At 71.9% G+C, this 56648-nt stretch carries 51 protein-coding genes (1 of these 51 only partly in view); 25 read left to right on the forward strand and 26 right to left on the reverse strand.

What is annotated here, in order from left to right:
- The 4 genes from ACFRFC_RS20485 to ACFRFC_RS20500 form a co-directional block, all read right to left on the reverse strand.
- Nucleotides 1-108 (reverse strand): DUF397 domain-containing protein (locus ACFRFC_RS20485; protein ID WP_383112648.1); only part of this gene is annotated, 108 nt, incomplete at its 3' end.
- Between the two features lie 48 nt (nucleotides 109-156).
- Entirely contained in the window at nucleotides 157-363 is a 207-nt protein-coding gene (locus ACFRFC_RS20490) for a DUF397 domain-containing protein (protein WP_382679203.1), read from the reverse strand.
- 48 nt (nucleotides 364-411) lie between these two features.
- The gene (locus tag ACFRFC_RS20495) at nucleotides 412-624 is read right to left on the reverse strand and encodes a DUF397 domain-containing protein (protein WP_382679200.1); all 213 of its coding nucleotides are present in this window, start codon (nucleotides 622-624) and stop codon (nucleotides 412-414) included.
- Nucleotides 621-1451, reverse strand: a complete 831-nt coding sequence (locus ACFRFC_RS20500) for a Scr1 family TA system antitoxin-like transcriptional regulator (protein ID WP_382679196.1) — start codon at nucleotides 1449-1451, stop codon at nucleotides 621-623. Before ACFRFC_RS20500 ends, ACFRFC_RS20495 begins: the two co-directional genes overlap by 4 nt.
- A gap of 103 nt (nucleotides 1452-1554) precedes the next feature.
- On the opposite strand from ACFRFC_RS20500, the gene ACFRFC_RS20505 reads away from it, so the two are divergent.
- A complete protein-coding gene (locus ACFRFC_RS20505; RefSeq protein ID WP_382679193.1) occupies nucleotides 1555-1812 on the forward strand; it encodes a hypothetical protein in 258 nt (85 codons plus the stop codon).
- 451 nt (nucleotides 1813-2263) lie between these two features.
- Here the strand turns inward: ACFRFC_RS20505 and ACFRFC_RS20510 are convergent, their stop codons facing one another.
- The gene (locus ACFRFC_RS20510; RefSeq protein WP_382679190.1) at nucleotides 2264-3562 is read right to left on the reverse strand and encodes an MFS transporter; all 1299 of its coding nucleotides are present in this window, start codon (nucleotides 3560-3562) and stop codon (nucleotides 2264-2266) included.
- A gap of 95 nt (nucleotides 3563-3657) precedes the next feature.
- The gene (locus ACFRFC_RS20515; protein ID WP_382679187.1) at nucleotides 3658-4311 is read right to left on the reverse strand and encodes a LysE/ArgO family amino acid transporter; all 654 of its coding nucleotides are present in this window, start codon (nucleotides 4309-4311) and stop codon (nucleotides 3658-3660) included.
- Nucleotides 4312-4394: 83 nt separating this feature from the next.
- Here ACFRFC_RS20515 and ACFRFC_RS20520 point away from each other — a divergent pair, with 83 nt between their 5' ends.
- Nucleotides 4395-5336 (forward strand): LysR family transcriptional regulator ArgP, encoded by a 942-nt coding sequence (locus ACFRFC_RS20520; protein WP_382679184.1) that lies wholly within the window; start codon nucleotides 4395-4397, stop codon nucleotides 5334-5336.
- A 113-nt stretch (nucleotides 5337-5449) separates the two neighbouring features.
- Complete coding sequence (locus tag ACFRFC_RS20525) at nucleotides 5450-5800, forward strand: DUF488 domain-containing protein (RefSeq protein WP_382679181.1); 351 nt, start codon at nucleotides 5450-5452, stop codon at nucleotides 5798-5800.
- Nucleotides 5801-5841: 41 nt separating this feature from the next.
- Here the strand turns inward: ACFRFC_RS20525 and ACFRFC_RS20530 are convergent, their stop codons facing one another.
- Together ACFRFC_RS20530 and ACFRFC_RS20535 are read right to left on the reverse strand one after the other, a co-directional pair.
- Nucleotides 5842-7515 carry an FAD-binding dehydrogenase gene (locus ACFRFC_RS20530; protein WP_382679178.1) on the reverse strand — a complete coding sequence of 558 codons (1674 nt, stop codon included), beginning with the start codon at nucleotides 7513-7515 and terminating at the stop codon, nucleotides 5842-5844.
- Between the two features lie 46 nt (nucleotides 7516-7561).
- Nucleotides 7562-8215, reverse strand: a complete 654-nt coding sequence (locus ACFRFC_RS20535) for a TetR/AcrR family transcriptional regulator (RefSeq protein ID WP_382679175.1) — start codon at nucleotides 8213-8215, stop codon at nucleotides 7562-7564.
- 187 nt (nucleotides 8216-8402) lie between these two features.
- Here ACFRFC_RS20535 and ACFRFC_RS20540 point away from each other — a divergent pair, with 187 nt between their 5' ends.
- From ACFRFC_RS20540 to ACFRFC_RS20555, 4 genes are all read left to right on the forward strand, one after another.
- Complete coding sequence (locus ACFRFC_RS20540) at nucleotides 8403-9032, forward strand: alpha-ketoglutarate-dependent dioxygenase AlkB (RefSeq protein ID WP_382679172.1); 630 nt, start codon at nucleotides 8403-8405, stop codon at nucleotides 9030-9032.
- Nucleotides 9033-9142: 110 nt separating this feature from the next.
- Complete coding sequence (locus ACFRFC_RS20545; protein ID WP_382679169.1) at nucleotides 9143-10375, forward strand: acyltransferase; 1233 nt, start codon at nucleotides 9143-9145, stop codon at nucleotides 10373-10375.
- A 120-nt stretch (nucleotides 10376-10495) separates the two neighbouring features.
- Nucleotides 10496-11242, forward strand: coding sequence for an MBL fold metallo-hydrolase (locus tag ACFRFC_RS20550; protein ID WP_382679165.1), 747 nt, complete (start codon nucleotides 10496-10498; stop codon nucleotides 11240-11242).
- Between the two features lie 9 nt (nucleotides 11243-11251).
- Nucleotides 11252-12499: a DUF4032 domain-containing protein gene (locus ACFRFC_RS20555; protein ID WP_382679162.1), complete on the forward strand. Its 1248-nt coding sequence runs from the start codon at nucleotides 11252-11254 to the stop codon at nucleotides 12497-12499.
- Nucleotides 12500-12869: 370 nt separating this feature from the next.
- Here ACFRFC_RS20555 and ACFRFC_RS20560 read toward each other — a convergent pair whose 3' ends face one another.
- On the reverse strand, nucleotides 12870-13739 hold the full coding sequence (locus ACFRFC_RS20560) for a universal stress protein (RefSeq protein ID WP_382679159.1): 870 nt from the start codon (nucleotides 13737-13739) through the stop codon (nucleotides 12870-12872).
- 233 nt (nucleotides 13740-13972) lie between these two features.
- Between ACFRFC_RS20560 and ACFRFC_RS20565 the strand changes: the two genes are divergently transcribed.
- The 4 genes from ACFRFC_RS20565 to ACFRFC_RS20580 all read left to right on the forward strand — a co-directional run bounded on the left by ACFRFC_RS20565 (nucleotide 13973) and on the right by ACFRFC_RS20580 (nucleotide 20864).
- A complete protein-coding gene (locus ACFRFC_RS20565) occupies nucleotides 13973-15649 on the forward strand; it encodes an FAD-dependent oxidoreductase (protein WP_382679156.1) in 1677 nt (558 codons plus the stop codon).
- A 91-nt stretch (nucleotides 15650-15740) separates the two neighbouring features.
- On the forward strand, nucleotides 15741-17201 hold the full coding sequence (locus ACFRFC_RS20570) for an ATP-binding protein (protein ID WP_382679153.1): 1461 nt from the start codon (nucleotides 15741-15743) through the stop codon (nucleotides 17199-17201).
- Nucleotides 17198-17548, forward strand: coding sequence for a UBP-type zinc finger domain-containing protein (locus ACFRFC_RS20575; protein WP_382679150.1), 351 nt, complete (start codon nucleotides 17198-17200; stop codon nucleotides 17546-17548). The genes ACFRFC_RS20570 and ACFRFC_RS20575 overlap by 4 nt, the downstream gene beginning before the upstream one ends.
- Nucleotides 17549-17828: 280 nt before the next feature.
- Entirely contained in the window at nucleotides 17829-20864 is a 3036-nt protein-coding gene (locus ACFRFC_RS20580; protein ID WP_382679147.1) for an AAA family ATPase, read from the forward strand.
- Between the two features lie 541 nt (nucleotides 20865-21405).
- On the opposite strand, the gene ACFRFC_RS20585 is transcribed toward ACFRFC_RS20580, so the two are convergent.
- The 7 genes from ACFRFC_RS20585 to ACFRFC_RS20615 all read right to left on the reverse strand — a co-directional run bounded on the left by ACFRFC_RS20585 (nucleotide 21406) and on the right by ACFRFC_RS20615 (nucleotide 31619).
- Nucleotides 21406-22650 carry an SGNH/GDSL hydrolase family protein gene (locus ACFRFC_RS20585; RefSeq protein ID WP_382679145.1) on the reverse strand — a complete coding sequence of 415 codons (1245 nt, stop codon included), beginning with the start codon at nucleotides 22648-22650 and terminating at the stop codon, nucleotides 21406-21408.
- Nucleotides 22647-25094, reverse strand: a complete 2448-nt coding sequence (locus ACFRFC_RS20590; protein WP_382679142.1) for a glycoside hydrolase N-terminal domain-containing protein — start codon at nucleotides 25092-25094, stop codon at nucleotides 22647-22649. The genes ACFRFC_RS20585 and ACFRFC_RS20590 overlap by 4 nt, the downstream gene beginning before the upstream one ends.
- A 152-nt stretch (nucleotides 25095-25246) precedes the next feature.
- Complete coding sequence (locus tag ACFRFC_RS20595; protein ID WP_382679139.1) at nucleotides 25247-27064, reverse strand: alpha-galactosidase D; 1818 nt, start codon at nucleotides 27062-27064, stop codon at nucleotides 25247-25249.
- A gap of 45 nt (nucleotides 27065-27109) precedes the next feature.
- A complete protein-coding gene (locus ACFRFC_RS20600) occupies nucleotides 27110-28036 on the reverse strand; it encodes a carbohydrate ABC transporter permease (RefSeq protein WP_382679136.1) in 927 nt (308 codons plus the stop codon).
- Nucleotides 28033-28944: a carbohydrate ABC transporter permease gene (locus tag ACFRFC_RS20605; protein ID WP_382679133.1), complete on the reverse strand. Its 912-nt coding sequence runs from the start codon at nucleotides 28942-28944 to the stop codon at nucleotides 28033-28035. The genes ACFRFC_RS20600 and ACFRFC_RS20605 overlap by 4 nt, the downstream gene beginning before the upstream one ends.
- Nucleotides 28945-29004: 60 nt before the next feature.
- Nucleotides 29005-30318 carry an ABC transporter substrate-binding protein gene (locus ACFRFC_RS20610; RefSeq protein WP_382679130.1) on the reverse strand — a complete coding sequence of 438 codons (1314 nt, stop codon included), beginning with the start codon at nucleotides 30316-30318 and terminating at the stop codon, nucleotides 29005-29007.
- The gene (locus tag ACFRFC_RS20615) at nucleotides 30315-31619 is read right to left on the reverse strand and encodes an ROK family protein (protein WP_382679127.1); all 1305 of its coding nucleotides are present in this window, start codon (nucleotides 31617-31619) and stop codon (nucleotides 30315-30317) included. Before ACFRFC_RS20615 ends, ACFRFC_RS20610 begins: the two co-directional genes overlap by 4 nt.
- Before the next feature lie 178 nt (nucleotides 31620-31797).
- On the opposite strand from ACFRFC_RS20615, the gene ACFRFC_RS20620 reads away from it, so the two are divergent.
- From ACFRFC_RS20620 to ACFRFC_RS20645, 6 genes are all read left to right on the forward strand, one after another.
- Nucleotides 31798-33921: an alpha-galactosidase gene (locus tag ACFRFC_RS20620; RefSeq protein WP_382679124.1), complete on the forward strand. Its 2124-nt coding sequence runs from the start codon at nucleotides 31798-31800 to the stop codon at nucleotides 33919-33921.
- Nucleotides 33922-34278: 357 nt separating this feature from the next.
- The gene (locus tag ACFRFC_RS20625) at nucleotides 34279-35595 is read left to right on the forward strand and encodes a CAP domain-containing protein (protein ID WP_382679121.1); all 1317 of its coding nucleotides are present in this window, start codon (nucleotides 34279-34281) and stop codon (nucleotides 35593-35595) included.
- A gap of 93 nt (nucleotides 35596-35688) precedes the next feature.
- Nucleotides 35689-36369 carry an AIM24 family protein gene (locus ACFRFC_RS20630; protein ID WP_382679118.1) on the forward strand — a complete coding sequence of 227 codons (681 nt, stop codon included), beginning with the start codon at nucleotides 35689-35691 and terminating at the stop codon, nucleotides 36367-36369.
- Between the two features lie 50 nt (nucleotides 36370-36419).
- Nucleotides 36420-37379, forward strand: a complete 960-nt coding sequence (locus ACFRFC_RS20635; RefSeq protein ID WP_382680155.1) for a threonine/serine dehydratase — start codon at nucleotides 36420-36422, stop codon at nucleotides 37377-37379.
- 166 nt (nucleotides 37380-37545) lie between these two features.
- A complete protein-coding gene (locus ACFRFC_RS20640) occupies nucleotides 37546-39108 on the forward strand; it encodes a serine/threonine-protein kinase (protein ID WP_382679115.1) in 1563 nt (520 codons plus the stop codon).
- A 129-nt stretch (nucleotides 39109-39237) separates the two neighbouring features.
- Nucleotides 39238-40302: a hypothetical protein gene (locus tag ACFRFC_RS20645; protein WP_382679112.1), complete on the forward strand. Its 1065-nt coding sequence runs from the start codon at nucleotides 39238-39240 to the stop codon at nucleotides 40300-40302.
- Nucleotides 40303-40393: 91 nt separating this feature from the next.
- On the opposite strand, the gene ACFRFC_RS20650 is transcribed toward ACFRFC_RS20645, so the two are convergent.
- From ACFRFC_RS20650 to ACFRFC_RS20660, 3 genes are all read right to left on the reverse strand, one after another.
- Nucleotides 40394-41614, reverse strand: coding sequence for an FAD-dependent monooxygenase (locus ACFRFC_RS20650; protein WP_382679109.1), 1221 nt, complete (start codon nucleotides 41612-41614; stop codon nucleotides 40394-40396).
- Nucleotides 41615-41756: 142 nt separating this feature from the next.
- Nucleotides 41757-42455: a ribonuclease H gene (locus tag ACFRFC_RS20655; protein WP_382679106.1), complete on the reverse strand. Its 699-nt coding sequence runs from the start codon at nucleotides 42453-42455 to the stop codon at nucleotides 41757-41759.
- A gap of 28 nt (nucleotides 42456-42483) precedes the next feature.
- Nucleotides 42484-43284, reverse strand: coding sequence for a VOC family protein (locus ACFRFC_RS20660; RefSeq protein ID WP_382679103.1), 801 nt, complete (start codon nucleotides 43282-43284; stop codon nucleotides 42484-42486).
- 157 nt (nucleotides 43285-43441) lie between these two features.
- Between ACFRFC_RS20660 and ACFRFC_RS20665 the strand changes: the two genes are divergently transcribed.
- Nucleotides 43442-44455, forward strand: coding sequence for a zinc-binding alcohol dehydrogenase family protein (locus ACFRFC_RS20665; protein ID WP_382680154.1), 1014 nt, complete (start codon nucleotides 43442-43444; stop codon nucleotides 44453-44455).
- On the opposite strand, the gene ACFRFC_RS20670 is transcribed toward ACFRFC_RS20665, so the two are convergent.
- On the reverse strand, nucleotides 44452-45651 hold the full coding sequence (locus tag ACFRFC_RS20670; protein WP_382679100.1) for an esterase-like activity of phytase family protein: 1200 nt from the start codon (nucleotides 45649-45651) through the stop codon (nucleotides 44452-44454). The genes ACFRFC_RS20665 and ACFRFC_RS20670 overlap by 4 nt on opposite strands.
- A gap of 186 nt (nucleotides 45652-45837) precedes the next feature.
- Here ACFRFC_RS20670 and ACFRFC_RS20675 point away from each other — a divergent pair, with 186 nt between their 5' ends.
- Nucleotides 45838-46758, forward strand: a complete 921-nt coding sequence (locus ACFRFC_RS20675; protein ID WP_382679098.1) for an SGNH/GDSL hydrolase family protein — start codon at nucleotides 45838-45840, stop codon at nucleotides 46756-46758.
- Between the two features lie 311 nt (nucleotides 46759-47069).
- Here ACFRFC_RS20675 and ACFRFC_RS20680 read toward each other — a convergent pair whose 3' ends face one another.
- Nucleotides 47070-47552, reverse strand: coding sequence for a VOC family protein (locus tag ACFRFC_RS20680; protein WP_382679095.1), 483 nt, complete (start codon nucleotides 47550-47552; stop codon nucleotides 47070-47072).
- A gap of 251 nt (nucleotides 47553-47803) precedes the next feature.
- Between ACFRFC_RS20680 and ACFRFC_RS20685 the strand changes: the two genes are divergently transcribed.
- Both ACFRFC_RS20685 and ACFRFC_RS20690 read left to right on the forward strand, forming a co-directional pair.
- A complete protein-coding gene (locus ACFRFC_RS20685; RefSeq protein WP_382680153.1) occupies nucleotides 47804-48457 on the forward strand; it encodes an ATP-dependent Clp protease proteolytic subunit in 654 nt (217 codons plus the stop codon).
- Between the two features lie 46 nt (nucleotides 48458-48503).
- Complete coding sequence (locus ACFRFC_RS20690) at nucleotides 48504-49106, forward strand: ClpP family protease (RefSeq protein WP_382680152.1); 603 nt, start codon at nucleotides 48504-48506, stop codon at nucleotides 49104-49106.
- A gap of 21 nt (nucleotides 49107-49127) precedes the next feature.
- Here ACFRFC_RS20690 and ACFRFC_RS20695 read toward each other — a convergent pair whose 3' ends face one another.
- Nucleotides 49128-49592 (reverse strand): helix-turn-helix domain-containing protein, encoded by a 465-nt coding sequence (locus ACFRFC_RS20695; RefSeq protein WP_382679092.1) that lies wholly within the window; start codon nucleotides 49590-49592, stop codon nucleotides 49128-49130.
- Between the two features lie 182 nt (nucleotides 49593-49774).
- On the opposite strand from ACFRFC_RS20695, the gene ACFRFC_RS20700 reads away from it, so the two are divergent.
- Entirely contained in the window at nucleotides 49775-50662 is an 888-nt protein-coding gene (locus tag ACFRFC_RS20700; RefSeq protein ID WP_382679089.1) for an RNA polymerase sigma factor SigF, read from the forward strand.
- A 63-nt stretch (nucleotides 50663-50725) separates the two neighbouring features.
- Here the strand turns inward: ACFRFC_RS20700 and ACFRFC_RS20705 are convergent, their stop codons facing one another.
- Nucleotides 50726-51190: an ATP-binding protein gene (locus ACFRFC_RS20705; protein WP_382679086.1), complete on the reverse strand. Its 465-nt coding sequence runs from the start codon at nucleotides 51188-51190 to the stop codon at nucleotides 50726-50728.
- Nucleotides 51191-51558: 368 nt separating this feature from the next.
- On the opposite strand from ACFRFC_RS20705, the gene ACFRFC_RS20710 reads away from it, so the two are divergent.
- On the forward strand, nucleotides 51559-52761 hold the full coding sequence (locus tag ACFRFC_RS20710; protein WP_382680151.1) for a streptophobe family protein: 1203 nt from the start codon (nucleotides 51559-51561) through the stop codon (nucleotides 52759-52761).
- Between the two features lie 53 nt (nucleotides 52762-52814).
- Here ACFRFC_RS20710 and ACFRFC_RS20715 read toward each other — a convergent pair whose 3' ends face one another.
- Both ACFRFC_RS20715 and ACFRFC_RS20720 read right to left on the reverse strand, forming a co-directional pair.
- The gene (locus tag ACFRFC_RS20715) at nucleotides 52815-53225 is read right to left on the reverse strand and encodes a hypothetical protein (RefSeq protein ID WP_382679083.1); all 411 of its coding nucleotides are present in this window, start codon (nucleotides 53223-53225) and stop codon (nucleotides 52815-52817) included.
- 248 nt (nucleotides 53226-53473) lie between these two features.
- Nucleotides 53474-54466, reverse strand: a complete 993-nt coding sequence (locus ACFRFC_RS20720; RefSeq protein ID WP_382679081.1) for an aldo/keto reductase — start codon at nucleotides 54464-54466, stop codon at nucleotides 53474-53476.
- A 174-nt stretch (nucleotides 54467-54640) separates the two neighbouring features.
- On the opposite strand from ACFRFC_RS20720, the gene ACFRFC_RS20725 reads away from it, so the two are divergent.
- Complete coding sequence (locus ACFRFC_RS20725) at nucleotides 54641-55528, forward strand: LysR family transcriptional regulator (RefSeq protein WP_382679078.1); 888 nt, start codon at nucleotides 54641-54643, stop codon at nucleotides 55526-55528.
- A gap of 25 nt (nucleotides 55529-55553) precedes the next feature.
- Nucleotides 55554-56069: a DinB family protein gene (locus tag ACFRFC_RS20730; RefSeq protein ID WP_382679075.1), complete on the forward strand. Its 516-nt coding sequence runs from the start codon at nucleotides 55554-55556 to the stop codon at nucleotides 56067-56069.
- On the opposite strand, the gene ACFRFC_RS20735 is transcribed toward ACFRFC_RS20730, so the two are convergent.
- Nucleotides 56033-56648: the 3' portion of an adenosine deaminase gene (locus ACFRFC_RS20735; protein ID WP_382679072.1), read on the reverse strand. 473 nt of this gene lie beyond the right edge of the window; only the last 616 of its 1089 coding nucleotides appear in the window; the start codon falls outside the window, past its right edge; the stop codon is at nucleotides 56033-56035. The two genes, ACFRFC_RS20730 and ACFRFC_RS20735, sit on opposite strands and share 37 nt — an antisense overlap.

A 56648-nucleotide genomic window follows, 5' to 3' on the forward strand; every position in this document is an offset into this window, starting at 1 on the left:
ACGGACGGGGACCACGCCTCGCGCCACGACAAAGTTGGTGGCGACCTCGACGCAGAGACCGCCATTGTCGCTGTAGGAGGACTTGAACCACTGCGGGAACTTGGTCACGGCGTGCCCTTTCACAACTCGTAGACACAGGCCGCTCGGGCCCACTCATCAGATCGCGCCGAACTCTGCGGCCTTGATGCTCGCCACGAACAAGGAGAACGCATCTGCGGGGAAGTCCAGGATCGGACCAGCCTGGATCTTGGAGTCACGGACAGCGACCCCGCTGTGCGTGACGACCGGGTTGGTGGCGACCTCGATACAGTCGCCGCCGTTGTTGCTGTAGGAGGACTTGAACCACTGCGGGGACTCGATCACGGGGCGCCCTTTCGTAGCTGGTGAAGGCAAGCCGCTCACGCCGAGTCGTCAGAGCGTCCTGAAATCCCCGGCCTTGACACCCGCCACAAAGGAGGCGAACGGGCCGACGGGGACGTCCAGTATCGGACCCGTCGGGTTCTTGGAATCACGGACGGGGACCACGCCTCGCGCCACGACAAAGTTGGTGGCGACCTCGACGCAGACGCCGCCATTGTCGCTGTAGGAGGACTTGAACCAACGGGGAGAGTCGAACGTCGTCACAGGGTGCCCTTTCGAAGCTGTTCGATCATGGCCACGGATGCCGCCTGGGAGAGAGCTTCGGCCTGTAGTTGATGGTAGGCCGTCAGGACAGGCAGCACTGAAGTGATTTCATGATCGAGGTACCCCCGGGTCTGAGACTCCACGTAGCACAACACGGACCGTTCCCTCATCGTCAGCAGGTAGACCGGCAGATTGATGGAGCGTCGCTCCCCTAGGTCATAGGGAGCCACCTGAATCACGGTGTTCGGGAGTGCGGCCAGCTCAACCAGTCGGTCAAGCTGTTCGTTCATGACCTTCGAGCCGCCGACCGGGCGACGGATGCAACTCTCATCCATCACCACGAACAGCATGGGCGGACGGGGCCGAACCAGCGCTTCCTGCCGCTCCACCAGGGATGAAACCCGCTCGGCGGCCTGCTCGGGCGTGATGGCGCCTCGTCGTATGGCACTGTCGGCAAGCACCTGCGTGTACTTCGGTGTTTGCAGGAGGCCAGGGATGATCCCGATGTCGTACAGCCGGATCTCGACTGCGCGGCATTCGTACCCCAGGTACTCGGGGAATCCCTCCAGCAGGGAGCCGTGCTTGATCTCGCGCCATTTCCGCTCGAACAGGTCGCCGGTGCCCAATGCAACGTCAGCACTGCGCGAGAAGCGCAGAGTTGGCACCTTCCGACCAGTTTCAACCGCTGAAATATGCGTACTGGAATATTCCATCCGGCCGGCCAGGTCTTCTTGCTTCCAGCCCTTGCCTTCCCTGGATTTACGCAGATCCGCCCCGTAGGCCGCCTGCGGACTGCTCTCAGGGTTGAGTTCCTTCCGATTGACCAACCTCGCACCAACTTTCCTGCCCCGCATGACACGTTGAACGGTTCCCGACTGTAGGCCACGCTGACTGCTCCTAGTAGTGGAATCGCTACGGAGAGGTACGGCGATGGCCGAAAATGAGACCCCAGCAGACCGCCCGGAGACCGCGCACATCCCAGAACCCGGCACGGTTGTGGTGGACACCAGCCGCGACCGCATTGGCGAGTTCCGAGGCGTCGTCGGCCCCTACTGGTCGCTGCGGCCGATCCTCGGTGGAACCGAGTGGGACGCCGACCCCGCGCGCGTCCGCCCCGCGAGCCCCGCCGAACGGCTCAGCGCCGAGAACGCCCGGGTGAACGCGCGGAGTCGGAGGGCGTTGCTGTGAGCGCCCCGGGCCGATGACCGTCCCGGCGGAGCCCTCGTGCTACTGGGCCGAGGTGCGGGCCGAGGGGCCGGTCCACGGCCGGGGCGAGACAGTGCCGTACGTGCTCGGCACGTTCCGGACGCCCTACCTGGGGCTCGCCCTGCGCTGGCTCCGCCGCGAGGCACTGTGGATCGCGGATCGGCTCGACCCCGACCCCGCGCGCTCGGCGTGGGTGCGGCCCGCGATGCGTACCGCCGCTGTGCCGGTGCCCGACTGTCCCTCGGAACTGCGGGTGTGGGCCACCGATCCGGACGAACAGCACGAGGCACGGGAGGTCGTCAGAGGCGGGCACCCGCTCCACGCCACCTTTCCGGACACGGACTGCACCTATGTCCTGTCCGTCCGGCTGGTCGGGGCCGTCACCCAGCGGCACCCCCTCTTCGTCCTCGCCGACGCCCCCGGACGACCGGCCTCAGATCCGGTACCGCCGAAGCGCCGGAACCGCCGCCGCCAACGCCAGCATCGCCGCCACCACCAGCAAACCGCCGCCCGTCACGGCCGCCCGGGGGCCGAAGGCCGAGCCCGCGGTGCCGTGCAGGACGTCGGCCAGGCGGGGGCCGCCCGCTACGACCACTGTGAAGACGCCCTGCATCCGGCCGCGCATCTCGTCGGTCGCCGCCGAGAGGAGGATCGCGCCCCGGAACACCATGGACACCATGTCCGCGACCCCGGCGACGACAAGGAACGCGACGGCGATCCAGAGGGTCGTGGTCAAGCCGAAACCGGCGATCGCCAGGCCCCACACCACGACCGCGCCGATCACCATCCAGCCGTGCTGCCGCACCCGCGAGAACGTGCCGGAGAGCAGCCCGCCGGCCACCGCCCCGACCGGGATCGCCGCGAACAGCAGGCCAAGGGCGAGACCCTCGCCGTAGGAGCCGTAGGTCTCGGCGGCGAGTTGCGGGAACAGGGCGCGGGGCATGCCGAGGACCATGGCGATGATGTCGGCGAGGAAGGACAGCAACAGCACCTTGTGCAGGGCGATGTAGCGGAAGCCCTCGGCGATCTCCCGGATGCCCGCCCGGCGTTTGGCGACGGCCGTGAGGGGCGGCAGGGCGGGGAGCCGCGCCACCGCCCACACCGCCACGCACAGGGCCATCGCGTCGATCAGATACAGCTCCGCCAGCCCGATCACCGGGATGAGCGCGCCGGCCAGGAGCGGTCCGGCGACCAAGCCGGTCTGCATGACCGTCGTGCCCAGGGCGTTGGCGGCGGCCAGTTCGTCTTCGGGGACCAGCCGGGCGATGGAGGCGTTGCGGGCGGGCGCGTTCAGCCCGAAGAACGCCTGCTGGAGCGCGAGCAGCACCATCAGCACGGCGACGGAGTCGAGCCCGATGAGGGCCTGGATCCAGAAGAGTACGGAGGTCACCGCGATCCCCGCGTTGGTGACCAGCAGGAGCGTGCGGCGGTCCACGGTGTCGGCGATGGCGCCGCCCCACAGCGCGAACACCACCATGGGCAGCAGCCCGGCGAAGCTGGCGTAACCGACCCAGGCCGAGGAACCGGTGAGGTCGTAGACCTGCTTGGGCACGGCCACGGCGGTCAGCTGGCTGCCCACGGCCGTGACGATGGTGGACGCCCACAGCCTGCGGTAGGCGGGGCGGCGCAGCGGGCGGGTGTCCATCGCCCAGCGACGCCGGGTGCGTTCCGGCCGCTTGCGGGACGCCGGGTCGGCCTCCGGTTCCTCGGTGCTGCTCTCGCTGGTGTCCACGGGCTTCCTGGTTGCTAGTTACATCTTTCGAACCAGGTCACTATCGCAGGGCGGGCCCGGCACGGGCGGGGTGTCTCGACCGGCGGTGGTCCTCCTCACGCTCCGGCGATCAGCAGGACGCCGAGGGTGATCATCGTGGCGGCCACGAAGCCGTCCAGGATCCGCCAGGCGGCCGGTTTCGCCAGCCAGCGGCCCAGCAGCCGGGCGCCGAAGCCGAGCGCCGCGAACCAGCACAGGCTCGCGACGACTGCGCCGATACCGAAGGTCCAGCGCAGCTCGCCCCGGTCGGCGGCGACCGAGCCGAGCAGGAACACCGTGTCGAGATAGACATGCGGGTTGAGCCAGGTCAGGGCGAGGCAGGTGAGGACGGCCCGGCGGCGGGAACCAGCGTGTGCGCCGTCGCCGCTCAGGGCGTTCCCGGCGGGGCGGATCACCCGGCGGGCGGCGAGGGCGCCGTAACCGAGCAGGAAGGCGCCGCCGATCCAGGCGACCACCGTCAGCGCCTGCGGCCAGGCCACCACGATCACCCCGACCCCGGCGACGCCGAGCGTGATCAGCAGGGCGTCGGACAGGGCGCAGATGGCGACCACCGCGAGGACCGCGTCCCGGCGTACGCCCTGGCGCAGGACGAAGGCGTTCTGGGCGCCGATCGCGACGATCAGGGAGAGACCGGTGCCGAATCCGGCGGTCGCGGCGGACAGGGCTGGGGGGAGTGCGGCAGACAGTGTCGTGGACAGTGCGGTGGACATGTCTGGGACGCTAAGAGCTGCGATCACCCCGTGTACAGCTAAAGATTCTTACGTATCCTTAGCGCTCGTGAAGGTGAGTGCTCTTGACTGACGACGAATTCAGCGGGACCGGTCTGCCCGATCTCCCCCTCGACCAGGTCCGCACACTGCTCGCGGTGGTGGACGAGGGCACGTTCGACGCGGCTGCGGCAGCGCTGAATGTGACACCGTCGGCGGTCAGTCAGCGGGTGAAGGCGCTGGAGCAGCGCACGGGCCGGGTGCTGCTGATGCGGACGAAGCCGGTGCGGCCCACCGAGTCCGGTGAGGTACTGGTCCGGCTCGCCCGGCAGCTGGCCCGGCTGGAGCGGGACGCGTTCGCCGAGCTGGGCCTGACCCGGGACGGGGAACCGGCCCGCGTGTCGGTCGCCGTGAACGCGGACTCGCTGGCCACCTGGTTCCTCGGCGCCCTGACCCGGCTGCCGCGCGGCGCGGCCCTCGGCTTCGAGCTGTACCGCGAGGGCGAGGACCACACCGCGACCCTGCTGCGGGAGGGCCTGGTGATGGCGGCGGTCACGTCGTCGCCGGACCCGGTGCCGGGCTGTTCGGTACGGCCGCTGGGGCGGATGCGGTACGTGCCCGTGGCCACCCCGGGCTTCGTCGAGCGGGAGTTGCGCGGGCGTCCGCTGCGGGACGCGCTGAGCGTGGCCCCGGTCATCGCCTTCGACCGCCGCGACGACGTCCAGGACGCTTTCGTACGCCGCCTCCATGAGGAGCACGGCGACGGCAGCGGCGGCGCGAGCGGGCTGCGCCACTACGTACCGACGTCGGAGGGGTTCGCCGCGTGTGTCGCCGCCGGGCTCGGCTGGGGACTGGTGCCGGAGGCCCAGGCGGACCCCCTGCTGGCCACCGGCCGGCTGGTCACGCTCCTTCCCGGGCGGACGGTGGACGTCCCGCTGTACTGGCAGCAGTGGAAGCTGGACTCCCCCGCGCTGGCGACGCTCGCCGAGGCGGTCGTCACCACCGCGACCGAAACCCTGCGCGTCTGATCCGGCGTCATGACGTGATCCGAGCAGTCCCCTATATCGCCATAAACCACCCGATACAGTCTTTCCGATGTACGCTCCGGGCACGCCTCCCCCATCCCCTGGAAGGGTCCCCCGTGAGCGTCCGCGTCCGCCGTGTCTACGAAGCCCCCGAACCCGGCGACGGCCTGCGCGTGCTGGTCGACCGGCTGTGGCCGCGCGGGGTGTCCAAGGACGCGGCGCACCTCGACAACTGGCCCAAGGGGCTCACGCCCTCGGACGAACTGCGCCGCTGGTTCCACGCCGGACAGGGCTCGTACGAGGAGTTCGCCCGGCGGTACGAGGCCGAACTGGCCGCGCCCGATGCGGCCGGACTGCTGGACGAGCTGCGCGCGTCGGTGGCGGCGGGCCCGGTGACGCTGCTGACGGCGGCGAAGGAGCCGGAGCACAGCCATGCGGCCGTGCTGCTCCGGCTCCTGACGGATTGAGCCGGAGCAGCACGCCGCCTCAGCCAGCTGTCAACCCGCTGTCAGCCCGTCTGGCCCGCCGCCGATCGGCCCGCCGCGCGGCCCGAGAACAGGCAGCCGCCCAGGAACGTGCCCTCCAGGGCGTTGTATCCGTGCACTCCGCCGCCGCCGAACCCGGCCACCTCACCGGCCGCGTACAGCCCTTCGACGGGCTTCCCGTCGGTACCGAGGGCGCGGGAGTCCAGGTCGGTCTGGATGCCGCCGAGGGTCTTGCGGGTGAGGACGTGCAGCTTGACGCCGACCAGCGGGCCCGCCTCGGGGTCCAGCAGGCGGTGCGGGGTGGCGACCCGGCCGAGGCGGTCGCCGATGTAGCGGCGGGCGTTGCGAATGCCCTGGACCTGGGCGTCCTTGCTGTAGGGGTTGGCCAGCTGGAGGTCACGGGACTCGATCTGGCGGCGCAGCACGGCCGCGTCGAGGAGTGGCTTGTCGGTGAGGGCGTTCATCCGTTCCACGAGCTGTTCCAGGGTGGGCGCGGTGACGAAGTCGGCGCCGCTGCGCAGGAACGCCCGCACCGGGCCGGGCGCCCCCTTGCCGAGCAGCCGGTCGCGCAGTACCGCCTTGCGGTCCTTGGCGGTGATGTCGGGGTTCTGCTCGGAGCCCGACAGCGCGAACTCCTTCTCGATGATCTTCCGGGTGAGGACGAACCAGGAGTGGTCGTACGCCGCGATGTCCTCGGTGGTGCGCAGATGACGCAGGGTGCCGAGGGTGTCGTAGCCGGGCAGGCAGGGGTCGGGCAGACGGCGGCCGAGGGCGTCGAACCACATCGAGGACGGGCCGGGCAGGATGCGGATGCCGTGGCCTGGCCAGACCGGGTCCCAGTTCTGGACGCCCTCGGTGTAGTGCCACATGCGGTCGCGGTTGACCAGGCGGACCCCGGCCTCGGCGCTGATGTCGAGCATCCGGCCGTCGACGTAGGCGGGGACGCCGGTGATCATCCGGGCGGGCGGGGTGCCGAGCCGCTCGGGCCAATGGCGGCGGACGATGTCGTGGTCGGCGCCGATGCCGCCGGAGGTGACGATCACGGCCTGGGCGGTGAGGGCGAACTCGCCGGTCGCCTCGCGGCTGGAGGAGACGCCGCGCGGGGAGTCGTCCTCGGCGAGGAGCGTGCCGCGCACCCCGCGCGCGGCGCCGTCCTCGATGACCAGGGCGTCGACGCGGTGGCGGTGGTGGAAGGTGAGCAGCCCGTCGCGGGCGGCCTGGCGGGCGTACTCCACGAACGGTTCGACCACGCCCGTGCCGGTGCCCCAGGCGATGTGGAAGCGGGGTACGGAGTTGCCGTGGCCGTCGGCGCGCAGATCGCCGCGTTCGGCCCAGCCGACGGTGGGCAGCAGCTTGATGCCGTGCCCGTCCAGCCAGGACCGCTTCTCCCCGGCCGCGAACTCCACGTACGCGCGGGCCCAGCGCACGGCCCAGGAGTCGTCGTCCTCCACCCGGTCGAACCGGGCGCTGCCCTGCCAGTCGTTCCAGGCCAGGTCGAAGGAGTCCTTGATCTTCAGCCGGCGCTGTTCGGGCGAGTCGACCAGGAACAGGCCGCCGAAGGACCAGAACGCCTGGCCGCCCAGGTTGGCCGCGTTCTCCTGGTCGACCAGGGCGACCCGGCGGCCCCGGCTGGTGAGTTCATGCGCGGCGACCAGGCCCGCGAGTCCGGCTCCGACGACGATGACGTCCGCATCCATGACGGCGTTTCCCTTCCCGTGTCTCGTGTCTCGTGTCTCGTACGGGTCATTCGGATCGTGCGGGTGCGTCGCCGCCTTTCGCCAGCAGTGCCGTGAGGAGTTGCTTCAGCCAGGCCCGCGCGCCGTCCACGTCGTGGTCCAGCAGGAGCTGCACGGTGACCCCGTCGTAGGCGGCGACGACCGCGCGGGCGGCGCCCTCGGTGTCGCCGAGGACTGCGGGCAGGGTGGTGTGGCCCCGGGCGCGGCGCAGCCGTTCGGCGATGGCGGCGCGCAGCCGGGCCCGGTGTTCGAGCAGGGTCGCGGCGACGGCCGGGTCCCGGGCGGCGTGCACCAGGAAGTCCGTCTTGACCAGGAGCCAGTCCCGGTCGAGCAGCAGTACGTCGGTGACCCGGTCGACGGCGGCCGGTACGTCGAGTCCGGGCCCGTCCTGGGCGAGCGCCCCGGCGACCTGCTCGGCGATCAGCTCGGCCCGGTCCCGGTAGAGGGCGAAGAACAGTTCGTCGAGGCTGGCGAAGTTGGAGTAGAAGGCGCCCCGGCTGTATCCGGCGGCCTCGCACACCTCCTCGATGGAGACCCGCCCGAACCCCTTCGCGGCGAACACGGCGAACGCGGCGTCGAGCAGGTTCGCCCGGGTCCGCACCCGGCGCCTGGTCACCCGCTGCCGGGGTGCCGCGTCGTCCGCCAACTCGTCAGCCACCATGTCCGCCGGCCACTCCCTCTGCGCCTCCACCTGCCTCCACGCCCGTGGGGCCCACTTGGATACGTGAATGTATCCGATACAGGAATGTATCCAAAGGGTCCGGACGGCACCCGCGGTTCCGAACGGGGCCTGGACGGCCCCGAACATCCAATGGAACATACATTCGATTAAGGAGTACGCTGAGGTCATGACCGCGCACCTCCAGGGCTCCCTCTTCGACCAGACCGACCGGGTGCGGCTGGGCACACTCGACGGGATCCGCCGGACCGTGCTCGGCTCCGGCGCCTGGATCGACGTACTGCCGGGCTGGCTGACCGGCGCCGACACGCTGTTCGGCCAGTTGGAGTCGGCCGTCCCGTGGCGGGCCGAGCGGCGGACGATGTACGACCAGGTGGTGGACGTACCACGGCTGCTCGCGTTCTACCGGCGGGGCGAGACGCTGCCGCATCCGGTGCTGGAGGAGGCGCGGGAGGCGCTGTCCGCGCACTACGCCGACGAGCTGGGCGAGCCGTTCACCACCGCCGGGCTGTGCTTCTACCGCGACGGCCGGGACAGTGTGGCCTGGCACGGCGACCGGATCGGGCGCGGGGCCCGGGAGGACACCATGGTGGCGATCCTTTCCGTGGGCGCCCCGCGCGATCTGCTGCTGCGCCCGGTGCACGGCGGCGGCGACTCGGTGCGGCGGCCCCTGGGCCACGGCGATCTGATCGTGATGGGCGGTTCGTGCCAGCGGACCTGGGAGCACTGCGTACCGAAGACCGCGCGGGCGACGGGAGCGCGCATCAGTGTGCAGTTCCGCCCGCACGGCGTGCGGTGAGGCGCGGCGGGGGACAGGGGGAGAGGCGCAGCGGTGGTGGCTGCCGGAAGGATGTCGGAGGGTGTCGGAGGGGTGTCCTCCTCCCCCGGCCTCCCCGACACTGGCCGCACATGCGCGTCTACCGGGCGGAGGAGTCCATGGCGGCGGCGCAGGGCGAGGGGTCCGAGGGCGAACGGGCTGCGCCCCGGCGCACGGAACTCGACACCCTGCGCGTCCTGGTCGTCATCGGCCTGGTCTTCTTCCACTCCGCCCTGGTCTTCGCCCCGGACAACGACTTCTACGTCAAGAATGCGAACACCGCCGAGGTCGTCACCGTGCTCTCCGGACTCGGCGTGGTGTGGGCGATGCCCATCCTGTTCCTGGTGGCCGGGCTCGGCACCCGGCACTCGCTGCGGCGGCGCGGACCGGGCGGCTTCGCCCGCGAGCGCCTGCTGAGGCTCGGTGTGCCGCTGGTGGCCACCACGCTCGTCCTGACCCCGCTCCCCCAGTGGCTGCGGCTGCGCGCGGCCGACCCCGGCTACCACGAGTCGTATCTCGCCTTCTGGCCGCGTTTTCTGACCGTACGGCTCGATCCGGCGGACTTCCCGTTCGTGCTGGACGGTGAGCATTTCGAGACGGGGCATCTCTGGTTCGTCGTGCTGCTGCTGACGTTCAGCCTGCTGCTCGCGCCCGTCGCCGGGCGGCTGGCCGGTGGGGCCGAGCCGCTGGCCGCCGCCGTGGACCGGCGCCCGGCGCTGCTGCTCCTGCCCGCGCTGCCGCTGGCCGCGCTCGACGCGCTGTACATGGAGGGGGGCTTCGGGGGCTGGAACCGGTGGGCCTATCTGGTGTTCTTCCTGTACGGGTACGCGCTCGCCGACGACCTGCGGATCCGTGCGGCGACCCGGCGGCTGGCCCGGCCGGTCGGCGTACTGGGGCTGCTGCTGTTCGCGGCGACGGCCCCGGGGTTCATGACACTGGACGACCCGCTCACCGACCGGGCGGCGTTCGCCGTGCTGACGCGGGCGCTGTTCGGGGCGGCGGGGTGGTGCTGGGTGGTGGCGATCCTGGGGCTGCTGGACCGGCCGGAGCGGGCGGAGGTGCCGTCGTCGCCGGGCCGGGCTCGGGCGCGGGCGTATCTGGCCGCGGCCGCGCTGCCGGTGTATGTGCTGCACCAGCCGATCGTGGTCGCCGTCGCCTATGGTGTGGTCGGCTGGCCCGCGCCGATGGTGGTGAAGTACACGGCGATCGTGGCCGGGTCGCTGGTGGTGATCTTCGCGGTGTACGAGGTGGGGATCCGGCGGGCGCGGGTGACCCGGTTCCTGCTGGGGATGCGCAGCGGGCCTCCACCAACGCCCGCCGGGTGATCTGCTTTCCTGGTCCGGGCCGGAATTCCTCGTTCCGGCCGGATCTCCCTGTCCTGGTCCCGGTCTTCCGGCCGGGTTTCCCGGTCCCGGCCGGGCGGGGACGCGAGCCTCGGGACGGTCATGCGGGCGGATGTACGGCAGGTCGCGGACGGCACCTATCTGGTGCACGGCGCGCAGACGAACTGGGTGATCCTCACCGAGGGGGACGCGCTCACGCTCGTCGACACCGGCTATCCCGGCGACCGGGAGACATTGCTCGACTCCCTCGCGCAGGTGGGCGGCGCGCCGGAGGCGGTCACGGCCGTACTGATCACACACGCGCACAACGACCATCTCGGTTCGGCCGAGTATCTGCGCGCCCGGTACGGCACGCCGATCCTGTGCCACGCGGCGGAAGTGCCGCACGCGCGGCGGGAGTTCCTGCACCAGGTGGATGTGCGGGACGTGCTGCGCAATGTGTGGCGGCCCGGGGTGCTGCCGTGGTCGCTGCACGCGCTGCGCTGCGGCGGCAAGGCGCACATCCCGGTCGCCGAGCCACAGGCGCTCGCGCTCGGCGGGCCGCTGGATCTGCCGGGCCGGCCCGTGCCCGTGCCGACGCCGGGGCACACGCTGGGGCACTGCGCGTTCCATCTCCCCGCCCGTGGCGCGGTGATCTCCGGTGACGCCCTGGTGACCGGCCATCCGACGTCCCGGGTGCACGGCCCGCAACTGCTGCCCGACATGTTCCACCACGAGCGGGCGGCGGCCCTCGCCTCCCTTGACCATTTCACGGCACTGGACGGCGATCTGGTGCTGCCCGGACATGGTGAGGCACATCGGGGTCCAGTCGCCGAAACGGCCGGGCACGCGCGCGAGAGGGCGCTTTAAGGTCGGGCCATGGCTTTGCAGATCAGTGCCACCAACCCGGAGCACCCCGCGCTCCTGCTCGCGCTCCCCTGGCAGGTGCCGCTGGAGGAGTGGCCCGAGGAACACCTCGTGCCGCTCCCGCGCGGTATCTCCCGGCACGTCGTGCGCTACGCGCGTGCCGGGGACGAGGTGATCGCCGTCAAGGAACTCGCCGAGCGGCCCGCGCTGCGCGAATACGGGCTGCTGCGCGACCTGGACCGGCTCGGCATCCCGGCGGTGGACGCCCTCGCCGTGGTCACCGGGCGCACCGACGGCGCCGGGGAGCCGCTGGAGCCGGTGCTGGTGACCCGGCATCTCGGGGGCTCGCTGCCGTACCGGTCGATGTTCGAGACGACCATGCGCCCGGCGACCATGCACCGGCTGATGGACGCCCTGGCGGTGCTTCTGGTGCGGCTGCATCTGGCCGGTTTCGCGTGGGGTGACTGCTCGCTGTCGAACACCCTGTTCCGGCGGGACGCGGGCGCGTACGCCGCGTATCTCGTGGACGCGGAGACCGGTGAGCTGCATCCGGGCCTGAGCAGCGGGCAGCGGGAGTACGACCTCGATCTCGCGCGCGTCAACATCAGCGGCGAGCTGCTCGATCTGGAGGCGTCGGGGGCGCTGCACCCGTCCGTCGACCCGATCGAGTTCGGCATGGAGATCTGCGCCCGCTACCGGGGCCTGTGGCAGGAGCTGACCCGGGTCTCGGTCTACCCCGCGGGCAAGCACCATCACATGGAGCGCCGGATCCGCCGCCTCAACGACCTCGGCTTCGATGTCGCCGAGATGCAGATCGAGCACTCCCCGGGCGGCGACACGGTCACCTTCGTGCCGAAGGTCGTCGACGCGGGCCACCACCAGCGCCAGCTGCTCCGGCTGACCGGCCTGGACACCGAGGAGAACCAGGCCCGGCGGCTGCTGAACGACCTGGAGAGCTGGATGGCCACCCAGGATGACCATGGTTCCGGCGAACCGGGCGACCCGCTCGCCGCCCGCCCCGAGGTGCTGGCCCACCGCTGGGTCCGCGAGGTCTTCCGCCCTACCGTCCGCGCGGTGCCGCTGGATCTGCGGGGCACGATGGACGCGGCGGAGATCTACCACCAGCTGCTGGAGCATCGCTGGTACATGTCCGAACGCGCCCAGCACGACATCGGCATCGAGACGGCCGTCAAGGACTACATAGATCACATTCTGCCGAGGGCCCGGGAGCTGCCGGGGTTGCCTTGCGACGTGGAGTGAGGCGGGGGGGAGTCGGGGCGCCGCCCCGGGACGGGGCCTCTGGGGGCGGGGGTTCGGCTGACTTCAGCGCACTGAGGCGCCGGGTCGTAGGTGCCGCTCGGCGGTATGGGCGGCGGTGGCGGCAGGCGGCAGGCGGCAGGCGGCAGGCGGCGGAAGGTATCCGTCGGGCGGGGGCGAGCGGCGGACGGCGAGCGGCGGACGGCGGACGGCGGACGGCGGACGGCGGACGGCGGACGGCGGACGGCGAGCGGCGGACGGTAGCCGTCGGGCAACGGTGGGCGGCAGGCAGCGGAAGGCGGCCGTCGGGCAGCGGCGAGTGGCGGGCGCCCGGCACCGGATCACACCGCCGCGCCGGGCGGCAGGCCGCGGCTCACACCGTCGGTACCACCGCCACCGGGCACTCCGCGTGGTGCAGCACGCCGTGGGCGACCGAGCCGATGCGGGCGCCGACGGCGGTACGGCGGGCGCGGCGGCCGACGACCAGGAGCTGGGTGCCGCGGGCCAGCGACAGCAGGACCTGACCCGCGCTGCCCATCTCCACGTGCTCGATGACGTGCACGCCGGGGAAGCGCTCGCGCCAGGGCCGCAGTGCCTCGGCGAGGGCCTGCCGCTCGTACGGCTCGGGGCCGCCCGCTTCGTCCAGGAGCTTCAGGGAGGCGGGGTTGTAGGAATAGACGGGCGGCAGGGTCCAGGCGCGTACCGCGCGGACGCTCGCGCCGCGGGCCGCGGCCGTGGTGAAGGCGAACTCCAGGACGGCGGCGCTGTCCTCGGGGGTGCCCTCCTGGCCGACCACGATCTCGTGCCCGGCGACTTCCGCCGTCGGCCGGTCACCGGCCCGGACGAGGACCACGGGCCGGGTGGCCTCGGCGATCACCTGCTGGCCGACGGACCCGATCAGGAAGCCCACCACCTGACCGTGGCCCCGCGAGCCCAGCACCAGCAGCTCGGCGTCCCGCGCGGCGGCGACCAGCGTGTCCGCAGGAACGCCCTCGGTGACTTCGACGGACACCTTCAGTCCGGTATGCCGCCCGGTGACGCCGCGCACCGCCTCCTCCACGGCCTCGCGCGCCCAGCGTGCCTGCTCGTCGCGGTCCCCGGCGATCACCGCGTGCTCCTCGTGCCGCCAGGCGTGCACGACCCGCAGCGCGAGATCGCGCCGGACGGCCTCCCGCGCGGCCCAGGCGAGCGCCGCCAGGCTCTCGTCCGATCCGTCCACCCCTGCCGTGACCGGGCGCGTCATCCGGCTGCCTCCTTCTGTCGAGATCACGAACGTGGCCCCCAGTCTTCCCCACGACGGCCGTCGCACCCGACACGGGGAGCGCGGGCGCCGGAAGCAGACCCCGCGTACGCCCTGAATCGACAGCCGGGCGTACCCGCGCGAAGCGGGGCGATCGAACATACGATGGGCGGGAACCGGCGCGGTCGGACAGGTTCGCCGCGCGGGGATCGTGATCCGCTCGGGGTGGGAGAGGTATGGCACAGGCCGCCGATACGGCGCGGACCGTCATCATGACCGTCGACGACGATCCGGGGGTCTCGCGCGCCGTCGCCCGCGACCTCCGGCGGCGCTACGGCGAGTCGTACCGGATCGTCCGCGCGGAGTCCGGCGAGTCGGCGCTGGGCGCGCTGCGGGAGCTGAAGCTCCGCGGCGACCTGGTGGCCGTGATCCTCGCCGACTACCGGATGCCGCAGATGAACGGCATCGAGTTCCTGGAACAGGCCCTGGACGTGTACCCGGGCGCACGGCGCGTGCTGCTGACGGCGTACGCGGACACCAGCGCCGCCATCGACGCGATCAACGTCGTCGACCTGGACCACTATCTCCTCAAGCCCTGGGACCCGCCGGAGGAGAAGCTCTACCCGGTCCTGGACGATCTGCTCACGGCGTGGCGCTCCAGCGACTACAGGCCCGTGCCCAGCACCAAGGTCGTCGGGCACCGCTTCTCGGCCCGTTCCTCGGACGCGCGCGAGTTCCTGGCCCGCAACCAGGTGCCGTACCGCTGGTACTCGGCGGACGAGCCGGAGGGGCAGCGGCTGCTGGCCGCCGCAGGCGCGGACGGGCGGCGGCTGCCGCTGGTCATCACGCCCGACGGGGAGACGATGATCGAGCCGGACGCGCCGGAGCTGGCCGCGAAGGTGGGCCTCGCCACCACCCCGGCGGCCGACTTCTACGACCTGGTGGTGATCGGCGGCGGCCCGGCCGGGCTGGGCGCGGCCGTCTACGGGGCGTCGGAGGGGCTGCGCACGGTGCTGGTGGAGCGGGAGGCGACCGGTGGCCAGGCCGGGCAGTCGTCCCGCATCGAGAACTACCTGGGCTTCCCCGACGGCGTGTCGGGGGCGCAGCTCACCGACCGGGCGCGGCGGCAGGCGGCGAAGTTCGGCGCCGAGATCCTCACCGCGCGGGAGGTGACCGGCCTGGAGGTCAACGGGGCGGCGCGTACCGTGCGGTTCGCCGACGGTACGCAGATCGCCGCGCACAGCGTGATCCTGGCGACCGGCGTGTCGTACCGCCAGCTGCGGGCGCCCGGCCTGCCCGATCTGACCGGCTGCGGGGTGTTCTACGGGTCGGCGCTGACCGAGGCCGCGGCCTGCCAGGGGCATGATGTGTACATCGTGGGCGGCGCCAATTCGGCGGGGCAGGCGGCGATGTATCTCGCGCGCGGGGCGAAGTCCGTGACGCTGCTGGTGCGCGGCCCGGATCTGACCGCGTCGATGTCGCACTATCTGATCCAGCAGGTCAACGAGGCGCCGAACATCTCCGTGCGCTGCAACACGGTGGTGGACTCGGCGCACGGCGGCGCGGAGCTGGAGCAGCTCACGCTGCGCGATGTGGCGACCGGGGGCAGTGAACTCGTCGACGCGAAGTGGCTGTTCGTGTTCATCGGCGCGGCGCCGCTGACGGACTGGCTGGCCGGGTCGGTACTGCGCGACGAGCGCGGCTTCATCCTCGCCGGGCCCGATCTGACCCCCGACGGGCGGCCCCCGGCGGACTGGGAGCTGGACCGGCCGCCGTACCACCTGGAGACCAACATCCCGGGTGTGTTCGTGGCGGGCGACGCGCGGGCGGAGTCCGCGAAGCGGGTCGCGTCGGCGGTCGGTGAGGGCGCCATGGCCGTGATGCTCGTCCACCGGTATCTGGAGCAGTCATGAGCGGCGACCACCAGGCAGTCATGAGCAGCCACCATCAGGACGGCCCAGGCGATCAGCACGATCAGCACGATCAGGACGGTCAGGAGCGGTCATGAGCGGAGTTCCGCAGCCGTGCAGTCCGCAGGAGATCAGCACGCTCTTCCTGTTCGAGAAGCTCAGCCCCGAGCAGCTCGGGCGGCTGTGCGGCGAGGGGCGGGTGGAGCGGTTCGAGCCGGGCCATGTGTACGCCGAGGGCGACCCGGCGACCTGCTTCTACGTGATGCTCGAGGGCACGGTCGTGCTGTCGCGCAAGGTCGGCGCCGACGACGTGGAGGTCATCCGCACCTCGCAGCGCGGGGTGTACGCGGGTGCCATGCAGGCGTACATCGGCGAGGACCGGGTGGCGCAGGTCTACAACAACGCGATGCGGGTGACCGAGCCGACCCGGTTCTTCGTGCTGCCCGCGGAGACGTTCGCGAGTGTCATGCACGAGTGGTTCCCGATGGCCGTCCATCTGCTGGAGGGGCTGTTCTTCGGGTCGAAGAACAGCCAGCGGGTGATCGGGCAGCGGGAGCGGCTGCTGGCGCTGGGCTCCCTGTCCGCGGGCCTCACCCATGAGCTGAACAACCCCGCCGCGGCGGCCGTGCGGGCCACCTCCACGCTGCGGGAGCGGGTCGCGAAGATGCGGCACAAGCTCGCCGTGATCTCCGCCGGGCCGTACACGCGCGAGGCGCTGACCGGGCTCATCGAGATCCAGGAGCGCACGGCCGAGCGGGTCGCGAAGGCGCCGACGCTGAGCCCGCTGGAGGCGGCCGACCGCGAGGACGAGCTGTCCGACTGGCTCGACGCCCACGGCATCGAGGACGGCTGGCGGCTCGCCCCCACCTTCGTCCAGGCCGGGCTCGACACGGACTGGCTGGACCAGGTGCAGGCGGCCGTGGAACCGGAGATCCTCTCCGGCGCGATCGGCTGGCTCAACTACACGGTCGAGACCGAGCTGCTGATGTGCGAGATCGAGGACTCCACCAACCGCATCTCCCATCTGGTCGACGCGGCCAAGCAGTACTCCCAGCTGGACCGGGCCCCGTACCGGATGGCCGATGTGCACGAACTCCTCGACAGCACCCTGGTGATGCTCAGCGGCAAGATCGGGCAGCGGATCAAGGTCGTCAAGGAGTACGACCGGACGCTCCCGGAGATTCCCGCGTATCCGGCGGAGCTGAACCAGGTGTGGACCAACCTGATCGACAACGCCGTCGGCGCGATCGGCAGCGCGGGCGGGGACGGCACGCTGACCGTGCGGACGGCGAAGGACGGGGACCGGCTGCTGGTGGAGTTCCAGGACACCGGGCCGGGGGTGGCGCCGGAGATCAAGGACCGGATCTTCGATCCGTTCTTCACCACCAAGCCGGTCGGTGAGGGCACCGGGCTCGGGCTCGACATCTCCTGGCGGATCGTGGTCAACAAGCACCACGGGAGTCTGCTGGTCGAGTCGGTGCCGGGGGACACCCGGTTCCGGGTGCTGCTGCCGCTGACCGGCGAGGACGACGAGACACCGGAGGAATCCGTATGACTGTGACCGGAGTCGACCCGAGTGTGGCGCCCAGCGGGGACGGGTGCGTGGACTGTGACGCGGTCGGCGGGTGGTGGTTCCATCTGCGGCGGTGTGCGCAGTGCGGGCATGTGGGGTGCTGTGACTCGTCGCCCGCGCAGCACGCGACCGCGCATTTCGAGGCGACGGGGCATCCGCTGGTGCGGAGCTTCGAGCCGGGTGAGGGGTGGTTCTGGAACTACGCGACGTCCGAGCTGTTCGACTCGGGGCCGGAGTTGGCTCCGCCGGTGAGTCATCCGGTGGGGCAGCCGACGCCTGGGCCGGCGGGGCGGGTGCCGGATGACTGGGCTCGGGGGTTGCATCAGTGACGGCGGTTTGAGCGCCCATGGCTCGGGGGGGTGCGGTTGAGGGGCGGGTGCGGGTTGTCTGTGGCTGGTCGCGCAGTTCCCCGCGCCCCTGAGGGCGATGGGGTCGGGGGCGTTGTCGGTGGGCGTTCGTTGGGGTGGGGCGTGCCGTCCCGTGGCCCTGAGGGCGGCGGAGTCGGCGGCGTCATCGGGGGGCGTTCGTTGGGGTGGGGTGCGTGGTCGCGTGGGCCTGGCGGTGATGGAGTCGGGGGTGTTGTCAGGGGGCGGTGGCAGGATGGGGGGCATGTCGTACGCCTCTTCTGTCGCCACGCCCCTTGTGGGGAGGGATGACGAGCTGTCCCGGCTGTCCGGGGTGCTCGGGCGGGCCCGGGGTGGGCAGGCGTGGGCCGTGCTGGTTGGCGGGGATGCCGGGGTGGGCAAGACCCGGCTGCTGGAGGAGGTTGCCGGGCGGGCCGCGCGGGACGGGATGACCGTGCTCATGGGGCACTGCGTGGATCTGGGGGACGTGGGGCTGCCGTATCTGCCGTTCACGGAGATGCTGGGCGCGCTGGCCGGTGACGAGCGGTTCGCCGCGGTGCTGGCCGGTCATCCCGTCGCCGGGCGGCTGCTCGGCGGCGGGGCCGACGACCAGGCGGACGCGCGGGAGCGGTCGGGCGGGGGGCGGCTGCGGCTGTTCGAGGGGATGGCCGCGCTGCTGGCGGAGCTGGCCGAGCGGGCGCCGCTGCTGCTCGTCCTGGAGGATCTGCACTGGGCCGATCAGTCGTCGCGGGACCTGCTGAGGTTCCTGCTGAGCCGGGGCGTTCTCCAGCGGGCGGCGGGCGGCGCCCCCACCCACCGGCTCGCGGTGCTGGCGTCGTACCGCGCGGACGATCTGCACCGCCGTCACCCGCTGCGCCCGCTCCTCGCCGAGCTGGTGCGGCTGCCGTCGGTGGAGCGGCTGGAGCTGCGGCCCATGCCCGACGCCGAGGTGGCCACGCTGGTGCGCGGGCTGCGGGGGCTGCGCGGGGGGCCGCTGCCGGACACCACACTGCGCCGGATCGTGGAGCGCGCCGAGGGCAACGCCTTCTACGCGGAGGAGTTGCTCGCGGCCACCGGCTCCGGGGACGGCGGCGTGCCCAGCGGGCTGGCGGACGTCCTGCTCATCCGGTTCGAGGAGCTGTCCGACATCGCGCAGCAGGTGCTGCGCACGGCGTCGGTGGCCGGGCGGCGGGTGGCGCACGACACGCTGCGCGCGGCGGTCGGGCTGCCGGACGACGTGCTGGAGGAGGCGTTGCGGGAGGCGGTCGGGCGGCAGTTGCTGCTGCCGGGCGACGACGACACGTACGCCTTCCGGCACGCCCTCGCGCGGGAGGCGGTCTACGCCGATCTGCTGCCGGGCGAGCGGTCCCGGCTGCACGGCGCGTTCGCCCGGGTGCTCGCGGCCCGGGGACGTACGGCGGAGAGCGCCGCCGAGCGGGCCCATCACTCCCGGGAGAGCCATGACCTGGCCGAGGCGTTCGCCGCGTCGCTGGAGGCGGCCGATCACGCCCGGCGGGTGGGCGCGCCCGCCGAGGAGCTGCGGCATCTGGAGGCCGTGCTGGAGCTGTGGTCGGCGGTGGACGCGGACGCCCGGCCGTCGGGTGAGAGCGTCGACCGGATCGCGCTGACGCTGCGCGCGTCGGCAGCCGCCGCGCACGCCGGGGACGGGCACCGGGCGGTGTCCCTGGCGCGCGGCGCGGTCGCCGGGGTCGGGCAGGACGCGGACTCGGAACTGGCCGCGCGGGTGCGCTACACCCTGGCCGGGAATCTGATGCGCGTCGACCACATGGCGTCCGCGTTCGCCTACAGCAGTGAGGCGCTGGAGCTGATCCCGGCCGACCCACCGTCACCGACGTGGGTGTGGGCGGCGGCCACGCATGTGTCGACGGCCCGCATGGTGGGTGACAGCCGGGCGGCGCTGGAGATCGGGCGCAGGGCGCTGCCGGTCGCCGAGCGGCTGGGCCTCGCCGACGCCCGCGCTGATCTGCTGATCTCCCTGGTGGCGTTCGAGGGCGGGCGGCGTACCCCGGAGGGCATGGAGCGGCTCAAGGAGGCCCGTGAGCTGGCCCGCGCGGCGGGCAACACGCCGGTGGAGATGCGGGCGCTGTTCAATCTCGCGGTCGGGAGTTTCGAGAGCGGCGAGCTGGAAGGGTGTCTTCCGTGGGTGGCCGAGGGCCTGGACCGGGCCCGCCGGGCGGGCATGCTGTCCTCGCCGTACCCGCTGGAGATGCGCTATCTCCAGCTGCTGGTGCTGTACACGCTGGGGCGGTGGGACGCGTGTCTGGCCGCGGCGCGCGTCGACAGCGAGCTGCTGGCGTCGGCGGGTGCCTACACGATGGCGCCCGCGCTGTATGTGCGGCTCGCGCGCGGTGAGACCGACGCGGTGGAGGAGGCGGCGGTCGCCCTGCTGCGGGGGCCGTTCGACTGGATGGCGCATCTGGTGGCGGCGAGCGCGCTGATCGGGGCGGCGGCCCAGCGCGGTGACGCCGAGGAGGCGGTGGCGCGGGCGCGGTCCATGGTCGAGGCGCTGACGGACGAGGCGGGCACCCCGCCCGACGCGTCGGTCCGGCTCGCCGCGCTGGCCCTGTCGGCGGTCTCCGACCGGGCCGTAGTGCTGCGGCGCGGCGGGGACACGGCCGGGGTCGCGCACTGGACGCGGATCGCGACGGAGCTGGTCGAGCTGGCCAGGTTCACGGCCGAGCACGGCGAGGTGGGCGTCCCGCAGGGCCCGGAGGGTATGGCCTGGCTGGCCCGCGCGGAGGCCGACCTGGCACGGACGGCCACCGGCCCGGACCCGGCGCTGTGGGAGAAGGCGGTCGCGGCCTTCGGCTTCGGCGATGTCTACGAGCGGGCCCGCTGCCGGCTGCGGCTGGCGGAGGCGCTGCTGGTCGCCGAGCGGCGCGAGGAGGCGGCGGAGCAGGCACGGGCGGCGCGGGAGACCGCGGTGACGCTCGACGCGACGGTGCTGCTTGGCGAGGCGGACACGCTGATCCGCCGGGGACGGCTCCTGCACGGCGGGTCGGCCGGGCCGGCCGCGACCGCCGGTACATCCGGTGCGTCCGGTGCGTCCGATGCCTCTGGTACGTCGCCGCTGACGGCCCGTGAGCGGGAGGTGCTGCGGCTGCTCGCCCTCGGCCGCAGCAACCGGCAGATCGGCGAGGAGCTGTTCATCACCGGCAAGACGGCGAGCGTGCATGTCTCCAACATCCTCGCCAAACTGGGCGCGGCAAGCCGCACGGAGGCGGTGGCGGTCGCGTATCAGCGGGGGCTGATCACACCGAACCGCACCATCTCCGGCTAGGGCGGCGGTGCGTCGGCGCCGGGTCCCGCTCCGGTCAGAAGCGGTCCGGGCCAGGCCGACAGCGCCCGGGGGCGGCTCCGGTCAGGACCAGTCCGGGCGAGGCGGGAAGGGCCGGGGCCACCCCGGTCAGGAGCAGCCCTGGCCAAGCCGACAGCGCCCGGGGGCCGCCCCGGTCAGGAGCCGTCCAGGCGAGGCGGCAAGGGTTGGGGCCGCCCGGTCAGGAGCAGGCTTGGCCAAGCCGACAGCGCCCGAGGGCCGCCCCGCTCAGGAGCCGTCCAGGCGAGGCGGCAAGGACCGGGACCACCCCGGTCAGAAGCAGCCCAGGCAAGGCGGCAAGGGCCAGGGCCACCCCACTTAGAAACAGCCCCAGCCAAACCGACAGCACCCGGGGGCGGCCCCGCTCAGGAGCCGTCCAGGCAAGGCGGCAAGGACCGGGGTCCACCCCCGTCAAAAACAGCCCCGGCCAAACCGACAGCACCCAGGGTCCACCCCCGTCAGAAGCAGCCCAGGCCAACCCGACAGCGCCGGGCAGCCGCCCCCCTCAGGAGCAGTCCAAGCTCCGCAGATCAACCGCGTCGGCCATCGCCTGCATCCCCTTGTCGTTGGGGTGCAGATGGTCGCCGTTGTCCAGGAACGGCAGCATCCGTTCCTGGTCGTAGGGGCTGCGCAGCGCCCGGTCGAAGTCGGCGACGGCGTCGAACTCGCCGCTGTCGCGGATGAAGGCGTTCACCTCCTGCCGTACGGCCTCTCCGGCCGCGTCCCACTCGTACCAGCCCTTGTACGGGCCGACCGTGGCGCCGACGATGCACAGACCCTCCGCGCGCACCCGGTCGATGATCTCCCGGTACCCGGCGATCAGATCGTCCGCGGTGACTCCGCTGTGGGCCTTGATGTCGTTGATGCCCTCGAAGAGGAACACCGTCCGGACGCCCGGCTGGGACAGGACATCGCGGTCCAGCCGGTTCAGGGCGCTGACCCCGGCGCCGTCGGCGAGCACCTTGTTGCCGGAGATGCCCTCGTTGGCGACGCCCTCGACGGTCGTCACGGTGGAGGTGCTCAGGCGGCGGGCGAGATAGTCGGGCCAGCGGCGATTGAGGTCGGTCGAGGACTGCCAGCCGTCGGTGATGGAGTCGCCGAGGGTGACCACCGCGCCGATCGAGGAACTGGTGCGGACGGTCACGGCGTCGAGGTAGAACCAGGAGCCGGTCTGGCTGCCCCAGTTCGCGGCGGACTCCTCGGCGGTGTGGTCGCCCTCGGTGTAGTAGTTGGTCTGCATGGCCATGCCGTGCCCGGTCATCCGGCCGGCCGCGTCGGGGCTGTGGATGCTGACGACCAGATTGGTCTGGGCGGGCAGCTTGCCGGGCAGCGGGTCGCTGTACACGGATCCGCCGGCGGGGATGGTGACCGACCGGGAGCCGTTGAAGGTGAGCGGCTTGTTGCTGCCCCGGACCAGTTCCGCGCCCGTCTTCTGGCGGCCCGCGTAGGCATTGTCGAAGGTCACCGGCCGGTCGCCGAAGGCGTTGGACAGCCGGATCCGCAGATTGTCACCGCCGACGCTGGTGCGGACCACGAGCCGGAAGGCACGGTCCGCGACGCCGGTGCCGACATCCTGGGCGCTGGCACCCCAGGTGACCACGTCGTGGCGGCTCGCCGACGCGGCCGTGGCGGCGGTCGTGCCGGCGGTGACGGCCCCGGTGGGCGCGGCGGCCATCGCCTGCCCGGTCGGCACGATCAGCGCGAGCAGCAGCATGAGCGCCCCGCCCAGGGACACGATCCGTGGTCTCATCGGGCGAGGTCCTTCAGCGTGACGGACTGCCCGGACGCGAGGCTGACGTTACGGGTCGTGCCCGCGAACTCGACGGTCGTCGTGCGTCCGCCGACGCTGCGGATCTTCACCGTGGTCGGCTTGCCGTCCTGCCAGGCCAGGTCGACCACGAAGCCACCGCGTGCGGCGACGCCGTTGAGATGCCCGGCGGCGGACCAGGCGGCGGGCAGGGCGGGGAGCACCTCGATATGCCCGGGCCGCGAGTACAACAGCATCTCGGTCATCGCGGCCGGGGTGCCGAAGTTGGCGTCGATCTGGAAGATGCCGCGGCCCGATTCCACCTCGTAGATGTCGAAGAGGTTGAAGGCGGTGCCGTTGCTGCCGTCGCTGGACGGGCGGAGGTTGTTGATGACGAGCTGGTACGCGAGGTCGGCGTTCTTGAGGCGGGCCCAGCACAGGCTGCGCCAGGCGTTGGCCCAGCCGAAGCTGTTCATGCCGCGCGCGGTGAGCTGGGCGGTGGCGCCGTCGACGATCTCCTTGGGGGTGGAGCCGTCGGGGCGGATGCGGTCGCCGGGGAACAGGCCGCCGAGGCCGGACAGATGGCGGTGGGTGGTCTCACCGAGGTTGTCGGGGGACATCCACTCCTGGAGCCAGCCCGTGGTGGGGCTGACCTCCGGCAGATACAGCCGCCCCCGCAGGCCGGCGATGGTGGCGGCGTACGACGTGTCCTTCTTGAGGAGGGCGCAGGCGGCGGCGAAGTTGCCGAAGAGCGCCCACACCAGTTCCTGGGCGTAGGTGATGCCCTTGGCGTCCAGCGGGCCGTGCTCGGGCGACCAGTCGCTGTCGGCGATCAGCACCTCCTTGGTGGTGCCGGGGAGGGTGTGGGTGAGCAGCCGGGATTCCCAGAACTCGCAGGCGCCCTTGAGCAGGGGGTAGATCTTGGCGAGGTAGGTGCGGGACTGGGTGTACTCGTAGTGCTCGAAGAGGCTGTTGACGAGCCAGGCGTTGCCCGCCGGGTGCCACCACCAGCCGCCTCCGCCATAGGGGTTGGTGGAGATGGCGACGGTCCAGCCGGCGATCTTGCCGGTGGAGTTGCGGTAGCGGTTGCGGGGGTCGTTGAAGAGTCGTTTCGTCAGCTCGGTCCAGGAGGGGAGCTGGGCCAGACAGTAGTCGGTGTAGGCGTCGAAGCAGGGGGAGAGTCCGGTGCGGTCGGCCATCCAGTAGTTCATCTGGATGTTGATGTCGGTGTGGTAGTCGCCCATCCAGTCCGGGTCGTTGCCGTCCAGCCACAGGCCCTGGAGGTTGAGCGGGAGGCTGTCGCGGGAGCCGGTGATCATCAGATAGCGGCCGAAGTGGAAGTAGGCCGCCTCCAGTTCCGGGTCGGGCACGATATCGGTGTGGCGGGCACGCAGCCGCTCCCAGGTGTCCAGCTCGCGCTGTTCGGCGGTGGAGGTGCCGAGCGAGAGGTCAAGCCGGTCGAACAGCGAGCGGTGGTCGGCGACATGGGTGCGGCGCAGGGTGTCGTACGACTCCGAGATGGCGTCGGCGGCCTTGGTGCGGGCGAGGCGCTGGGGGTCGAGGGCGGGGTCGCGGAACCCGGCGGCGGCGTTCGGGGCGTAATTGGTACCCGCGCTGACGACGACGGTCAGGTCCTTGCAGTCGGCGAAGTCGACGCGGGTGCCGGTGACGGTGACCTTGCCGCCGGTGCCGCGGGCCTTGAGCGCGGCGCCGTAGCGCAGGCCGTTGGCGAGGCTGCCGCCGAAGTGCTCGGCGGCGGTGGGGGTCTCGCCGTGGGTGCCGGTGAGGGTGATGCTGCCGGTGTAGCGTCCGCCGCCGCTCTGGGTGAAGCGCAGGACGATCACGTCGTCGGGGTGGCTGGCGAACAGCTCGCGCCGGTAGGTGACTCCGGAGCGGATGTAGGAGGCGCCGGCCAGGCCCTGGGCGAGGTCCAGGGTGCGGCGGTAGGTGTGGACGCCGCCGAGGTCGTGGTCGGGGAGGTCGACGGTGAGCCGGGCGAGCAGGGTGAAGGAGCCGAAGTCGGCGCGGCCGTAGGGGAACTGGCCGTCCTGGTCGAGGGTGTCGTTGAGACCGCCGGTCCACATGGTGGCGTCGGTGATCAGCAGCAGTTCCTTGCCGGGGTCGTTGCCGGCGAGGGCGCCGATGCGGCCGTTGCCGACGGGCAGTCCCTGTTCGATGAGGGAGCCCTCGTCGCCGGGGGCCTGCCACCACAGCTGGGTGCGGGCGGAGCCGGTGGCGTCGGTGGCGGCGGGGGCCTCGGCGGGGCGGGCGGGCGCGGCGCGGGCGGTGAAGACGGGGAGGGTGGCGAGGGCGGCGGTGAGCCCGCCGGTGGTGGCGGCCGACAGAACGGCTCTTCTGCTCGGCGCGTTCGGGCGAGGGCCCGGCTCGCCCGGGGGGAGGCTCGGGTCGCTCGCGTTGGTGCTCGGCTCGTTCGGCGTGCTGTGCATGATGTGCGGCTCCGGATACGTCGGGGGCGGGGGCCCGGCGCGGCACGGCGCCGGGCCCCCGGAGAAGGACGGAGGGAAACCAGGACTGCGGGGGGTTGCTCGGGCACGTCGGCGCGGTCGGCGTCCGGCGTGGACCAGGACCGCCGGGAGGGCTACTTGGGTACGTCGATCCGGTCGATGTCCGGCGCGTAGCCGGTGCCGCTGTCGAAGGTGATCGTGTTGGCCCCGGCCTTGAGCTTCACCGGCACATGGACGGTGTTGACGGTCCCCCAGTCGCCCGTGGAGGGGAACTTGTGCGAGGTGGCGCCGCCGCCGTTCGCGGAGACCAGGGCCGAGCGGGCGTCGCCGCTGACGTAGGTGACCTTGACCTGGTAGGTGCCTGCCTTGGCCACGGTCACGTTGTTGACGGTGAGCTTGCCGCCGACGTAGAGGTTGCCGACCTTCTTGCCGCCGGAGCAGGCGGAGCAGTCGGCCGGGGAGGCGTTGCCGCCGAGGGTGTTGCCGGACGCCTCGGCCTCGATGGTGGTGTAGGCGAGGGCTGTGGTGGTGCGCGGGGTGATGGTGAACAGCCGGGAGCCGTGGGCGGGCAGCGCCTGGGTGATCTTGTCGGTGTAGGTGCCGAGGTTCTCCTTGTTCCACACGTCGCGCACCGACGCCTTGCCGGTGAGGCCGAGGGCGCCCCAGTCGGCGGTGACCTGGGCGGGGGCGTCGGAGAGGTTGAACAGGGCGACGGTGTAGGTGCCGTCGGGGTTCTTCGCGGCCCACACCTGCTGCGGGTCACCGGCGGTGACGGGCTCGGCGGGTGGCGCGCTGGACTGGTTGATCGCGATGACCTCGCGGTTGGTCAGCAGCGACAGGCCGTAGGAGTCGAGCTTGGTGAGGTCGTCGCCGGTGTAGAGGGGGGACTTGGCGATGGCCCACAGGGTGGCGTAGCTCTGCCGTTCGGCCTTCGTGAGGCCGTCCATCTCGCCGTTGCCGACATTCAGGGAGTCGAGGTCGTTCCAGCCGCCGGGTCCCGCGTGGTCGGTCCAGGCCGGGGTGTCGTCCCAGCGGTCGTCGACCGAGTTCTCCCAGGTGACCAGGGTGTTGCAGTAGCACTCGACATCGGTGTCGATGCGCCAGCCGTTGGAGTACTGCTTCCAGTCCTCGACGTTCGAGTAGGCCAGCGACCAGGACAGTTCGAGATGGATCGGGCGGCCCGCGGTCTCGATGGCCTGCTGCCAGGCGGCCACGTCGGCGACGTTGTCGTAGTTGTCGCCGGTCTTGAAGGAGCCGGGTCCGACCCCGTCGAGCTTGAGGAAGTCATAGCCCCAGTCGGCGAACAGCTGGGCCTGGGAGTCGATGTACTTCTGCCCGCACGGATCCGAGAAGTCGATCTTGTACGAGCTGTCCCAGCCGTTGGTGGTGCGCAGATCGTCGTAGACGATGTCGCCGGTGGTGCAGCCGGGGGCGTTCCAGATCGGTGTGTCGCCGTTGTTGTACGCATCCGTCTGGAGGCCGACGGGGAGGTAGATGCCGGCCTTCAGGCCCTTGGAGTGGATGCGGTCGGCGACGGCCTCCATGCCACTGGGGAAGCGCTCGGGGTCGGCCTGCTGGCGGCCGTATTCATCGAACTGCGGTGTCCAGTCCCAGTCCATCCACCAGCCGGCGTCGATGTTGATGTATTCGTAGCCGTAGTCCTTCAGCTTGGCGGCCATGGCGTCGGTCTGCTTGATGACGTTCGCCTCGGTCAGATAGCTGTAGTCGCCGTCGGGGTTGAGGCCCGGGTACTTGGACGACTGCATGGTCCAGCTGGTCCAGCCCATGAAGGGCGTGGCGGCGACATCGGTGACCGCCATGGGGGCGGCGGGAGCGGTCGTCGTCTCGGCCTGTGCGGCGGGGACGGCGGTGGTCAGTCCGGCGGCGAGGGCCAGGACGAGTGCGGCTCTGAGACGGCGTCCGGGTATGGCGAAGGACGAGGATGACCGCATGGGTCGTACCTCCAGGGTTCGGGGCGGCGAGGGATACGGGGCGGCTCAGCCCTTGCTGGATCCGATGGTGAGCCCGCTGATGAACTGGCGCTGGAGCGCGAAGTAGATCAGCAGCGTGGGGATCGCGGTCATCAGTGCGCCGGCCGCGACCAGATTGGGGTTGGTGAAGTACGCGCCTTGGAGATTGGCGAGCGCGGAGGTGATGGGCCGTTTGTCGCCGGTGTCGACGAGGATGAGCGGCCAGAAGAAGTCGTTGTAGATCCAGATGGATTCCAGCGTGGCCAGCGCGGCGAAGGCGGGGCGGCACAGCGGCAGGACGATCTGGAAGAACTGGCGCCACACGGGGGCTCCGTCGACCTGGGCGGCCTCGGTGATCTCCTTGGGGATCGTCTTCATGTAGTTGCTGAGGACGAAGGTGCAAAAGCCGCACTGGTAGGCGATGTGGATCACGATGATGCCCCAGAGCGAGTCGTAGAACAGCAGTGAGTCGCTCATCCACCAGGGCAGCGGAAGGTTCAGATACAGCCGGTACAGCGGGGTGATGAGCACCTGGGCGGGCAGCAGATTGCCCGCGGTGAACAGCATCAGCAGGGCGAGGTTGAAGCGGAAGTCGAAGCGGGAGACGAAGAAGGCGACCGCGGCGGAGAACAGCAGGGTGCCGAGCACGGCCGGTACGGCGATCAGGACCGAGTTCCAGAAGAAGTGCGGCATGCCGGACTGGGTCCAGGCGTCGGTGAAGTTCGCCAGGCTCAGCCCGCTCGGCCAGGAGAAGTAGCCATTGCTCGCGGTGTCCTCGTAGGGCCTGAGCGAGGTGTAGACGGCCCACAGCAGCGGGATCAGCCACAGCGCGGCGACGGAGCCGAGCAGCAGATGGCGGCCGAGGTTGCGCGGGGGCCGGGAGGGGCCCGGCTTGTGGGTCTGCCGGTCGCCGGAGCGGGGGCGGGAGGCGGGCCGGCGCACGGTCGTGGTCACTGGTCCTCCTTCCGGAAGGTCTGGACGAGGAAGGTGCCGATCGCGGCGAGGGAGACGAGCAGCAGGATCACGGCGAGCGCGGAGCCGTAGCCGATGTGGCCGGCCTCGCCGACGATGTTGTCGGTGATGAGCAGGGACAGCAGTTCCATGCCGGGTTTGCTGCCGGTGCCGCCGCCGAGGACGTACACGATGTCGAAGGCGCGCAGTGACTCCATGACCGTCACGACGAGGATGATGACGTTGACGGGTTTGAGGGCCGGGAAGACGACCTTGAAGAAGGTCTGGCGGCCGTTTGCGCCGTCGAGGGCGGCGGCCTCGCGCAGGGCGGGGTCGACGCTCTTCAGACCGGCCAGGTAGAGGATCATGATGTAGCCGGTGTGCCGCCAGCCGGAGGCGACGAGGACGGCCCACAGATTGAGGTCGGGGTCACCGAGCCAGTCGATGGTGCCGCTCGCCCCGACGGCGCCGAGCACGCTGTTGAGCAGGCCGGTGTCGGGGTTGTAGATGATCTCCCAGATGAACCCGACGACGGCGAGGGACAGCACCATCGGCAGGAAGATCGCGGTCTGGTAGAACTTCGTGAACCGGATCTTCTTGTCCAGCTGGTAGGCGAGGAACATGCCGAACGGGGTGGGCAGCAGCGCCGTGAACAGCAGCCAGATCACATTGTGCTGGACGGCCGGCCAGAACGGCGGGTAGTTGGTGAAGATCTGGGTGTAGTTCTCGATGCCCGTCCAGGTGACGTCGGCCAGGTCGATGCCGTCCCAGGTGGTGAAGGACAGGGCGACCGAGGCGAGGGCGGGCAGCCAGACGAAGACGAGCAGGGCGATCAGCGGCAGGCCGATGACGAGCGCCAGGAAGAGACGGTCGCCCCGGCTCAGCCGCCCGGGGGAGGTCGCGGAGGACACGGCGGAGCCTTTCCGGTCCCGGTGGGCCCAGGACGTTCGGACGTGCGGGCGTTCTGCGGTTCAGGACGTGAAGAAGCGCGAGCGCTGGGACTCGATCTGCTTGAGGGTGGCGGTGCCGTCGTCGGGGTGGCCGAGCCATTCGACCAGGCCGGGCAGCACGACGGTGGAGATGAAGCCGGGGTCGCTGTCCCGGTCGGCGAACTGGCTGATGTGCTGGGCGGAGCCGATGAGTTCGGCCGACTTGGTCTGGAGCGCGTGGTACGAGGCGGTCTTCGCCTGGCTGTTGGCGGCGAGGTTGCTGGGGTCGACGCCCATGTAAAGCTCCTCGGCGCGGGCGCCGCCCAGGAACTCCAGGAACTTCTTGGCGCCGTCGGCGTTCTCGGGATCGCGGCTGAGCATGAAGCCGTCGGTGGGGGCCTCCACGGCGGTCAGGCCGTGCGCGCTGTCGATCTCGGGGAAGGGGAAGAAGTCGAGGTCGTCGCGGATCGCCTCGTCGGTGATCTGCTGGCCGATGAACAGGCCGATGACGGCCATGCCGGACTTCTGGTCGATGAGCGACTGGGCGGCGTCCTGCCAGGACCGGCCGCCGCCGCCGGTCTGGTAGTAGGGGGCCAGCTCGCGCCACAGGTCGAAGATGCGCACGGCCCGCTTGTCGGTCCAGGAGACCTCACCGCGCATCAGCTGCATGTGGAAGTCGTAGCCGTTGGCGCGCAGGTCGAGATAGTCGAAGGCGCCGAGGATGGACCAGCTGTCGCCGCCGCCGTAGCCGGCGGTGACCGGGGCGAGGCCGTCCTGCTTCATCTTCTTGGCCAGCGCGATGAACTCGTCCCATTTGGCGGGGACCTGGTAGCCGCGCTCGGCGAAGACGCTCTTCCGGTAGAACACCGCCCAGGGGTAGTTGTACAGCGGGACGAAGTAGTACTTGCCGTCCTCGCCGCGCGAGAGCTGCTTGGCGGCGTCGCTGAAGCCGGCCCCGATGGTGTCCCACACATCGTCGAGCGGGCTGGCCAGGCCCTTCTTCGCGAAGTACTGCATGCGGTAGCCCGCGAACCAGGTGAAGACGTCGTCCGGGGTGCCCTGGAGGTAGCTGGTGATGTTGGTCTGGAAGGTGTCGTGGTCGACCGCGTTGGTCTTCACGGTCAGCCCGGAGTCGGCGGTGAATCCCTTGGTGACGGCCTCGTACGCCTTCTTCGGGGTGGCGTCGCCGCCGTTGGAGCCGAAGGTGACGGTGTCGGGGTCGGCGCCCGGCCCGCCGCCGCAGGCGGTGAGGACCGGGGCGGCCAGGGCGGCGGCGGACAGACCGAACAGCCCGCCGACGACTCTGCGGCGGCCGGGGCCCTGCGCCACCGGGGATATGCGGCTCTGCTGCGTCATGGTCGCTCCTCGTGCTGGTTCGCGTGCTGGGTCGCGTGCTGGGGGCGCGGAGCAGCGCCGTTGGCGCGCTGCCGGTGGGTGTCCGGACCGGTGTCCGATCGGATGAAGCTCTGGATGGCGGTGGCGGCGGCGCCGCGCGCCCACTCCTCGAAGGGCAGCGGGCGGGTCTGTACGTCGCACCGGGCGGCGGAGCCGAAGGCGTAGGCGGCGAAGGTGTCCCGGATCTGCTCGGCGAACAGGTCGTAGGCGGCCAGGCCCTCGCCGGAGATGATCACCCGCTCGGGTCCGAACAGATTGGCCACGGTGGCGATGCCGCGCCCGATGGCGGTCCCGGCGGCGGCGTACACCTCGCGCACCCCGGGGTGGCCCTGGTGGGCGAGGGCCACGGCCTCGGCGGCGTCGGCGACGGCGGCGCCGGTGGTCTCCCTGATCCTGGCGAGGATGGCGGTGTCGGCGGCGATGGCCTCGACACAGCCGCGGTTGCCGCAGTGGCACAGGGGGCCGGCCGGGTCGATGGCGACATGCCCGATCTCTCCCGCGACGCCGTGCGCCCCGGCGACCACCTGGCCGTGCACCACGAGCCCGCAGCCGATGCCCGCGCCGACGGTGACCACGGCGAAGTCCTTCAGGCCCACGCCCGCGCCGAACCACTGCTCGGCGACGGTCAGGGCGCGGACGTCGTTCTCGACGGTGACCGGCAGTCCGGTGGCCAGGCAGGCGCGTTCGGCGAGCGCCACGTCCCGCCACTCCAGGAACGGCGAGTAGCGTACGACGCCCTCGGCGCGGTCGACGTCGCCGGAGACGGCGAGCCCGAGGCCGAGCACCGGTACGCCGAACCCCTCGGCCTCGGTGCTCAGTTCGCGTACGAGTTCGGCGATGGCGGCGAGGACGGCTCCGGGCGCCGGGTCGGTCAGCGGGAGGTGCCGGGCGACACGGATGCGGCAGCACAGGTCGGTGAGGACACCGATGAGTTCGTCCCCGGTCGCCTTGACCCCGATGAACAGCGCCCGTCCGGCGTCGACCCGCACCGGGTGCGACGGGCGGCCCAGCGCCCGCCGCGCGTCGTCGGTGTCCTCCACGAGGTACCCGGCCTCGATCAGCGGCCGGACCGCCTTGGTGACCGCCGCGGCGGACAGCCCGGTGCGCTCGGCCACCGCGGAACGGGTGAGGGGGCCGTGCGAGAGCACCGTGGTGAAGATCTGGGCGACGGCCGGCGTCTGCGCCGGGAACGCCTCGGGAGGCCCGGGAGGGCGGGTCGCGGAAGGGAGCTGAGGAGGGGTCGGAGGAGGGGGCGACTGCATGGCCGGGAACCTAGGTCCCTTATTTTCTGCTGTCAATGAAAGAAACAGGATCGGTTGAAACTGTGATTACGACTTGCCTGTGCCATGCAAAGTGCCTGTTCCCTCCAGTCGTTGACAGCTGATCGAAGGTCGCGTTCTCTAGACGGCAGCATCTGCCCAGCCTGGAACGTGAGGCCCCATGCCGCTGATCTCCCACTCCCCCGACGCCGGGGTCTGGCTGCTGACCACCCCGCGCACGTCGTACGCCCTGCGCATCGACGAGACCGGCGTGCCCGGCCATGTCGCGTGGGGACCCCGGCTGTCCCTGGCCGAGGCGGTGGGTGTCGCCGCTCCGCCCGGCGAGCCGCACAGCAGTTTCGAGGGCCTCCGCGCGGTCGGTGAGGAACTCCCCGCGGACGACGGAATCCACTACGGCCCGCCCTCGCTCCAGGTCCGCCACGCCGACGGCACCCGCGGCTTCACCTGGCAGCCCGCCGGGCACGAGGTGCGCGACCCCGCCCCCGGCACCGAGGAACTGGTACTGCGTTTCCGTGACCGCGGCTACCCGCTGGAGGTCGATCTCCACTACCGGGTACGCGCGGACACCGATGTCATCGAGCGCTTCACGGTGCTGCGCAACGCCGGGGCCGACCGGCTGGAGGTGCTTCGCGCGGACTCCGCCGCCTGGACGCTGCCCCCGCTGCCCGGATACCGGATCAGCCATGTCACCGGGCAGTGGTCGGCCGAGACCCAGCTGCGCCGCGAACCGCTCCCGTACGGCGAGACGGTCCTGACCAGCCGTCGCGGGGTGACCAGCCACCACGCCAACCCGTGGCTGATGGTCGACCCGGGCGACACCGGCGAGGAGCACGGCCGGGTGTGGAGCGCGGCCCTCGCCTGGAGCGGCAGCTGGCGGCTGACCGCCCAGCGCACCCCGGACAACCTGGCCGGATTCACCGGCGGCGGCGGCCACGAGGGGGTCCGGGTCCCGCTCGCGCCGGGCGAGGAGTTCACCACGCCCGTGTTCGCGGGGCTGTTCACCGACGGCGGCTTCGGCGAGGCCAGCCGCACCTGGCACAGCTACGTCCGCGACCACGTGGTGCCGCACGCGCACGAGCTGACGCCCGTGCTCTACAACTCGTGGGAGGCGACCGGCTGGGACGTCGACGAGACCAGCCAGAAGGCGCTCGCCGAGCGGGCCGCCGAGCTGGGTGTCGAGCTGTATGTCGTGGACGACGGCTGGTTCGGTGCCCGCCGCGACGACCGGGCCGGGCTCGGTGACTGGACCCCGTCCCCCGACGGCTTCCCGGCCGGTCTCGGCCCGCTCGCCGGCACCGTGCACGCGCTCGGGATGCGGTTCGGTGTCTGGGTGGAGCCGGAGAACGTCAATCCGGACAGCGATCTGTACCGCGCGCACCCCGACTGGGTGCTGCACGTGCCGGGCCGGGACCGCACCGAGATGCGCAACGAGCTGGTGCTGAACCTCGCCCGCGACGACGTGGCCGAGTGGGCGTACGGCTGGCTGACCCGGCTGGTCGGCGACCACGGCGTGGACTTCCTGAAGTGGGACATGAACCGCGCCTTCGGCGAGGCGGGCTGGCCCGGTGAACCGGACGGCGCGGACCGTCTGTGGACCCGCTATGTGACCAACCTGTACGGCATCCTTGACCGGCTCCGCGCGGACCATCCCGACCTGCGGATCGAGGCGTGCGCGGGGGGCGGGGGGCGCGTCGACCTGGGGATCCTCTCCCGCACCGACCAGGCGTGGACGTCGGACAACACCGACGCGGAGGACCGGATCGCGATCCAGCACGGGTTCGCGCAGGTGTATCCGCCGCGGGTGATGTCCGCGTGGGTGACGGATGTGCCGAACCAGCTCACGGGGCGGTCGGTGCCGCTGTCGTTCCGCTTCCATGTCGCCATGTCCGGGCTGCTCGGCATCGGCGGTGATCTCGCCACGTGGACGGAGGCGGAGCTCTCCGAGGGGGCGGAATTGGTGGCCTTCTACAAAGGCGTCCGTCATCTGGTCCAGCGGGGGGCTCTGCACCGGCTGCGGGGGCCTGCGGCGGAGGGGCCGACGGTCGTGCAGTACGTCGCCGAGGACGCGGGCGAGGCCCTGGTACTGGCCTGGCAGCGGGGGCCGCGGCACGGGGCCGGTCGGGTGCCGGTGCGGTTGCGGGGGCTGACGCCGGGGGCCCGGTATCGGGAGGTCGGGTCCGGTCGGGTCCACCATGCGGCGGTGCTGATGTCGTATGGGCTGGAGCTGGGGTTGGCTCGGGGGGACTGGGCGAGTCGGGCGTTGCATTTGGAGCGGGTTCGGTAGGCGGGGGTTTGGTAGGGGGGTCGGTAGGGGGGTTCGGTTGTCGTGCGGGTGCGGGTGGGTTGTGGCTGGTCGCGCAGTTCCCCGCGCCCCTTGCGGCGTCTGCGCCCAGGTCCGGGAGTGACGGGGGTCGGGTGCGGCTTCCGTTGGCTTGCGGGTGCGGGTGGGTTGTGGCCGGTCGCGCAGTTCCCCGCGCCCCTTGGGGTGTCGGTGTCGGGGTTCGGTAGCCGCGCGGGCCTTGCGGTGTCGGGGGTGGGGTTCGGTAGCCGCGCGGGCCTTGGGGTGTCGGGGGTGGGAACCACGGCTTCGTCGTGGACGTTGTCGGGGGGAGGTTTCGGTGTGATGTGGTAGGGCGGCGATATGAGCGAGTTGGTGCCCGGGGGCAATGTGCCTCTTCCGGCCGGCCCGCTGAGTCTGTGTGTGCGGGGGCCGTTCGATGTGTCGGCGCTGGTCACCGGGGATGACGGGAAGGTTCGGGGCGACGGCGACTTCGTGTTCTTCAATCAGCCGGTGGCGCCCGGGGCCCGGCTCAGCGGGGACACGCTGACCGTCGAGCCGAGCGCCCTGCGTCCGGGGGCGACCCGCGTCACCGTCGTCGTCAGCCCGGCCGACCCCGGCACCGAGCTGGGCCGGCTGCCCGCCCCCACCCTCCAGGTCACCGGCCCCGGCGGCCGGCCCCTGGCCCGCTTCACCCCGGCCCCGCCCCAGCAGGAGACGGTCCTGCTGCTGGCGGAGATCTACCGGCGCGGCGACACCTGGAAGCTGCGCGCCCTCGGCCAGGGATACGGCGACGGGCTGGCCGGTCTGGCCAGGGACTTCGGCGTGGACGTGAGGGACGACCGGGCACCCGCGCCGCAGCCGTTCATACCCGCCCAGCGGACCCCGGCCGCCCCGCCCACCGACCAGGACGGCTACCTCGGGCTGGTCAACGCCGCCCGCGCCCAGGCGGGTTCACCGCCGGTCGCGCTGGACGCCCGGCTGTCGTCGGCCGCGCGGGCACACGCCGGGGCGATGGCGTCGGCGGGGCGGCTCGGCGTCGAGGGCGGCGACGGAGTGGCGGTGTACCAGCGGGTGATCGGCGCCGGGTTCGCGTATCTCACGATCGGCGAGCACCTGGTGTCGGGGCCGCGCACACCGGGCGAGTTCGTGACGTACCTCCAGCGCGGCGAGCAGCCCCGGCGCACCCTGTTCGACCCGGCCTTCACCCACGCCGGGCTGGGGTGCGCGACCGAGCACCGCACGGGTGACGTCTTCTGGACGGCGCTGTGGGCCCGCCCGCTCACCCCGGCCGACCTGGCGCGTACGGCGGCCGAGGTGACCGAGCTGACCAACGGGGAGCGCGTCCGGGCGGGGCTGCGCCCGCTGGCGCCGGACACCCTGCTCACGGCGGCGGCGCAGGCGCACAGCGCCGACATGGTGGCCCGTGACTTCTACTCGCACACCTCCCCGGAGGGCGGCCAGCCATGGGACCGGGCCGCCGCGGCGGGCGCCCGGCGCCGCTCCGTCGGGGAGAACATCGCGTGCGGACAGCGCTCGGCGCCGGAGGTGGTCACCGGCTGGATGAACAGCCCCGGCCATCGCGCCAACATCCTCAAGCCCGACTTCACCCACATCGGCATAGGTCTGGCGGGCGGCGGCCGGGCGGGGACGTACTGGACGCAGCTGTTCGGCGCGTGAGACCGGGCTGATACAGGCACCGGCACGGGCGCCGCCCCCTCGCGGACACCCGGCGTTTTGCCCGAACGGTCCCCTCCGGGACACCATGCCCCCATGAAGGGTGACCTCTTTTCCAGCCAGCACATGGTCCAGCCGGCCGCCGCGCCGGGCATGACGATCGAGAACGCGAAGTGCCTCAGGTACACGGTCAACGGCGAGATGCTGGCCCGGCAGGGCTCGATGGTCGCCCACCGGGGCAGCCTCCGGTTCGAGCGCAAGGGACAGGGCGGGGTCGGCGGCATGCTCAAGCGGGCCGTCACCGGCGAGGGGCTGCCGCTGATGGCGGTGCGCGGACAGGGCGAGGCATGGTTCGCGCAGGAGGCCCAGAACTGTTTCATCGTGGAGGTGGAGCCGGGTGACGAGTTCACCGTGAACGGCCGCAACGTCCTGTGTTTCGACGCCACGCTGTCCTACCGGATCGCGACCGTGAAGGGTTCCGCCATCGCGGGCGGCGGGCTCTTCAACAGCGTGTTCACCGGGCAGGGCCGGCTGGGCCTGGTGTGCGAGGGCGTTCCGCTGGTCATCCCGGTCTCCCCGCAGTGGCCGGTGTATGTGGACACCGACGCGGTGGTGGGCTGGACGGCGGGGCTCCAGACCTCGCTGCACCGCTCGCAGTCGGTCGGCTCGATGCTGCGCGGCGGTTCCGGCGAGGCGGTCCAGCTGATGCTCCAGGGGCAGGGACAGGTGATCGTCCGCCCGAGCGAGACCACGGCGGGCAAGCCCCAGCAGCACTGACCCGCAGAACGGGTTCAGAAAAGATCGGAAAGGTTCGAAAAGTGAGCACCTTGATCGGCATCTCGGACATCGAAGCGGCGGCCGGGCGGATCGCCGGGCAGGTGGTGCGGACCCCCACCGTGCCGAGCCCCGGGCTGTCCACGCTGCTCGGCGTCCCGGTGACCGCCAAACTGGAGCTGTTGCAGCGCACCGGTTCCTTCAAGGCGCGCGGCGCCACGGCCAGGCTGCTGGCGCTGAGCGAGGCCGAGCGGGCCGCCGGGGTGGTGGCGGTCAGCGGCGGCAACCACGGCATCGCGCTCGCCGTGATGGCCGCCGCCCTGGAGGTGAAGGCGACCGTCGTCATGCCGCGCTCGGCGCCCGCCCGCTCGGTGCGGCTGGCACGGGACGCGGGCGCGTCGGTGCGGCTGACGGACGACATGGGTTCGGCGTTCGCGCAGGTCGAGCGGTTGCGGGACGAGGGGCTCACGCTGGTCCACCCGTTCGACGACCCGATCGTGGTCGCCGCGCAGGGCACGGTGGGCCTGGAGTTCGCGGCCGACGCCGGTGAGCTGACCGATGTGCTGGTGAGCATCGGGGGCGGTGGGCTGATCTCCGGGGTCGCGGCGGCGCTGCGGGCGCGGCGGCCGGGGCTGCGGATCTGGGGCGTGGAGACCGAGGGCGCGCAGGCCATGTCCGAGGCGCTGCGGGCGGGCGGCCCGGTGCCGGTCACCCCGTCGTCGATCGTCATGCCGCTGAACGCGCCGACCGTCTCGCGCTTGACGTACGACCATGTGTCGGCGCTGGTCACCGAGGTGCTGGTGGTGTCGGACCGGGACGCCGTCCAGGGCTGTCTGGAGTTCGCCGAGCACGCCAAGCTGTGGACGGAGCCTTCGGCGGGCTGTCTGCTGCCGGCGGCCCGGCGGGTCCGGGAGCGGGTCGGCGAGGGGGCCCGGCTGGGGCTGGTGGTGTGCGGCGGCAACACCACGGTGAGCGAGATGGCGGACTGGACGGCCCGCTTCGGCCTGGGCTGACCCCGCCCCGCCCCCCGGCGGGAGGGCCGCCGCGCCGAACCCTGGGCGAAAGACGTGCCCCCGGTTGTGCTTCCGATTGAACACCCGGCGTCACCGCCCGCGTACCACTGGGAAAGCGTGGGAGCGGGGTTCACGGGGTGAGAGCGGGGTTCAGCGAGGGATGAGCATGGCCGAGACGCAGGTCTTCGCGCACGAACCGGTCGCCGGACGGTACCGACTCCTCGACCTGGTGCACCGGGAGACGAACCGCGTCAGCTGGCACGGCGAGGACATGGACGCGGGCCGCCCGTGTCTGCTGACCCGGATCGGGCTGCCGCCCGGGAGCGGGGAGGGCACCGCGTGCCGGGCGACCGGCAGGATCGGGCGCGTGGCGGACGCCATGGGCGCGCTCGTCCCGGGGCGGGTACCGAAGGTGATCGACGCGTTCGAGGACGCGGGCACGCTGTGGACGGTCACCGAGTGGGTGGGCGGCACTCCGCTGCCGGAACTCCTCGCGGCGGAGGGCTCGTTCCCCTATGTGCGGGTGGCACGGCTCGGGCTCGAACTGCTCGATGTCCTGGAGGCCGCGCACGGCGAGGGCATCACCCACGGCGAGCTGAGCCCCGGTCAGGTGTTCGTGCCGGACCGGGGCCCGGTCATGGTGTCCGGGTTCGGCCTGGCGGGCGCGACCCTGGCACCCCGGCTCACGGCACCCTCGTACGCCTCCCCGGAGCAGGCGCGGGACGAGCGCGTCGGCCCGGCCGCGGACCTGTGGGCGCTGGGCGCGCTGCTCTACACGATGGTCGAGGGACGGCCCCCGTTCCAGGACCGGGACCGGCCGGAGATCACGCTCCGGGGCGTGGACCGGCTGCCGTTGCGCGCCCCGCTGCGCGCCGGGCCGCTCGCCCAGGTGATCCAGGGCCTGCTGTGCAAGAACTCCCGCGAACGCCTGACCCGTCCGGTGACCCGCGAGGCACTCACCCGGGTGCTCGGCACCGCCCCGGACGCCGCCTCACCGCCCGGCCCGCGCCCCCGGCCGCACCACGCCCACGCCACCGCCGGGCACGCCGGTTCCCGCTGGAGCAGGCGGACGGTGGTGTTCGGTACGACGCTGGCGCTGGCGGCGGTCACGGTCGCCGTGGTCGCCGCGACCCGCCGGCCGTCCGGCGACACCGGCACCGCGGCGCCCGAGCCCCCACCCCGCCCATCGGCCTCCGCCCCACCCACGCCATCGCCGTCGCCATCACCATCCACAACGCCCCCGTCCCCCTCCCCGAGCGGCCTCCCGGAAGGCTTCCGGACCTTCACCTCCCCCGAGGGCTTCTCCGTCGCGCTGCCCGAGGGATGGACCGCGCTGGACACCGACAAGGTGTCGGACCTGGCCTACCGTGTCGTGCTCGGCGCCCGGGACGATCCGCGCACCCTCGCGGTGACCTACAGCGAGCGCGTCGGCCCCGACCCGGTCGCGGTCTGGCGTGACGACGTGGAGCCGGGCCTGGAGCGGACGGACGGCTACGAGCGGATCGGGGACATCGAGGCGACCACGTACCAGGGCCATCACGCGGCCGACCTCCAGTGGCTGGCCGACATCGACGGGACCCGCGTACGCACGTTCGGCCGGGGCGTCTCGGCGGGCGGCGGGCTCGGCTACTCGCTGCGCTGGAGCACCCCGGCCGCGGACTGGACGGAGGAGGCCAACCAGGAAGCGCTGGAGACGGTGTTGCGTACGTTCCGCCCTCCGGTGGGCTGACGGGCCGTCGCTTCCGGGAGGGTTCACCTGTGCGGTCGACCGGGCTGGGCAAAGCACCGTCAATGGGTGGATAGGCTGCCTGTCCGCACATCCGCAGAACAGTTCAGAGCCCCCACAGGAGAGTAGTCCGTGACTCTAGCGACCGAGCCCACCGAGGCATCGACCGCCCCCACCGACCCGTCCACCCCCGCGCTCGCCACCCCGCCCCTGTCGGACCTCGTGGCGCGGGACGCGCGCGAGTTCGGGGTCTACGCCCGCACCGGAGGCTGGGCCTTCGCGCTGCTGGTGGCGCGCAGCGTCCGGCCCGGCGGGCAGGGCGCGCAGGGGACGGCGAAGGTGTCGGCGAAGGAGTTCGCCGAGCTGGCCGGGTGCTCGCCGGACCGGGTGATGCGCTACTACAAGGCGTGGGACCGGGCCGCGGACGACGGCATGGTGCCGCAGTTCGAGGCGCTGCGGCCGGGCCAGGACGTCGAGTTGCCGGACGCCGACGTATGGCTGACCTACTACACCTCCCGCAACAGCGCCACCTCCGAGCGTGGCACCGCCATCGCCGAGGCGGCCGAGGCCGAGGGCATCCGCCCGACCAAGGCGCTGGAGGTGGCCGAGAACCCGACCGCGCTGCGGGCCGCGATCCTCGCCGACCCGTCCACCGCGCAGGCCGCCCGCCGCGCCCTGCTGGACCGGGTGCGCGAGGATCCGGAACTCCAGGCCGAACTGGCCCGGGACGTCGTGCGCACCGACGATCTGAAGAAGGCCGTCGCCACCGAGAGCCGCGCCGCCGACCGGATCGGCTATGTGCGGCAGATCGCCGAGTCGGGGCAGATCAAGACGCCCGCGGGGCAGACGGTGGACGCCCCCGCCGACGTACGGCAGGAGGCCGAGCGGCATCTGTCGCTGATCGACGAGCTGGACGACGACGAGGACTCCGGTGAGTGGGCCTCGGAGGCGTACGACACCATGAAGTCGCTGGTCGTGGAGACCGTCGAGGCCGATCCCGAACTGCGGGTGAGTGACCGCCGGACGAAGTTCTACAACAGCCTCCAGAAGGCGACGAAGGTGTTCGAGGAGCTGACCTTCGACGACGCCGAGGACTTCTACGAGGACGACATGGTCGCCCGCCTCGAAGACCTCCAGCAGGCGATCGCCTCCTGCCTGACCACACTGCGCGGCACCCGCAAGGAGCAGGGGCGGTAGTGCTCGGGCGGGCTGAGCAGCCGTAGTCATGTCGTGGCGTCCGGCTCATCCACGGGCCCGGCTTCGGCCTCCCCCAAGGGTGACCCGGGCGTCACTTCCTCCCGCCGGTCAGTGACCGCGTCTGCACCGAGCGGGCGACCTTCGGGCCGAGCCAGCGCTTGAACCGGCGCAGGGTCTCCAGGCGCCCGGCCGCCCGGTCGAGCCGGTAGTAGAGCTGCGGTGGGACGTACGGCAGCAGCGGCGAGTGGCGCTGGCCCAGCAGGGCGAACATCTGCTCGGGCGGCAGTCCGATGTAGCGGGGCAGACTCTCGTACCACTGGGCGCTGTAGCGGGCGGCGCTCTGCACCGGCAGCAGGGCGGCCTTGCGGTCCTGTTCGTAGGTGGTCAGGGCCCGGGGCAGTTCGCGGTGGGTGCGCAGGGCGCCGGCGAGGGACATGGCATCCTCCAGGGCGAGGGTGGTGCCTGCGCCGATGGAGTAGTGGGTGGTGTGGGCGGCGTCGCCGAGCAGGACGAGGTTGCCGTGGTGCCAGGTGCGGTTCGTCAGGGTTCGGAAGTTGAGCCACTGGGGGGCGCCGTCGGTCGACGAGCGGCCGATCAGGCGGTGGCCGTCGAGGACGTCCACGAAGAGTTTCTCCAGCAGTTCCAGCCCTTCGTCCTCGCCCGCGCGGTCGAGGCCCAGGCCGGTCCAGGTCTCGGGGGCGCACTCCACCACGCAGGTGGAGCGGTCGGCGCCGAATCCATAGCCGTAGCACCAGATCCAGCCGTGCGCGGTCTCGACGAAGGCGAAGGTGAAGGAGTCGAAGACCTTGGTGGTGCCGAGCCAGATGTAGTGGTTGCGGCCGGAGCGGACCTCGGTGCCGAAGGCATCGGCGTGCCGGGTGCGCAGGGCGCTGCGCACTCCGTCGGCGGCCACCACCAGGTCGGCGGGCGGCACATTCTCGGCGGTGATCTCCCGGGTGTGCTCGATGCGGACGTCCAGTTCCCGGGCGCGGGCGGCGAGGATCTCCAGGAGCCGGTGGCGGCCGATGCCGAAGCCCTGGTCGCCGCTGTGCCGGGTGGCCAGGCCCCGTACATGGGCGATGCCGTCGCTCCAGCGCACGGAACCGGCGTCGATCGCGAGGGCGGACTCCGGGTCGTGCGCGTGCAGTTTGTCGAGCAGTCCACGCCAGTAGGTCACGCCCCACCCGTAGGTGGAGCCCTCCGGATCGCGCTCGTGGACGGTGATGTCGTGGGCGGGGTCCTGCCGCTTCAGCAGGATCGACAGATACAGGCCGGCGGGCCCACCGCCGACGCAGACGACCTTCACACTCACCCCTGGAAGTCACTCAATGCGGTCAATTGACAACGCAGAGTAGCAGCGGCATGCGGGCGTGGCGGGACGCCCGGCCGCCGGGGGCGCCGGATGGGGTGGACGCGCGCGGAACGCGACGGGTGCGGCAGATGGTGGCGGGGGGTCACACGCTGCGGCACTCCGGGTGGCCCCAGCCCTGGTCGTTCTTGGCGATGGGCTCGCCCGCCGCGTAGGGGCGGGCGCAGGCCGGGCACCGGCCGGGGAACTTGGCCTTGATCGTGCGCGCGGCGGAGCCGCCGTTCGCGCGGGAGGCGGAGCCGCCGTTCGGGCGCGCGGACTTGCGGCGCGGGGCGCTCTTGGCCGGGGTGTCAGGGGAGGGCGGCGGCTCCGGGGAGCCGAGGTCGCTGCTCGCGGGCTCCTGGACGACGGCGGCCTGACTGGCGGCCCGGTCGGCGAAGTCGTTGAGCGGGTCGCCGTCGACCTGGTGGGCGGGGACGTAACGGAACTCGACCGCGCGGCCGTCGAGCAGTTCGTCGATCCGCACCACCAGTTCCTGATTGGCGACCGGCTTGCCGGCGGAGGTCTTCCAGCCGTTGCGCTTCCAGCCGGGCAGCCACGTGGTGACGGCCTTCATGGCGTACTGCGAGTCCATCCGGATCTCCAGCGGTACGCCGGGGTCGACCGCCGACAGCAGACGCTCCAGGGCGGTGAGTTCGGCGACGTTGTTGGTGGCCCGGCCGAGCGGTCCGGCCTCCCAGCGACGGGGAGTCTCCGTCTCGTCGGCCATCACCCATGCCCAGCCCGCCGGTCCGGGGTTTCCCTTCGAAGCCCCGTCGCACGCGGCCACCACTCGTTCACGCATGTGCCGATCATGTCATGGCCGCGGGGGCTCAGGAGATGTCGGTGGTGGTGGGCGGCCCGCCCTCGGTGGTCGTGGTGTCGATCACCGAGAAGTGGGCACCCTGCGGGTCGCCGAGCCCGGCGAAGCGCCCGAAGGGGCTGTCCATCGGCCCGTACCGCACGACCGCGCCGAGCTTCGTCGCCGTGGCGACGGCCTCGTCGCAGTTGGCGACGTTGAAGTAGACGTTGATGAACGGGGGCACCTCGGGCGGGAAGTCGTCCGTCATCTTCATCCGGCCCAGGGCCGTGCCCTCGGTGGTGTTGTAGAGCCGGAAGTCCATCTGCGCGTCCTCCATCTGCTGGGAGGTGAAGGGGAAGACGGCGGGGAAGAAGGTGTCGGACTTCTCGGGTGTGCGGGTGAAGATCTCGGCCCAGCAGTACGCGCCGGGCTGCTCCACGGGTGCCTCGAACCCCGCGTGCGTGCCGGGCTGCCACACGCCGAAGACGACCCCGCCGGGGTCGCTGGCAATGCACATGGAGCCGAAGTCACCGATCTGCATGGGCTCCATCGCCACCTGTCCGCCGTTGTCCCGGATGCGTCCCGCCGCGGCGGCGGCGTCGGTCGTCGCGAGGTAGAGACACCACTGCGACGCCGCTTCCTGGCCGGGCATCGGCGGTACGACGGCGGCGACGGCCTTGCCGTCCGAGAACGCCTGGGTGTAGTTGCCGTACTCCGGCGACGACTCGCCGAAGGTCCAGCCGAGGACATCGCCGTAGAAGCTCTTGGCCGCCTCGATGTCCGGGAACGTCGCGTCGGCCCAGATGGGGGTTCCCTCGGGTTTCACGGTCATGGTCGCGCCCCTCTCCGCTCATCGGGATTGTCCCGATATCTCACGCTAGTCACTTGAAGGGCCGATCGCGCGCCGAAATCGCATATCTGTTCCAAACTGGGGGCGGGACCTACGGCAGCGACCGCGCGACACGGAGTGGGCGATGGCGGAGACGACGATGCGAGCATGGTCGGTGACGGCGCCGGGGCCGGTGGCGGGGGAGCCGTTGCGGTGGGTGGAGCGGCCGGTGCCGGAGCCCGCCGGGGACGAACTGCTGGTGCGGGTGCGGGCCTGCGGGGTCTGCCGTACCGACCTGCATGTCACCGAGGGCGATCTGCCGGTGCGCCGGCCGGGGGTCACGCCCGGCCATGAGGTGGTCGGCGTGGTGGCGGCGCCGGGCCCGGACGCGCGGGGCTTCGCCGTCGGCGACCGGGTCGGTGTGGCCTGGCTGCGGTACACGGACGGCACCTGCGGGTACTGCCGCCGGGGCGCGGAGAATCTCTGCCTGGCCTCCCGGTACACGGGCTGGGACGCGGACGGCGGCTACGCCCCGTACACCACCGTCCCGGCGCCCTTCGCGCACCGGCTCCCGGACACCCTGGACGAGGTGGCGGCGGCCCCGCTGCTGTGCGCGGGCATCATCGGCTACCGGGCGCTGAAACGGGCCGCGCTGCCGGCCGGCGGGCGGCTCGGCCTGTACGGGTTCGGGGGCAGCGCCCATCTGTGCGCCCAGGTCGCCCTCGCCCAGGGCGCCCGGGTGCATGTGGTGACCCGGGGTGAGGCGGCCCGGCGGCTGGCCCTGGAGCTGGGCGCGTCCTCCGCCCAGGACCTGGACCGGCCACCGCCCGAACCGCTGGACAGCGCCATCCTGTTCGCCCCGGTGGGCGACCTGGTCCCGGTCGCCCTGCGCGCCCTGGACCGCGGCGGCGTCCTGTCCGTCGCCGGCATCCACCTCACCGACGTACCGCCCCTGCGCTACGAGAGCGACCTCTTCTACGAGAAGGAGCTACGCAGCGTCACGTCCAACACGCGCGAGGACGCGAGGGAGTTCCTGGCACTCGCCGCCCGCCACGGGGTGCGGGCGACGACGCACACCTATCCCCTCACGGGCGCCCTCACGGCCCTGCGGGACCTGCGGGCGGGCGCCTTCGACGGGGCGGCGGTCCTGGTCAACCCCGACGACCGGGCCTAGCGGAAAGCCCGCGGGTCCGCGTTCAGCGGCCGGCTCAGCCGTACGGTGATGAACTCGTTGTCGTCGGCCTTCCCCGCCGTCCGCCCGGACGAGAACGGGAAGTTGTTGTCGTTGAGCACGGCGACCGTCCGGTCGTCCAGCAGCACGACGTCCTCGATGGTCGTGAACGGGAACCGGAACGTCTCCCCGAATCCGCCGACGCCCTTGGGGTTGGCGATGTCCAGCAGATCGGCCACCAGCGTCTTGTCCAGCGCGCCGTCCTTGTCACGGTCGCGGGTGTCCGCGAGGTACAGCCGCTTGAACTTGGCGTCGTCGCCCTGTCCGCCGTCCCGCTCGATGACCAGGAACCGGTTCCGGTCGATGGCGATGGCGTCGCCGATGGCGTTGGCCGGGGACTCCAGACGGTAGGTGTACTCCTTGCCGGTGTAGGCGCGCTTGCCCAGATCGAACTCGCTGAACCGCAGGTCACCCGGCGTGTCACCGCTGACCGTGCCCTCCAGGAGGGGGTAGAGGTGACGTCCGTCGACGGAGCGCACCAGGCCCTCGAAGCCCTTGCTGCTGCCGAGGGTGGGCTGGGCGCCGCCGAGGTCCGGGTTCTCCGGCGCCTTCACTCCGGGCAGGGCGATGGGGGCGTCCAGCAGCTTGCCGGTGGCGGAGAAGTGCAGCAGGTAGGGGCCGAACTCGTCGCCGACCCAGTACGTGCCGTCGGACACCCGCGTGATCGACTCGACGTCGAAGTCGGCGCCGGTGAGGACCCGGTCGGAGCGGGTGAGCGCGAACGGCACCTTGCGGTCGGGGTCGCTGAGGTTGAAGCCGCTCACCACCTTGACCTCGCCGGTCCTGGTGTCGGGCCGCACGCGGTTCACGCGCAGCAGATAGTCGGCGCTGTTGGCCTTGTTGCCGTAGCCGTTGTCGGACAGCACGTCGTAGGTGCCGTCCTGGCGGTTCACGATGCCGCTGAAGCCCTGGACGGGCTGGTCCTGGAAGGGCGCGGCGATGCCGTTGAAGGGGCCCGTGCCGATGAGGGCGCCGGAGGGCTCGCTGTTCGGGACGTACGTCTCGGCCGGCAGGGACGCGAATCCGGTGAGGGTGGCCCGGCCGAAGTCGCCGCCCGGGTGCGGGTTCCCGGCGGCGGCGGGGGACGCCAGCGCGACCGTGAGGACGACGGAGCCGAGCATGATCGAAGGTCTTCTCATGGCGCGCACCGTAGGGACACCGGATGACCACCGGCCCAACTCCAGTCGACGAGCCCGCACATGCGTGCGGTCCACCGGTATCTGTCCGGCGGGTGACTTCCCAACGGGGCCGCGCCGTGCTTGCCTGGGACCCTTTCGGCGGGGGCGGGGGTGTGGATGCGCGGTCTTCGGATGCGCGGTCTTCGGATGCGCGGTCGGTGGATGGTGGGCGTGCTGGGCGCGCTGCTGCTGCTCGGCGCCTGCACGGACCCCGAGTCGGGAGCGCAGACGGCGCCGCCCACACCCGACGTACCGACCACGACCCGCCAGAAACCGGCCCCGTCCGCCTCCCCCACCCCCAGCGCCACCGCCACCGCTCCCGCTCCCGCGCGGGGCATGTCGGTGCTGTATCTCGGCGACTCCCTCGCCATGGAGAACCAGACGGTTCTCGGCCAGGAACTGCGCGGCACCCTGGGCGCGGCCTACACCAGCGCCCCCTACTCCGGCACCACCCTGTGCGACTACCTGGAGGGCACCGGCGACCCGTCCCTCGTACCGGACGCGGACAAGGCGGCGGCGCTGGTGCGCACGGTGCGGCCGGACGTGGTGGTGCTCCAGTTCTGGGGCAACGCCTGGGGCTACACCCCGTGCATGGACGGGATCACGTACGACGCCTCCCGCGACCGCTACTTCGCACGCTACGCCGCCGACGCGCGCCGGCTGACCGAGCAGATCGCCTCGGCGGGCGGGGACCGGCGTCCCCGGATCGTCTGGGTGCTCCAGGGGCCGGACCCGATCACCCCCGAGCGCGTCGAGCGGGTCAACGGCATCTACCGGGAGCAGGCCGCCGCCGCGTCGGACGCGCTGGCCGACGCGGGAGGGGTGGTCAGCCCGCCCGGCGCCCGCTACCGGTGGGTCGAACAGCTCCCCTGCACCGCGTACGAGCGCGCGCACCCCGACTACTGCACCGACCCGGCGAAGGACCGCACGGCGCTCCACCGCGCCGACGACCACCTGCACTTCTGCCTGGCACCCACGACCTCGACACCGAAGCCGTGCCCGGTGCGCTCACCCGGCATCCTGCGGATGGCCCAGGAGATCACCCGGGCGGTGGGCACGGCGGGCTGAGCGTCCCCGACGGCCACGCTCGCCGCGCCTGCTCGTTCTTCCGTTCGACACGCCCCGTCCCGGTCAGCCGGGGTCTGGTCCCATGGGCGCCACGGGAATGCACGCCGGCGGGGTCGAGGGGGACGCGCCGCTGCTACGGCGGTCGGCCGCCCCAGGCCACCGGCCACCGGCCACCGACCACCGGCTCCCGGCTCCCGGCTCCCGGCTCCCGGCTCCCGGCCAGCGTCTCTCCGCTCCCTCCGGCCCCCGGCCCTCGACGCGCGCCTCCCCCCTCCGCGCTCCCGCCTCCCGGGCCACAAGCCCCCGGCCGCTCACTCCCCCGCGAAGGCCCGCTCCAGCTCGGCGATGTCCAGTTTGCCCATCTTCATCATGGCGGCGGTCGCGCGGGCGGACTTCGCGCCGTCCGGGGCGCTGATCATGGCGAGCAGGCGCTCGGGGACGACCTGCCAGGAGACGCCGAACTTGTCCTTGAGCCAGCCGCAGGGGCCGGGCTCGCCGCCGTTCTCGGTGAGCCTGGTCCAGTAGTGATCGATCTCCTCCTGGTCCGCGCACAGGATCTGGAAGGAGACCGCCTCGGTGAACCTGAACTGCGGGCCGCCGTTGAGCGCGACGAACCGCTGGCCGTTGGCCGTGAAGTCGATCGTCAGCACCGTCCCGGCGGGGAACGGGGCGCCCTCGCCGTAGCGGGTGGACCCGCCGAGGGCGGAGTTCTTGAAGATCGACACATAGTGGTGGGCGGCGTCCTCCGCCTGGCCGTCGAACCAGAGGCAGGTGGTGAATCCGTCGGTGCTCATGATTGTCTTCCTGACTGTCTTCCGGGCATCGGTCACGGTCATCTGTATCGACCGCCCCACGCCCCGAAACTCATCGCTCCCGGCCGCTCACCGGGGCCCGGCCGCCGCTCGGCCGACGGCGAATCTGCTGCGGGCCGATAAATCCGCGCCGCGCCCGCTCCCGCGCCGACAGTGGAGAGCACCAGTGGGGAGCACGAACGCACCACCGCCTCCCCTCGTCAGATCTGTACGTCAGGAGCGACGCGATGTCCCTGTCCCTGTTCACCGCCCGTCCGGGCCCGGCGGCGCTGCCCCGGGCCGAGGAGGGCGACACCCGGCGCACCCCGTTCGACGACCAGCTCGCCGCCCAACTGCTCGGGCAGCGGATCGTGGTGCTCGGCACCGAGGTCGACGAGGTCTCCGCGAACCGGATCTGCGCCCAGTTGCTGATCCTGTCGGCGGAGGACCCGCACACCGACATCAGCCTGTTCATCCAGAGTCCGGGCGGCTCGGTCCACGCCGGGCTGGCCATCTACGACACCATGCGGCTGATCCCCAACGACGTGGCCACGCTCGCGATGGGCTTCGCGGCCAGCATGGGCCAGTTCCTGCTCAGCGTGGGCACGGCGGGCAAGCGGTTCGCGCTGCCCAACGCACGGATCATGATGCACCAGCCGTCCGCCGGGATCGGCGGCACGACGGCGGACATCGAGATCCAGGCGGACAATCTGGAGTTCACCAAGCGGACCATGGAGCGGATCACCGCCGAGCACACCGGGCAGAGCCCGGAGACCATCTCCCGCGACGGCGACCGCGACCGCTGGTTCACGGCGGAACAGGCGATCGAGTACGGCATGGTGGACCGGATCGTGGAGTCCTTCGCCGACATCCGTCCGGGCGCCGCACGACGACGGATGGGGCTGTGACATGAGGACCCACCGGATCGACGACACGAGGAGCAGGCGGATCGACATGGGCACCTACACGATCCCGAACGTGGTCGAGAAGACCCCGCACGGCGAACGGTCGTACGACGTGTTCAGCCGGCTGCTGTCGGAGCGGATCATCTTCCTCGGCACGGAGATCGACGACGGCGTGGCCAATGTCGTCATCGCGCAGCTGCTCCATCTGGAGTCGGCGGCGCCCGAGAACGAGATCTCGATCTACATCAACTCCCCCGGTGGTTCCTTCACTTCGCTCATGGCGATCTACGACACCATGACGTTCGTGCAGGCCCCGATCTCGACGTTCTGCGTCGGTCAGGCGGCCTCGACGGCGGCGGTGCTGCTGGCGGGCGGCGACCGGGGGCGGCGGTTCGCGCTGGAGCACGCGCGGGTGCTGCTCGGCCAGCCCGCGTCCGGTGGCCGGCAGGGCACGGTGTCGGATCTGGCGCTCCAGGCCAAGGAAATGGTCCGGATCCGGGCCCAGGTCGAGGAGGTGCTGTCCCTGCACACCGGGCACGACATCGCGACCCTGCGCGCGGACATGGACCGCGACAAGGTGTTCACCGCGCAGGAGGCGGTGGTGTACGGGCTCGCCGACCAGGTGGTGAGCCGGCGTCTCGCTCCGGTGTGACGGACGCCGGCGACGGGGCGGTCAGGCGGCCAGCAGCATCCCGTCGTACGAGGAGGTCGGCCGGCGCGTGCTCCGGCCGGCCGTGCGGCTGGTGACCCGGATCAGTTCGCCCTGGGCCAGCGACAGCAGCTCGCCGAGCCCGAGGCCCAGGGCGCGCGCGGCGGCGGCGAGGACCTCGGAGGAGGCTTCCTTGCGCCCTCGCTCCACCTCGGAGAGGTACGGCATGGAGATCCGGGCCGCCTCGGCGACATCCTTCAGCGTCCGCTCCTGCGCGAGCCGCTCCCGGCGCAGGACATCGCCGATCAGGTCACGCCACAGGGGCTCGGGGCGGGACGGTTCCGAGGCAGCCGCGCGGGCCGGTCCATAGGCACCCGGGCGGCCCGGTTCGCGAGCGGTCGGTCGGTCGGACGCGGGGCGGGCGGTCCCCGGGCGCTCGGCGCGGCGCAGGGGGATGACGCGGGCTTCGTTCGGCGCTTGGTTGCTCACCTTCCCAGCGTAGGAGCGCCGGCCGCGCTGGGAAGGGCTCCGGGGTTCGCCCTCGGTGGAATCGGCGGAGAGCGAAGACGCATGCCCCGGTGAACCCTGGGTAGCCGAGGCATCGAAGACGCACAGTCAGAAGCAGCGAGCCGACGACAGAAACCGAACTCCGATGTTCGTGGGAGAGGGCAATGAACACCGCCGTGATCAGGTCGAAGGCAAAGGTCGAGCACGACACCGCCGGGACCCGAGCGGGGGAGGGGATACTGCCGGACTCCGTGGATCCACGGACCGTGGCGCCGCTGGACGCGCGCGAGCTGTCCCGTCAGCTCTTCCCCCGGCTGGCCGAGCTGGAGGAGGGCACACGCGAACACCAGTACGTCCGCAACACCCTGATCGAGCTGAACATCTCCCTGGTCCGTTTCGCGGCCGGCCGCTTCCGCGGTCGCGGCGACGACATGGAGGACATCGTCCAGACCGGCATGATCGGGCTGATCAAGGCGATCGACCGGTTCGATCTGTCGCGGGAGGTCGAGTTCACGACCTTCGCGCTGCCGTACATCGTCGGTGAGATCAAGCGGTTCTTCCGGGACACCACCTGGGCGGTGCACGTACCGCGCCGGCTCCAGGAGCTGCGGGTCGAGCTGGCGAAGGCGCGCGAGGAACTCGCCGGTCATCTGGACCGCGAGCCGACGGTGGCGGAGCTGGCCGCGGTCATGGACCTCACCCCGGAACAGGTGGTCGAGGGCCAGCTCGCGTCCAACGGCTACAACTCGTCGTCCCTCGACGCGGCCCTGACCGGTGAGGACCCCGGCCATGGGGAGGCCGTGCTGGCCGACTTCATCGGGGTCGAGGAACGCGGCCTGCGGCTGGTCGAGGACGTCCACTCGCTGGCCCCGCTGATGGCCGAACTCGGCGAACGCGACCGGCGGATCCTGCACATGCGGTTCGTGGAGGAGGCCACCCAGGCCGAGATCGGCGACCGGCTCGGCTGCTCGCAGATGCATGTGTCCCGCCTGCTGAAGCGGATCATCGTACGGCTGCGCAAGGGCATGCTGGGAGAGCTGGGCTGCGCCTGAGGGCGGCGAGGCGGTACGGGGCCGGGCCCGGCGTCCGGCGCTCGGCCCCGCTCCCCTGTCCGCTCACTCCCCCGGGTCCCCGCCGACCCGCAGCACCGCCCGTACCCGTTTGCCCACCGGCACCCGTTCGACCGTCACCTCGGCCGTGAGGGCGTGCACGATCTCCATGCCGTGCCGGCCGACGCGTTCGGGATCGCGCGGGTAGGCGCGCGGGAGAGCCGCGCTGCTGTCGTAGACGTAGACCGTCACCACGGCGTCGGTGCCCTCCAGTTCGAGGATGTACGGGCCGTTGCTGTGCCGGTCGGCGTTGGTGACGAGTTCGCTGACCACCAGGAGCACCTCGTCCTCGGCGCGGTCACCGATCTCGGCGCACCACTCGGTTCTGAGCTGTTCCAGGAAGAGCCCGGCGAACGCCCGCGCCTCGGCGATGCACCCCGGTTCCCCGGTGTAGTGCGCCGCGCGCCGGAGCGGTTCGACGGGCACGTCGAAACCAGTCGGCATCACTGCCCCGTCCCGGTGCTCGATCATGCGTTTCTCTCTCGGAAGCCGGCGTGGCCGGAGGCTGCTGCACCAGTGCTGGTACCCAGAGCCGGGCCGCACAGTCCCCGTGGGGAGAGCGTTACAGCGCGGGGAGGGGCGCGGCGGACTCGGCAGCAGTGTAGGCGGACGCCTCGGCGGGGGGTCCCGGGGAGGGAAATTTCCCGGACGGCCGCGAACGGACACGCCGGACGCGAAGGGACACCGACAGGCGCGAACGGACCTCCCGGCGGGCGGCCGGTGCGGGGGCTGCCTAGCGTGACAGGGTGACCGCCCCCGTCCCCGCCCCGCACCCTGTCGACCCGCACGCCCTCGCCCGGCACGGCTGGTTCGACGCGTTGTTCACCGTGGTGGCCGGGATGCTGGCGATGGGGGTGGTGGCCGCGCTGGGGCTGTGGGCGGCCGGGGCGCTGGACCTGCCCGACGGCGCGTACGCGCGGGTCGTCGCGGCGACGGTGGTGACGGCGGTGGGCGGCACCGTCGAGCCGCGCGGCAGCGCGGGCCCACTGGCGACGACGGACGCGGCCCTGACGGTCGTACCGCTCTCCGTGACCCTGACCGGCGCGCTGGTCGTCGCCACCGGCTTCCTGCGCCCGCTGCGCCACCGTGCCGTGGCGGGTACGGCGGAACTGGCGGCCTGGGCGCTGCGGATCGCCGTGCTGTGGCTGCCGGCCCTGCTCGGGCTGTCCTTCGCGGCCCGGCAGACCTTCCGGATCACCCTCGGCGAGGGCGCGGCGCGCGAGCTGACCGATCTCTTCGGCCTCTCCGCCGAGGTCGGTTTCGCCGCCGATGTCCCGCTCACCCTGCTCCTGGGGGCGCTGTGGCTGGCGGGTGTGCTGATCGTGGCGCTGCTGGTCTCGCGCCGGGCGCCGCTGTCCGGCCCGGCGCTGCGCTGGCACTTGGCGGCGCGTCCGGCGGCGTACGCCATGGTCGCGGTGCTGCTGGTGTGTGTCGCCGTGGGGGTGGTGACGGGGCTGGTGGTGGCCGTGTCGCGGGGGCATGCGGCGGACACCTTCGCGGTGCTGCTGCTGGGCCTGCCGAATCTGGTGTGGCCGGCTTTCACCATCGGGCTGGGCGCCACCTGGCACGGCAGGGTGGACGGCCCGTTCGGACTGCCCATGCCCCGGCTCCTGGATCAGGTGCTGCGCGGCCCCGATGTCTCGACGCTCGATCTGCGCGCGCTGGCGCGGTACGACGGGCGGGTGTGGTGGCTGGTCGCGATCGACGCGGTGCTGCTGCTGGGGGCGGCGTTCGTGATGGCGGCCCGCTCCCCCGCCCGCACCCGTCTGTGGCAGCACGCGCTGCGCATGGCGGTGGCCCTGGTGCTGACGGTCCTGATGATCTGTCTCACCGGCCGGATCACCGCCCACTACGGTCTGTCGGTCCTCGGCATCGGCAGCCTCGGCGGCGATCTGTCCGGCGAACTGTTCCTCCACCCCGACCTCTGGCCGGCCCTCGGCCGGGCGGCCCTGTGGGGCGTGGTCGCGGGCTGCGCCGGTGGCCTGCTGGCGGCGGCCGTACGCCGGCGCGGTGGCCTCGGAGGGGACGCGGCACCGCCGTAGCGCCGGACGCTCCCCGAACACCGGCCGTCCCGGCCCGTCGGTGGCGGCCCGTCTCAGGCGACCGGCACGACCAGCGGCGGAACCATGCGCTGCATCCGCAGCGCGTCCACCGACTCGGCCAGCAGTTCGTACTCGGTGGTGTCGTCGCTCGCCGCGATCCGCACCAGCCGCCCCACCGCCAGCTCGTCCGCCACCAGCCCCTGCTGTGCGGCGTCGGAACACCAGCGGCGCAGCAGCCGGGGCACGTCCGGGACCCCGGCGGCCACCGGGACCAGGGCACCCTTGGGGTAGTGCGGGCTCTCGGGGAGCGGGTCGAGCCGCTCGGCTATCCAGGAGGCCCGGTCACGCAGCCACCACAGCGCCAGTGCGAGCGTGGGTGCGCGATAGGTGCCGAGCGGTACGCCGATCCGCCGGCCGTCGCACACTCCGTACGCCGTTACATGGCAAAGGAATTCGTCGTGCACCCTTCCACTCCCCCGCTGATCGCGTGCGGCCTTGCCTCGCTTTCGTGCGGATCCGGAGCGGTGTACTGCCCCTCACGTTGAGTATGTTCACTCTTGACACACTGTCACCATTGTTTTCCGGCCAGTCTGTTGGCATATTCGCGGGAGCGGCTGGCCAAAATGGTGTGGGTCGAGGAAGGGGTGTGGGTCGAGGAAGGGGGGACACGGTGGCCGTGCGCCTGGCGGAGCGGCTCTGGGCGTCCCGGCGGTCAGCCCTTGACGACGGCGTCGATCCTGGCCAGTTCCTCCGCGTCGAAGTCCAGGTTGCGGGCCGCGCCCACGCTGTCCTCCAGCTGACGGGTGCTGCTCGCGCCGATCAGTGCCGAGGTCACCCGGCCGCCGCGCAGCACCCAGGCCAGCGCCAGCTGGGCCAGGGTCTGGCCGCGGGCAGCGGCGATGCCGTTCAGGGCGCGCAGCCGCTCCAGCTGCTCGCCGACCGTGTCCGCGGTGAGGAACGGGCTGTCGCCCGCCGCCCGGGAACCGGCCGGGATGCCGCCGTCGAGATAGCGGTCGGTGAGCAGGCCCTGTTCCAGCGGGGAGTAGGCGATCGAGCCGACCTGGAGTTCGTCCAGGGCGTCCAGCAGGCCCTCGTCCTCGGGGCGGCGGTCGAGCATCGAGTAGCGCGGCTGGTGGATCAGCAGCGGGGTGCCCAGCTCGCCCAGGATCCGGGCGGCTTCACGGGTCTGCTCGGCGGAATAGTTCGAGACACCCACATACAGCGCCTTGCCCTGCCGCACCGCCGTGTGCAGGGCGCCCATCGTCTCCTCCAGCGGAGTCTTCGGGTCGAAGCGGTGCGAGTAGTAGATGTCGACGTACTCGACGCCCATGCGGGCGAGGCTCTGGTCGAGGGAGGACAGCAGGTACTTGCGCGAGCCCCACTCGCCGTACGGGCCGGGCCACATCAGATAGCCGGCCTTGGTGGAGATCACCAGCTCGTCCCGGTACGGGGCGAAGTCCGCGCGCAGGGCGTCGCCGAGCGCCGACTCGGCGGCACCGGGCGGCGGGCCGTAGTTGTTGGCGAGGTCGAAGTGGGTGACGCCGAGGTCGAAGGCGCGGCGCAGGATGGCCCGCTGGGTCTCGGCGGGGCGGTCGGGGCCGAAGTTGTGCCAGAGGCCGAGCGACAGCGCCGGGAGCTTCAGGCCGCTGCGGCCGGTGCGCCGGTAGGGCAGGTCCGCATAGCGGTCGGGGTGTGGGGTGTACAACGCGACTCCATCAGGGTGGGCACACGGGGGTCTCAGGGTCCGGTACGAGTACGGGTACGGGTACCGGCACCGGAGTGGGCCGGTACCGGTGAACCGGCGTCCACTCTGTCGTGACCGGCGGGCAGCGGTCCAACAGAAGAATCAGATGGAATTGAGCGACTACGCTGCTCAATCATGGAACTGCGTCATCTCCAGCACTTCGTGGCCGTCGCCGAGGACCAGCATTTCACCCGGGCCGCCGAGCGGCTGCTGGTCTCCCAGTCGGGCCTGTCGGCGTCCATCCGCGCCCTGGAGCGCGAGCTGCGGGCGCCGCTGTTCGTCCGCACCACCCGCCGGGTGACGCTCACCCCGGCCGGGCGGGCGCTGCTGGGCGAGGCGGAGCGGATCCTGGCCCAGGTCCGCTCCGCGCACGAGGCGGTCGCGGCGGTGCAGGGCGTGCTGCGCGGCATGCTGGCGCTCGGCTCGGAGCAGTGCATCGCCGGGGTGCATGTGGCGGGGCTGCTCGCGGCGTTCCGCCGGAGTCATCCGGATGTGGAGATCTGTCTGCGCCAGGCGGGCTCGGGCGCGCTGGCCGAGGAGGTGGCAGCCGGGCGGCTCGACCTTGCCTTCGTGGTGCAGTCGGCGGCGGACGACCCCGACCGGTTGCGCCGGGTGCCGCTGACCAGCGAGCCCATGACCCTGCTGTGCCATCCCGGGCACCGGCTGGCCCGCGCGGGCGCGGCGGTCACGCCGCAGGAGCTGGGCGGCGAGGTGTTCGTCGACTTCCACCCGGACTGGGGGCCGCGCCGCACCACGGACGCCGCGTTCGCCGCCGCGGGGGTGCGCCGCAAGGTCGCGCTGGAGGTCAACGATGTGCACGGACTGCTCGACATGGTGGGCGAGAACCTCGGCATCGCGGTGGTCCCGAGCCACTTCCGCCTCAAGCGCGAGTCCCTGACCGCGCTGCCGGTGAAGGAGGCCGAGGAGACCGTGTACGAGACGGTCGCGCTGCTGCCGCCCGCACAGGCCACCACCCCGGCCGCCCGTGCCCTGATGGCGCTGCTGGAGAACGGAGGCGCGTGAGGCGCCCATGCGCGAAAGTGGTGCCATGCATGCCAAGGACATCCTCATCGACGGCTACGGCCGGATCCGGGAAGAGGTCCACGCCGTGGTCGACGGCCTCGGCGCCGAGGAGCTGAACGCCCGGCCGTCCCCCGCCGCCAACTCCGTCGCCTGGCTGATCTGGCACCTCACCCGGGTCCAGGACGACCACATCGCCGACGCGTTCGGCCTGGACCAGCGCTGGCTCACCGGCGACTGGCCGGACCGCTTCGCGCTGGGCCTTCCGCACCACGACACGGGGTACGGTCACAGCCCGGCCAAGGTCACCAAGGTGCGGGTGAGCGACGGCGCCCTGCTCACCGGGTACTACGACGCCGTCCACGCCCAGACCCTCGGCGCGCTGCGCGACCTCGCCGCCAAGGATCTGGACCAGGTCGTCGACACCCGCTGGGATCCGCCGGTCACCCTCGGGGTGCGGCTGGTCAGCGTCCTGTCCGACGACCTCCAGCACGCCGGGCAGGCGGCCTACGTACGCGGGCTGGTGCGGAGCGCGGCGGCGTAACCCGGCAGCACCACGTCCTCGATCAGCGCCCTCCGCTCGTCGTACGGCAGGAAGGCGCTTTTGACGGCGTTCACGGTGACGGCGCGCAGATCCTCGACGGTCCATCCGGCGTGCTCCATCAGGAGGGCCATCTCGCGGGTCATGGTGGTACCCGAGACCAGCCGGTTGTCCGTGTTGAGGGTGACCCGGAAGCCCAGATCCTTCAGGACGGTGATCGGGTGATCGGCGATCGAGGCCGCCGCGCCCGTCTGGAGGTTGGACGTCGGGCACATCTCCAGCGCGATCCGGCGGTCCCGGACCCAGCCGGCGAGCCGGCCGAGCTTGCCGTCCACGATGTCGTCCATGATCCGCACCCCGTGCCCGATGCGCTGCGCGCCGCACACCTCAAGGGCCTGGTGGATGCTGGGCAGACCGTGCGCCTCCCCGGCGTGGATGGTGAACGGGACGCTCTCGCCGCGCAGGTAGGCGAACGCGTCGAGGTGGTCGGCGGGCGGGAAGCCGTCCTCGGCGCCCGCGATGTCGAAGCCGACGACCCCCGCGTCCCGGAACCCCACCGCCAGACCGGCGATCTCCCGGCTG

It is taken from the genome of Streptomyces sp. NPDC056734, assembly GCF_042790455.1.
GTDB lineage: Bacteria > Actinomycetota > Actinomycetes > Streptomycetales > Streptomycetaceae > Streptomyces.

Coding starts and splice junctions, on each gene's coding strand:
- ACFRFC_RS20505 (WP_382679193.1), top strand. CDS start 1,555: ATGGCCGAAAATGAGACCCCAGCAGACCGCCCGGAGACCGCGCACATC.
- ACFRFC_RS20515 (WP_382679187.1), bottom strand. CDS start 4,311: ATGTCCACCGCACTGTCCACGACACTGTCTGCCGCACTCCCCCCAGCC.
- ACFRFC_RS20530 (WP_382679178.1), bottom strand. CDS start 7,515: ATGGATGCGGACGTCATCGTCGTCGGAGCCGGACTCGCGGGCCTGGTC.
- ACFRFC_RS20535 (WP_382679175.1), bottom strand. CDS start 8,215: ATGGTGGCTGACGAGTTGGCGGACGACGCGGCACCCCGGCAGCGGGTG.
- ACFRFC_RS20540 (WP_382679172.1), top strand. CDS start 8,403: ATGACCGCGCACCTCCAGGGCTCCCTCTTCGACCAGACCGACCGGGTG.
- ACFRFC_RS20545 (WP_382679169.1), top strand. CDS start 9,143: ATGCGCGTCTACCGGGCGGAGGAGTCCATGGCGGCGGCGCAGGGCGAG.
- ACFRFC_RS20550 (WP_382679165.1), top strand. CDS start 10,496: ATGCGGGCGGATGTACGGCAGGTCGCGGACGGCACCTATCTGGTGCAC.
- ACFRFC_RS20555 (WP_382679162.1), top strand. CDS start 11,252: ATGGCTTTGCAGATCAGTGCCACCAACCCGGAGCACCCCGCGCTCCTG.
- ACFRFC_RS20560 (WP_382679159.1), bottom strand. CDS start 13,739: ATGACGCGCCCGGTCACGGCAGGGGTGGACGGATCGGACGAGAGCCTG.
- ACFRFC_RS20565 (WP_382679156.1), top strand. CDS start 13,973: ATGGCACAGGCCGCCGATACGGCGCGGACCGTCATCATGACCGTCGAC.
- ACFRFC_RS20570 (WP_382679153.1), top strand. CDS start 15,741: ATGAGCGGAGTTCCGCAGCCGTGCAGTCCGCAGGAGATCAGCACGCTC.
- ACFRFC_RS20575 (WP_382679150.1), top strand. CDS start 17,198: ATGACTGTGACCGGAGTCGACCCGAGTGTGGCGCCCAGCGGGGACGGG.
- ACFRFC_RS20580 (WP_382679147.1), top strand. CDS start 17,829: ATGTCGTACGCCTCTTCTGTCGCCACGCCCCTTGTGGGGAGGGATGAC.
- ACFRFC_RS20585 (WP_382679145.1), bottom strand. CDS start 22,650: ATGAGACCACGGATCGTGTCCCTGGGCGGGGCGCTCATGCTGCTGCTC.
- ACFRFC_RS20590 (WP_382679142.1), bottom strand. CDS start 25,094: ATGCACAGCACGCCGAACGAGCCGAGCACCAACGCGAGCGACCCGAGC.
- ACFRFC_RS20595 (WP_382679139.1), bottom strand. CDS start 27,064: ATGCGGTCATCCTCGTCCTTCGCCATACCCGGACGCCGTCTCAGAGCC.
- ACFRFC_RS20610 (WP_382679130.1), bottom strand. CDS start 30,318: ATGACGCAGCAGAGCCGCATATCCCCGGTGGCGCAGGGCCCCGGCCGC.
- ACFRFC_RS20615 (WP_382679127.1), bottom strand. CDS start 31,619: ATGCAGTCGCCCCCTCCTCCGACCCCTCCTCAGCTCCCTTCCGCGACC.
- ACFRFC_RS20620 (WP_382679124.1), top strand. CDS start 31,798: ATGCCGCTGATCTCCCACTCCCCCGACGCCGGGGTCTGGCTGCTGACC.
- ACFRFC_RS20625 (WP_382679121.1), top strand. CDS start 34,279: ATGAGCGAGTTGGTGCCCGGGGGCAATGTGCCTCTTCCGGCCGGCCCG.
- ACFRFC_RS20630 (WP_382679118.1), top strand. CDS start 35,689: ATGAAGGGTGACCTCTTTTCCAGCCAGCACATGGTCCAGCCGGCCGCC.
- ACFRFC_RS20640 (WP_382679115.1), top strand. CDS start 37,546: ATGGCCGAGACGCAGGTCTTCGCGCACGAACCGGTCGCCGGACGGTAC.
- ACFRFC_RS20655 (WP_382679106.1), bottom strand. CDS start 42,455: ATGCGTGAACGAGTGGTGGCCGCGTGCGACGGGGCTTCGAAGGGAAAC.
- ACFRFC_RS20660 (WP_382679103.1), bottom strand. CDS start 43,284: ATGACCGTGAAACCCGAGGGAACCCCCATCTGGGCCGACGCGACGTTC.
- ACFRFC_RS20665 (WP_382680154.1), top strand. CDS start 43,442: ATGCGAGCATGGTCGGTGACGGCGCCGGGGCCGGTGGCGGGGGAGCCG.
- ACFRFC_RS20670 (WP_382679100.1), bottom strand. CDS start 45,651: ATGAGAAGACCTTCGATCATGCTCGGCTCCGTCGTCCTCACGGTCGCG.
- ACFRFC_RS20675 (WP_382679098.1), top strand. CDS start 45,838: ATGCGCGGTCGGTGGATGGTGGGCGTGCTGGGCGCGCTGCTGCTGCTC.
- ACFRFC_RS20680 (WP_382679095.1), bottom strand. CDS start 47,552: ATGAGCACCGACGGATTCACCACCTGCCTCTGGTTCGACGGCCAGGCG.
- ACFRFC_RS20690 (WP_382680152.1), top strand. CDS start 48,504: ATGGGCACCTACACGATCCCGAACGTGGTCGAGAAGACCCCGCACGGC.
- ACFRFC_RS20700 (WP_382679089.1), top strand. CDS start 49,775: ATGAACACCGCCGTGATCAGGTCGAAGGCAAAGGTCGAGCACGACACC.
- ACFRFC_RS20705 (WP_382679086.1), bottom strand. CDS start 51,190: ATGATCGAGCACCGGGACGGGGCAGTGATGCCGACTGGTTTCGACGTG.
- ACFRFC_RS20710 (WP_382680151.1), top strand. CDS start 51,559: ATGCTGGCGATGGGGGTGGTGGCCGCGCTGGGGCTGTGGGCGGCCGGG.
- ACFRFC_RS20725 (WP_382679078.1), top strand. CDS start 54,641: ATGGAACTGCGTCATCTCCAGCACTTCGTGGCCGTCGCCGAGGACCAG.
- ACFRFC_RS20730 (WP_382679075.1), top strand. CDS start 55,554: ATGCATGCCAAGGACATCCTCATCGACGGCTACGGCCGGATCCGGGAA.